Origin of the sequence: Streptomyces sp. NPDC048171, assembly GCF_043202655.1 — a bacterium.
Taxonomy (GTDB): domain Bacteria; phylum Actinomycetota; class Actinomycetes; order Streptomycetales; family Streptomycetaceae; genus Streptomyces.
In genome coordinates, this window is the sequence record NZ_JBIDAU010000002.1 from 1 (window position 1) to 56,264 (window position 56,264).

At 69.4% G+C, this 56,264-nt stretch carries 52 protein-coding genes, 5 tRNA genes and 1 pseudogene (1 of these 58 running past the window's edge); 33 read left to right on the forward strand and 25 right to left on the reverse strand.

The genetic code is table 11. The annotated features are described in order from the left end of the window. Positions 1-106: 106 nt before the first annotated feature. The gene (locus ACGF3J_RS04305; protein WP_125495720.1) at positions 107-595 is read right to left on the reverse strand and encodes a YajQ family cyclic di-GMP-binding protein; all 489 of its coding nucleotides are present in this window, start codon (positions 593-595) and stop codon (positions 107-109) included. Between the two features lie 235 nt (positions 596-830). On the opposite strand from ACGF3J_RS04305, the gene ACGF3J_RS04310 reads away from it, so the two are divergent. Next, a tRNA-Tyr gene (locus tag ACGF3J_RS04310) sits at positions 831-912 on the forward strand. A gap of 162 nt (positions 913-1,074) precedes the next feature. Here the strand turns inward: ACGF3J_RS04310 and ACGF3J_RS04315 are convergent. The 13 genes and pseudogenes from ACGF3J_RS04315 to ACGF3J_RS04375 all read right to left on the reverse strand — a co-directional run bounded on the left by ACGF3J_RS04315 (position 1,075) and on the right by ACGF3J_RS04375 (position 11,536). Then, positions 1,075-2,442 (reverse strand): tyrosine-type recombinase/integrase, encoded by a 1,368-nt coding sequence (locus ACGF3J_RS04315; protein ID WP_393853459.1) that lies wholly within the window; start codon positions 2,440-2,442, stop codon positions 1,075-1,077. Between the two features lie 61 nt (positions 2,443-2,503). Further along, positions 2,504-2,689 carry a helix-turn-helix domain-containing protein gene (locus ACGF3J_RS04320; protein WP_308884014.1) on the reverse strand — a complete coding sequence of 62 codons (186 nt, stop codon included), beginning with the start codon at positions 2,687-2,689 and terminating at the stop codon, positions 2,504-2,506. Between the two features lie 438 nt (positions 2,690-3,127). Beyond that, entirely contained in the window at positions 3,128-4,603 is a 1,476-nt protein-coding gene (locus ACGF3J_RS04325; protein ID WP_393853460.1) for an ATP-binding protein, read from the reverse strand. A gap of 3 nt (positions 4,604-4,606) precedes the next feature. Continuing rightward, positions 4,607-5,458 carry a bifunctional DNA primase/polymerase gene (locus tag ACGF3J_RS04330; protein WP_393853461.1) on the reverse strand — a complete coding sequence of 284 codons (852 nt, stop codon included), beginning with the start codon at positions 5,456-5,458 and terminating at the stop codon, positions 4,607-4,609. Between the two features lie 90 nt (positions 5,459-5,548). After that, on the reverse strand, positions 5,549-6,013 hold the full coding sequence (locus ACGF3J_RS04335) for a hypothetical protein (RefSeq protein WP_393853462.1): 465 nt from the start codon (positions 6,011-6,013) through the stop codon (positions 5,549-5,551). Positions 6,014-6,220: 207 nt separating this feature from the next. Then, complete coding sequence (locus ACGF3J_RS04340) at positions 6,221-8,341, reverse strand: FtsK/SpoIIIE domain-containing protein (RefSeq protein ID WP_393853463.1); 2,121 nt, start codon at positions 8,339-8,341, stop codon at positions 6,221-6,223. Between the two features lie 104 nt (positions 8,342-8,445). After that, positions 8,446-8,763: a hypothetical protein gene (locus ACGF3J_RS04345; RefSeq protein ID WP_393853464.1), complete on the reverse strand. Its 318-nt coding sequence runs from the start codon at positions 8,761-8,763 to the stop codon at positions 8,446-8,448. 31 nt (positions 8,764-8,794) lie between these two features. Further along, positions 8,795-8,983, reverse strand: coding sequence for a hypothetical protein (locus tag ACGF3J_RS04350; protein WP_239081349.1), 189 nt, complete (start codon positions 8,981-8,983; stop codon positions 8,795-8,797). Next, positions 8,971-9,327 (reverse strand): hypothetical protein, encoded by a 357-nt coding sequence (locus ACGF3J_RS04355; RefSeq protein ID WP_393853704.1) that lies wholly within the window; start codon positions 9,325-9,327, stop codon positions 8,971-8,973. Before ACGF3J_RS04355 ends, ACGF3J_RS04350 begins: the two co-directional genes overlap by 13 nt. A 184-nt stretch (positions 9,328-9,511) precedes the next feature. Further along, positions 9,512-9,889, reverse strand: a pseudogene (locus ACGF3J_RS04360) (DNA cytosine methyltransferase); the annotation flags it as partial. Positions 9,890-9,936: 47 nt separating this feature from the next. Continuing rightward, the gene (locus tag ACGF3J_RS04365) at positions 9,937-10,827 is read right to left on the reverse strand and encodes a DUF2637 domain-containing protein (RefSeq protein WP_393853465.1); all 891 of its coding nucleotides are present in this window, start codon (positions 10,825-10,827) and stop codon (positions 9,937-9,939) included. After that, positions 10,824-11,270 carry a Pycsar system effector family protein gene (locus ACGF3J_RS04370; protein WP_393853466.1) on the reverse strand — a complete coding sequence of 149 codons (447 nt, stop codon included), beginning with the start codon at positions 11,268-11,270 and terminating at the stop codon, positions 10,824-10,826. Before ACGF3J_RS04370 ends, ACGF3J_RS04365 begins: the two co-directional genes overlap by 4 nt. Then, positions 11,267-11,536 (reverse strand): DUF6284 family protein, encoded by a 270-nt coding sequence (locus ACGF3J_RS04375; protein ID WP_393853467.1) that lies wholly within the window; start codon positions 11,534-11,536, stop codon positions 11,267-11,269. The genes ACGF3J_RS04370 and ACGF3J_RS04375 overlap by 4 nt, the downstream gene beginning before the upstream one ends. 643 nt (positions 11,537-12,179) lie before the next feature. Here ACGF3J_RS04375 and ACGF3J_RS04380 point away from each other — a divergent pair. Next, the gene (locus ACGF3J_RS04380; RefSeq protein ID WP_393853468.1) at positions 12,180-13,310 is read left to right on the forward strand and encodes an XRE family transcriptional regulator; all 1,131 of its coding nucleotides are present in this window, start codon (positions 12,180-12,182) and stop codon (positions 13,308-13,310) included. Here the strand turns inward: ACGF3J_RS04380 and ACGF3J_RS04385 are convergent. Then, a complete protein-coding gene (locus ACGF3J_RS04385; protein ID WP_393853469.1) occupies positions 13,294-14,082 on the reverse strand; it encodes an NUDIX domain-containing protein in 789 nt (262 codons plus the stop codon). The genes ACGF3J_RS04380 and ACGF3J_RS04385 overlap by 17 nt on opposite strands. Before the next feature lie 125 nt (positions 14,083-14,207). Further along, positions 14,208-16,139: a hypothetical protein gene (locus ACGF3J_RS04390; RefSeq protein WP_393853470.1), complete on the reverse strand. Its 1,932-nt coding sequence runs from the start codon at positions 16,137-16,139 to the stop codon at positions 14,208-14,210. A 194-nt stretch (positions 16,140-16,333) separates the two neighbouring features. On the opposite strand from ACGF3J_RS04390, the gene ACGF3J_RS04395 reads away from it, so the two are divergent. After that, positions 16,334-16,552 carry a hypothetical protein gene (locus ACGF3J_RS04395; protein ID WP_393853471.1) on the forward strand — a complete coding sequence of 73 codons (219 nt, stop codon included), beginning with the start codon at positions 16,334-16,336 and terminating at the stop codon, positions 16,550-16,552. A gap of 50 nt (positions 16,553-16,602) precedes the next feature. Beyond that, positions 16,603-16,686, forward strand: a tRNA-Tyr gene (locus tag ACGF3J_RS04400). 92 nt (positions 16,687-16,778) lie between these two features. On the opposite strand, the gene ACGF3J_RS04405 is transcribed toward ACGF3J_RS04400, so the two are convergent. Then, positions 16,779-17,318 carry a hypothetical protein gene (locus ACGF3J_RS04405; RefSeq protein WP_393853472.1) on the reverse strand — a complete coding sequence of 180 codons (540 nt, stop codon included), beginning with the start codon at positions 17,316-17,318 and terminating at the stop codon, positions 16,779-16,781. Between the two features lie 166 nt (positions 17,319-17,484). Here ACGF3J_RS04405 and ACGF3J_RS04410 point away from each other — a divergent pair, with 166 nt between their 5' ends. Next, positions 17,485-17,703 (forward strand): hypothetical protein, encoded by a 219-nt coding sequence (locus ACGF3J_RS04410; RefSeq protein ID WP_125495718.1) that lies wholly within the window; start codon positions 17,485-17,487, stop codon positions 17,701-17,703. A gap of 97 nt (positions 17,704-17,800) precedes the next feature. Here the strand turns inward: ACGF3J_RS04410 and ACGF3J_RS04415 are convergent, their stop codons facing one another. After that, the gene (locus tag ACGF3J_RS04415) at positions 17,801-18,457 is read right to left on the reverse strand and encodes an SDR family oxidoreductase (protein WP_393853473.1); all 657 of its coding nucleotides are present in this window, start codon (positions 18,455-18,457) and stop codon (positions 17,801-17,803) included. 56 nt (positions 18,458-18,513) lie between these two features. Then, entirely contained in the window at positions 18,514-19,788 is a 1,275-nt protein-coding gene (locus tag ACGF3J_RS04420; protein WP_393853474.1) for a hydrolase, read from the reverse strand. Between the two features lie 212 nt (positions 19,789-20,000). Here ACGF3J_RS04420 and ACGF3J_RS04425 point away from each other — a divergent pair. The 9 genes from ACGF3J_RS04425 to ACGF3J_RS04465 all read left to right on the forward strand — a co-directional run bounded on the left by ACGF3J_RS04425 (position 20,001) and on the right by ACGF3J_RS04465 (position 25,310). Continuing rightward, positions 20,001-20,073 (forward strand) — tRNA-Thr (locus ACGF3J_RS04425). Between the two features lie 46 nt (positions 20,074-20,119). After that, positions 20,120-20,192, forward strand: a tRNA-Met gene (locus ACGF3J_RS04430). An 89-nt stretch (positions 20,193-20,281) separates the two neighbouring features. Next, positions 20,282-20,446 (forward strand): 50S ribosomal protein L33, encoded by a 165-nt coding sequence (gene rpmG / locus ACGF3J_RS04435; protein WP_003948671.1) that lies wholly within the window; start codon positions 20,282-20,284, stop codon positions 20,444-20,446. A 124-nt stretch (positions 20,447-20,570) separates the two neighbouring features. Next, complete coding sequence (locus tag ACGF3J_RS04440; RefSeq protein ID WP_122615726.1) at positions 20,571-21,023, forward strand: MaoC family dehydratase N-terminal domain-containing protein; 453 nt, start codon at positions 20,571-20,573, stop codon at positions 21,021-21,023. 20 nt (positions 21,024-21,043) lie between these two features. Continuing rightward, on the forward strand, positions 21,044-21,490 hold the full coding sequence (locus ACGF3J_RS04445; RefSeq protein WP_393853695.1) for a MaoC family dehydratase: 447 nt from the start codon (positions 21,044-21,046) through the stop codon (positions 21,488-21,490). 81 nt (positions 21,491-21,571) lie between these two features. Beyond that, positions 21,572-22,144 (forward strand): TetR/AcrR family transcriptional regulator, encoded by a 573-nt coding sequence (locus tag ACGF3J_RS04450; RefSeq protein WP_393853475.1) that lies wholly within the window; start codon positions 21,572-21,574, stop codon positions 22,142-22,144. Positions 22,145-22,259: 115 nt separating this feature from the next. Then, a complete protein-coding gene (locus ACGF3J_RS04455) occupies positions 22,260-23,744 on the forward strand; it encodes an MFS transporter (RefSeq protein WP_393853476.1) in 1,485 nt (494 codons plus the stop codon). 33 nt (positions 23,745-23,777) lie between these two features. Beyond that, complete coding sequence (locus ACGF3J_RS04460) at positions 23,778-24,158, forward strand: DUF3291 domain-containing protein (protein WP_382811728.1); 381 nt, start codon at positions 23,778-23,780, stop codon at positions 24,156-24,158. A 96-nt stretch (positions 24,159-24,254) separates the two neighbouring features. After that, a complete protein-coding gene (locus ACGF3J_RS04465; RefSeq protein ID WP_393853477.1) occupies positions 24,255-25,310 on the forward strand; it encodes a UDP-N-acetylmuramate dehydrogenase in 1,056 nt (351 codons plus the stop codon). A 55-nt stretch (positions 25,311-25,365) separates the two neighbouring features. Here the strand turns inward: ACGF3J_RS04465 and ACGF3J_RS04470 are convergent, their stop codons facing one another. Together ACGF3J_RS04470 and ACGF3J_RS04475 are read right to left on the reverse strand one after the other, a co-directional pair. Then, positions 25,366-26,397 (reverse strand): adenosine deaminase, encoded by a 1,032-nt coding sequence (locus tag ACGF3J_RS04470; RefSeq protein WP_393853478.1) that lies wholly within the window; start codon positions 26,395-26,397, stop codon positions 25,366-25,368. Between the two features lie 124 nt (positions 26,398-26,521). Next, entirely contained in the window at positions 26,522-27,748 is a 1,227-nt protein-coding gene (locus ACGF3J_RS04475; RefSeq protein ID WP_393853479.1) for a pyridoxal phosphate-dependent aminotransferase, read from the reverse strand. 282 nt (positions 27,749-28,030) lie between these two features. On the opposite strand from ACGF3J_RS04475, the gene ACGF3J_RS04480 reads away from it, so the two are divergent. The 11 genes from ACGF3J_RS04480 (at position 28,031) to ACGF3J_RS04530 (ending at position 42,237) form a co-directional block, all read left to right on the forward strand. Further along, positions 28,031-28,103: transfer RNA gene (locus ACGF3J_RS04480), tRNA-Trp, on the forward strand. Between the two features lie 108 nt (positions 28,104-28,211). Further along, complete coding sequence (gene secE / locus ACGF3J_RS04485) at positions 28,212-28,493, forward strand: preprotein translocase subunit SecE (protein WP_393853480.1); 282 nt, start codon at positions 28,212-28,214, stop codon at positions 28,491-28,493. 80 nt (positions 28,494-28,573) lie between these two features. Next, complete coding sequence (nusG, locus tag ACGF3J_RS04490; RefSeq protein ID WP_393853481.1) at positions 28,574-29,428, forward strand: transcription termination/antitermination protein NusG; 855 nt, start codon at positions 28,574-28,576, stop codon at positions 29,426-29,428. Between the two features lie 182 nt (positions 29,429-29,610). Continuing rightward, on the forward strand, positions 29,611-30,045 hold the full coding sequence (rplK, locus tag ACGF3J_RS04495; RefSeq protein ID WP_003974315.1) for a 50S ribosomal protein L11: 435 nt from the start codon (positions 29,611-29,613) through the stop codon (positions 30,043-30,045). Between the two features lie 81 nt (positions 30,046-30,126). Continuing rightward, positions 30,127-30,852: a 50S ribosomal protein L1 gene (rplA, locus tag ACGF3J_RS04500; RefSeq protein WP_064729326.1), complete on the forward strand. Its 726-nt coding sequence runs from the start codon at positions 30,127-30,129 to the stop codon at positions 30,850-30,852. A 145-nt stretch (positions 30,853-30,997) separates the two neighbouring features. Next, on the forward strand, positions 30,998-31,834 hold the full coding sequence (locus tag ACGF3J_RS04505; RefSeq protein WP_161331997.1) for a hypothetical protein: 837 nt from the start codon (positions 30,998-31,000) through the stop codon (positions 31,832-31,834). A gap of 138 nt (positions 31,835-31,972) precedes the next feature. Continuing rightward, complete coding sequence (locus tag ACGF3J_RS04510; RefSeq protein ID WP_161331996.1) at positions 31,973-32,815, forward strand: LppX_LprAFG lipoprotein; 843 nt, start codon at positions 31,973-31,975, stop codon at positions 32,813-32,815. A 313-nt stretch (positions 32,816-33,128) separates the two neighbouring features. Further along, entirely contained in the window at positions 33,129-33,659 is a 531-nt protein-coding gene (gene rplJ, locus ACGF3J_RS04515; RefSeq protein ID WP_064729329.1) for a 50S ribosomal protein L10, read from the forward strand. Positions 33,660-33,776: 117 nt separating this feature from the next. After that, positions 33,777-34,166: a 50S ribosomal protein L7/L12 gene (rplL, locus tag ACGF3J_RS04520; RefSeq protein ID WP_064729330.1), complete on the forward strand. Its 390-nt coding sequence runs from the start codon at positions 33,777-33,779 to the stop codon at positions 34,164-34,166. 588 nt (positions 34,167-34,754) lie between these two features. Beyond that, entirely contained in the window at positions 34,755-38,240 is a 3,486-nt protein-coding gene (rpoB, locus tag ACGF3J_RS04525) for a DNA-directed RNA polymerase subunit beta (protein WP_125492303.1), read from the forward strand. A gap of 97 nt (positions 38,241-38,337) precedes the next feature. After that, positions 38,338-42,237: a DNA-directed RNA polymerase subunit beta' gene (locus ACGF3J_RS04530; RefSeq protein ID WP_121712849.1), complete on the forward strand. Its 3,900-nt coding sequence runs from the start codon at positions 38,338-38,340 to the stop codon at positions 42,235-42,237. 75 nt (positions 42,238-42,312) lie between these two features. On the opposite strand, the gene ACGF3J_RS04535 is transcribed toward ACGF3J_RS04530, so the two are convergent. Then, positions 42,313-43,605 (reverse strand): glycosyltransferase family 39 protein, encoded by a 1,293-nt coding sequence (locus tag ACGF3J_RS04535; protein ID WP_161331998.1) that lies wholly within the window; start codon positions 43,603-43,605, stop codon positions 42,313-42,315. 101 nt (positions 43,606-43,706) lie between these two features. Between ACGF3J_RS04535 and ACGF3J_RS04540 the strand changes: the two genes are divergently transcribed. The 5 genes from ACGF3J_RS04540 (at position 43,707) to tuf (ending at position 49,368) form a co-directional block, all read left to right on the forward strand. After that, a complete protein-coding gene (locus ACGF3J_RS04540; protein WP_161331995.1) occupies positions 43,707-44,777 on the forward strand; it encodes a glycosyltransferase family 2 protein in 1,071 nt (356 codons plus the stop codon). Positions 44,778-44,995: 218 nt separating this feature from the next. Then, positions 44,996-45,367: a 30S ribosomal protein S12 gene (gene rpsL, locus ACGF3J_RS04545; RefSeq protein ID WP_003948652.1), complete on the forward strand. Its 372-nt coding sequence runs from the start codon at positions 44,996-44,998 to the stop codon at positions 45,365-45,367. A 2-nt stretch (positions 45,368-45,369) separates the two neighbouring features. After that, complete coding sequence (gene rpsG / locus ACGF3J_RS04550; protein ID WP_003974303.1) at positions 45,370-45,840, forward strand: 30S ribosomal protein S7; 471 nt, start codon at positions 45,370-45,372, stop codon at positions 45,838-45,840. A gap of 39 nt (positions 45,841-45,879) precedes the next feature. Further along, complete coding sequence (fusA, locus tag ACGF3J_RS04555) at positions 45,880-48,006, forward strand: elongation factor G (RefSeq protein ID WP_064729335.1); 2,127 nt, start codon at positions 45,880-45,882, stop codon at positions 48,004-48,006. Positions 48,007-48,174: 168 nt separating this feature from the next. Beyond that, positions 48,175-49,368, forward strand: coding sequence for an elongation factor Tu (gene tuf, locus ACGF3J_RS04560; protein ID WP_064729336.1), 1,194 nt, complete (start codon positions 48,175-48,177; stop codon positions 49,366-49,368). 105 nt (positions 49,369-49,473) lie between these two features. On the opposite strand, the gene ACGF3J_RS04565 is transcribed toward tuf, so the two are convergent. From ACGF3J_RS04565 to ACGF3J_RS04575, 3 genes are all read right to left on the reverse strand, one after another. Beyond that, positions 49,474-51,933, reverse strand: coding sequence for an FtsX-like permease family protein (locus tag ACGF3J_RS04565; RefSeq protein WP_393853482.1), 2,460 nt, complete (start codon positions 51,931-51,933; stop codon positions 49,474-49,476). Between the two features lie 130 nt (positions 51,934-52,063). Next, positions 52,064-52,207 (reverse strand): hypothetical protein, encoded by a 144-nt coding sequence (locus tag ACGF3J_RS04570; RefSeq protein ID WP_161326504.1) that lies wholly within the window; start codon positions 52,205-52,207, stop codon positions 52,064-52,066. A gap of 69 nt (positions 52,208-52,276) precedes the next feature. Further along, positions 52,277-53,023, reverse strand: a complete 747-nt coding sequence (locus ACGF3J_RS04575) for an ABC transporter ATP-binding protein (protein WP_161326503.1) — start codon at positions 53,021-53,023, stop codon at positions 52,277-52,279. 171 nt (positions 53,024-53,194) lie between these two features. On the opposite strand from ACGF3J_RS04575, the gene ACGF3J_RS04580 reads away from it, so the two are divergent. The 3 genes from ACGF3J_RS04580 to ACGF3J_RS04590 all read left to right on the forward strand — a co-directional run. Beyond that, complete coding sequence (locus ACGF3J_RS04580) at positions 53,195-54,484, forward strand: sensor histidine kinase (RefSeq protein WP_161326502.1); 1,290 nt, start codon at positions 53,195-53,197, stop codon at positions 54,482-54,484. Next, on the forward strand, positions 54,484-55,116 hold the full coding sequence (locus ACGF3J_RS04585) for a response regulator transcription factor (RefSeq protein WP_161326506.1): 633 nt from the start codon (positions 54,484-54,486) through the stop codon (positions 55,114-55,116). Before ACGF3J_RS04580 ends, ACGF3J_RS04585 begins: the two co-directional genes overlap by 1 nt. A gap of 141 nt (positions 55,117-55,257) precedes the next feature. Further along, on the forward strand, positions 55,258-56,264 hold the 5' portion of the coding sequence (locus tag ACGF3J_RS04590) for a hypothetical protein (protein ID WP_161326501.1). Its footprint extends 163 nt past the window's final position; 1,007 of the gene's 1,170 nt are visible here — the first part of the coding sequence; its start codon is at positions 55,258-55,260; its stop codon lies off the right edge, out of view.

Sequence of the window (56,264 nt, forward strand, 5' to 3'; positions counted from 1 at the left end):
GGGCTTTATATTCTTCGGGGGGTTGTTTTTCCAAAACTGGGGTTGTTTTTGGGGGGGGGGGGGGGGGGGGGGCCGCGGGCCCCCCACCCCTCCCGTCCGTAGCAACTCACCGGTAGTTGACGAACTGCAGCGCGAAGTCGAAGTCCTGGCCCTTCAGCAGGGTGATGACGGTCTGCAGGTCGTCACGGCTCTTCGACGAGACCCGCAGCTCCTCACCCTGCACCTGGGCCTTCACACCCTTGGGGCCCTCGTCGCGGATGAGCTTGGCCACCTTCTTCGCGTTCTCCTGGGAGATGCCCTCCTCGATCGACGCGAAGATCTTGTACTCCTTGCCGGAGAGCTGCGGCTCGCCCGCGTCGAGAGCCTTCAGCGAGATGCCGCGCTTGATCAGCTTGGACTGGAAGACGTCGAGGACGGCGCTCACCCGGTCCTCGGAGTTGGCCTCCATGAGGATCTTCTCGCCGGACCACGAGATCGAGGCGCCCACGCCCTTGAAGTCGTAGCGCTGCGAGATCTCCTTGGCGGCCTGGTTGAGGGCGTTGTCGACCTCCTGCCGCTCGACCTTCGAGACGATGTCGAAACTGGAGTCGGCCATGTCCTGTGGCTCCTTGTATCTGGGTGCGTGTCGGCCCCGTATCGGGCCCGTACCGGCATGTGTCGGCGGCCGCCGAGCCCGCCAGGGTCCCTCGGCCGCATCCTGACCAGCCTAGTCACCCGCCGCCCCCCGAGCGGCGATCAATCGGGTGGCGAAGCACCCCGCCACATCAGGTATTGTTTACGTCGTTGCCACGGAGCGCCGCCGAAAAGCGGCTCGACAGGCAGCAAACCCCGGCGGTGTGCCCGAGCGGCCAAAGGGAGCAGACTGTAAATCTGCCGGCTCAGCCTTCCCAGGTTCGAATCCTGGCGCCGCCACACGACCGAAAGGGTCTGTGACCAGCAGCAATGCTGATCGCAGACCCTTTCGTCGTTTCCGAACCTGAGCTGATCGTTATGGGTACTTTTTCCCACTGTGTCTCACCCTGATTCGGGTGCTGACCAGTCCGTGTGGGGCAGGCGTGGGGCAGCCCCCCCCTCCTAGCTGCCGTTCCTCAGTGCCCTTTCGATCCGGGCGTTCGCCGTGGCGGCGCCGCCGTCCAGGCACTTCGCATAGACCCGGAACAGCACGGCCACGCTGTGGCCGGCGCGCGCTGCTACCTCCTGCGGCTCCACACCGGAGCTGAGCCACGTGGACACGGCGGCGTGGCGAAGATCATATGGACGTTTGGCCAGCAGTGAGGCGCACTGAGCGGGTGTGAGCGCGCGGGTACGGGCCTCCGCCCACACCTCGCCGTATCCGGTGTCCTGGACGAGTCCGCCACGCTGCGTCCGGAACAGCCGCCCGTCGGGGGCGACGCCGTACGCGGTGACGTGCCACCGAAGCATGTTCACGAGATCGGGCGGGATCGGCACGGTGCGGACTGCCTTCCGGGGTCGGTGCTTGAGCCCTCGCCGGTCGTGCGCTTCCCCGCTGTCCGTCCAGGCCGACCCCGAGCGCGGGCGGGTTTCCCGGAGTCGCAAAGTGCCCCACCCCCGGCGGGGCAATTCGCAGTCCTGGAGACGGAGGCCGATGACTTCCGCCGGCCTTGCCGCCGCGTAGTACATGCAGCCGAAGAACGCGACCAGGCGACGCCCGCGAGGGCTCTGCGTGCGCACGGCATCGAGCAGGGCGAGAGCTTGCCGAGGGTCCGGTACGGAGGCGGGGTCCAGTTCCTCCCCCACCTGCTCCGGGGACTTCCACTGCACCTGTGGCAGGGGGTTGTCCGTCAGGCGGCCAGCTTCAACGGCGTAGCCGAGAGCGTTGTGAAAGATGGCCCGCTTCCGGCGGATGGTGGACGCTGCCGCTGTGGTGCCGTCCAGCTTCTTGGTCAAGGCGTTCAGGGCGGCGCGTACTGCCATCCGGTCGGCCAGCGCGGACGTGGGAAGGGACTTCCGCTCGAACCATGCCAGCACGGCGACCACGTCGTCCGGCGGTTCCTGGTCACGGCGGCTCACGTTGAATGCCCAGCTATAGAGGGCCGTCCGTACCGTCTGGGCATCAGCCATGCCTTTGGTGTCCCTGACGAGAGCGGGCGTAACGGTGGCCATGGCTTCCGCGAGCGTCCGGCGTGTGGAGCCGGGGGAGTGCTGCCACTTCATCTCGATGTACTCGCGGGCGTGCTGGTACCAACTGACGTCGTTGCGCTGTCGCAACTCGGAGAGCGGCACCCCGGTGGTCGCGTCGAAGGGCTCGCCGGCGTGAGCCGCCCGCAGCAGCTCAGCGCGGCGGCCCTCTGCCAGTGTCTTGGTGCGGAAAGTCTGAGAGTGCGGAGTGTCGCCCGTCTTCCAGCGCAATTCCGCAGAGGTCTGTCCACGGTCCTTCCGTTGCCGGATGGACCAGATTCGAACGTCGTACGTCTTGCCCATCGGGGGCCTTCCTGCGAAAGGGGCCCCACCATGGCGGGGCCCCGTCGTTGCGGTCAGGGGATCAGGCTGCGATTTCGTGCGTGGCCCACCACGCGTCGAGGTCGCTGCGGCGGCACCGGATATGCCCGTTGGGGAGCTTGATGAGTTTGGGGGCCTTGCCCCGGGCGCGCATGCGATAGAAGGCGGCGCGGCTCATCTCGATCTCTTCGAGGACTTCGGGGAGCTTGAGCATCTTGGGGCGAGCCATCGTTGCTACTCCTCGGTCTGGTGATCTCGGGGTGGTGGTGTGTCCGAGGTGCGGATTTCTGCGTCACTGCGTCAAACGCGTCATGCGGGCCTGTGACCTGCGGCTTTGCGTGACTCTGCGGTGTCGGGTGTCTGTCACGGCTGGGTGCGTGTGTCACTCGGCTGTGACGCGGGTGACGTGGTGTGACGCGGGTTCCGGGCGTCTGTGTCACGCGCATTCGCGCAGGTCAGCGGCCGTCATGGTGGTGACGGTTGACGCGGTGACGCAGGGGCTCTCTCTTAGGACAAAAGAGAGGGGGTGGTTTCTGTTTGTGGTGCGGCTGCGGTGTTGAAGAAGGAGCCGCTTCGCGGCGCGTTCTTGGGGCGGCTGTCGCCGAACAGCAAGAGGAGCACCAGGGGGCGGGTGCTCCTCTTGCTTGTCGTGCGGCCGGAGCGCCCGTCAGTGCAGGGAGCCCTGTTGGTGCAGGGGCTCGGGCACGGGGCGGGTCATGGCGATGTAGCGGGCGGCGCGGGTGCGTCCCCAGTCGATGACGACGCCACGGGCGGCGAACGTGGGCTGGAGACGCTTGAGCCGGTCGGAGAGGACTTTGCCGGTGGTGGGCCACCCCTTGGGCAGGGGACGGCAGTCCTCCCCGCTGTGGAGGCGGCTGAGGCAGTCCAGCCATTCCGAGGAGGTCATGCGCTGCTCTGCGCCCGGTTCGAGCCCGGCGGCGTGATGCAGCACGGTCTGTGCCAACAGGTCGCCCTCGATCACGTCGTCGTTGAGATCGTCGAGGCTGGCCCGGTAGGCGGGCAGAGAGGCGAGGCCGGTGGCCGTGTCGAACTGCGCGCACAGGTGGGCGAAGTCGGCCATGCGCAGGTCGGTGGGTGTAGGCGCGGTGGCGGCGCGGACCTTGACGGTGAGGTCGAGGAGCGAACCGAGGATGACGGGCAGCGCGGCGGTGAAGTCGGCCCACAGTTCCGCTTCGGTGCGCCGCACCGTCGGGCGTTCCAGGCGCAGGGGCAGGAGGCGTTCGGCGAGGTCGGGCCGGATGACACCGACGTCGATACCGGTCAGCAGGAGGGGGCGGCGGTAACGGGAGCGGTACACGTCGCCGTCGCTGAACAGGGCGCGCTTGATGGACTCGGCTCCGGTGACGATGCAGCACATGAGGTCGGACAGGTCCGGGGCCAGGTGGGAGAGGTTGTCCAGGGCGGTGATCCAGCCTGCCGCCACGGCGGTGATCAGGCTCTCCTCGTCCTTGGGCGCGCGGCGCAGGTCGCCGCTCATGCCCTCGATGATGCGCACCAGCATGCGCCCGGCGGTGGACTTGCCGGCGCCCTGCGGACCGGTGAGGAACGGCGCGGGGACGGGAACGCCCGGCTCCAGGCAGCCGACGAGCCAGGCAAGGGCCAGGCATTCGGTGTCCGGGGTGGCGAAGTTGGTCAGCCTCAGCAGAGCGTCGATGCCCTGCCCGGCCGTGTCCGTGGCGGGCAGGGGCAGTTCGCCGGTGAGCTGGGTGCGCCGCCAGCAGACCTCTGCGGGGTCGGGGACGGCGATGGTCCAGCCGGTGGGGTGGATGCGCACGGACTGGCCGTCGTCGCGGCCGAGGTCCAGCCACGTGGCCCCGTCCGAGCCGGGTGCCACGCGGATGTGGGTAGCCTGCACGTCCTGGGAGAGGGCGAGTGCTTCGATCAAGTCCAGTGCCTCCTTCAAGGCGGTGCCGTTGAATACGCCGACCCCGTCGCGGAAGAGTCCGACCATGAGTTCCTGGCGGTGGCTTCCGGTGGTGCCCTGGGAGCGGATGGGGCGGGCCACGGGGTGGCCGTTGCGCTGGGCGTAGACGGTTCCGTCGACGGTGCGGAAGTAGCGGAAATGGGCCTGCGCGTAGTCGGTGATGACCTCGCGGCCCGGCGTCTTCTCGTCCTCGGACACGGCTCACATCCCCAAAGCCGTGCGGGCATTGGCCCACGCGTCCGCGCAGTGCCGGGCCGTCTCGCCCTTGGCCTGCGCGGCGGTGAACAGCCGGGCGACGTGGGCGTCGGTGAGGCAGCCGCACCGCCCGTGCCGGGACAGCACCGCGAGGAACGTCCGGTACACGGTCGCGTGCACCGCGCTGGATGCCTCCGTGATGCGCTGCTCCGCCATGGCGACGCCCCGTTCCAGGAAGACGGGCGTGCGGTGCGGGCACTCCCCCTGCCCGCCCCTCAGGAGCCCTGAGGGCGTCTGTGGCGCCCTGGGGGCGGGGGACGGCTCCTTTACCGCCAGGGCGCGCACCGCGTCCGGCAGAACAGCCGTGGTCCCGGTGCCGGGTCCGAGCCAACGGGCGTAGGCCATCGTCGACTTGATGTCGACGCCGGGCCGGACCGCGTTCACAGAGCGCATGGCCCCCTGGTAGATCCAGTGTTCGCCGCGCGTGGTGGGCACGGTGCGGGTGGCGGGCAGGGTGGTGAGGGCCCAGGTGATGGCGTCGGCGTCGTCGAGGTCGAGGACGGTCAGTCCGGCGCCGCCGGGGTGGTAGGCGACGCACACGGCCTGCCGCCATGCTGCCGCCCACTCGGGGGAGACGATGACGGCGGGGTCGGTGGTGGCGGCGGCCCACCCGTGGCAGGGGGCCGCGCACCGGCAGGGACCGGGCACCTTCATGTTCGGCCGGCCGCCGCACGCGTTGTCCGCGCACGCCGTGCAGTTGCCGAACGGGACCTTGCCCCGGCGCAGGGGCAGCACGGGGGCCCCGGACGCGGCGAGACTCAGCGCCGTGTGCTGCGGGTAGGGCGTGGGTTGCGTCATGCTGGGGTATCTCCAGTTCCTTGATGGGTTCTGGCGAGCAAGGGCGGCCCCGGTTCTTTGGCGAGACGTGAGGGGCCGCCCTTGGCGTAGCTAGCTGTGGAAGTGGTTGCGCTTGATCACGGCCTTGCGGATGTTCACGGTGGTGCCGCCCTGGTGGCCGCGCGTGCTGAAGAGCTGCACGGCGATCCATCCGCCGAAGATGACGGCGGCCAGGATGATGAGCTGGGTGATGAACGCGGTGAGTGCGGCGATGAACGAGGTGAGCAGGACCAGCCCGCCGCACACGGCGAGGAACCCGGCGCCGCCGAGGGCGACGTTCACGGCCGTCCGCGACACGGCCGGTTTGGCGGTGACCGGCTCGGGGCGGGTCGGTTCGATGGCGTAGCCGGTGACGACGCGTCCGTCCGGCAGGACGATGCTCGCCACCGCCGGGACCGTGCCCGGCTGCACCGGTACGACCGGCGCCGCGACGGGCACGGCGGGCGGCAGCGGGGTGGGCTGGTGGACTTCCACGGCCCGCTGTGCGGGCACGTGCGGGGCCTGTTCGGGATACATGCGGAATCCCTTCCGGCCGTTGGCCAGGGAGGCAGGGGCACCCCCTTTCGGGGGCGCTGTGGAGGGGTGTTTCGGGGGTGTGACCTGCGTGCCTCCCTGACTCCCTGAACGATCATTCGTGCAGGTCAGAGTCAGGGAGGCGGAGCAGGGAGGCGGTCAGGGAGTTCTCCCTGACTCCCTGCCCCGCCGGTCGTTCGCTCCCTGCCGTCAGTCGGCGGAAGCGGAACCGTCTCCGTCGCGGTTGGCGAGGGCGCGGGCCACACGGTCGCGGGCCACGCACATGACGCCGTCGGACTTGTACGGGCTGGCGCCGGCGTCGTCGAGGACGCGCTTGAGGTCGAGGAACGACCAGTCGCCGTAGGCGTCCGCGTTCCGTGCGGCGAGCCGCGCGAGGACGTCCTTGGTGCGCACCCGCGGGGCGTCGCCGATGACGGCGGCGATGTCGGCGAGCGGGTCGTGCTCCGCGCTGTGGTCGATGGCGTGCAGGGTGGTGACGCCGTCGCGCAGGGCCTTGGCCCGGTCGGTGATCGCGGTGGCGGCGTCGTCGTCGATGTAGTGCGTGCGCACCGTGATGGACGACTGTCCCGCCGGGATGCTGATGCCGTCGGAGGCGACGACCAGGGTTCCCCGGTCCAGCCCCGGACGCAGCAGGTTCGGGGCGGCGCCTCCGTCGACGGCCTTGTCACCGAGGGCCATGCGGGCCTGGGATTCGGTGCCGAGGGCGAGGGAGGCGCGGGTGTGGGCGCCCTCGCGCACGAGCTTGGGCAGGTTCTCGTTGGTCGGGTCCTGGGTGCCCTGCCACATCAGGACGTTGACCGCGCGGCCCTGGTTGTGAATCTTGCGGACGGCCATGAAGTACCGGGAGTCGGCCTTGGCGCCGCCGTAGGGCCGCTTGTCCTTGCCGGTGCCCTTGGCCGGGCACATGAACGCGACCTGTGCTTCGTCGACCAGCACGATGAGCGGCGGGAACACCGTTCCGGGCGGCGCCTGGAGACGCCGGTTCATCTCGTTCACGGCGCCCTCGACCATCTCGGTCACCTGGATGACGTGCTCGTCCGTCGGTCCCTGGATCAGTGTCGTGGCGAGGCCGTCGAACATGTTCCAGTCGCCCGCGCCCTTGAGGTCGCCCATGAGGAACTGCACGGACTTGTCCAGGGACAGCCACAGCGCGAGGGAGCGCAGGGCCACGGTCTTGCCCTGGTTCGACAGGCCCGTGATCAACAGGTGGCGCTGGTAGAGGGAGAGGGCGGCGGCGTCGCCGCGCAGGTCCTGGCCCCACGGGGCCTTGCCCTTGGTGTAGTCGGCGGTCATCGTGTCGTCGGTGACCAGCGGGGACGGGCCGATCGGCTCGTCCAGGGCGCCGGAGTCGGCGACCCACAGCCGCACCGTGCGGGCGGCCTGGGGGATGGTGATGAACACCTCGTGTTCGTGCCGGGTCAGGTTCTCGGCGAGCTTGCGCCGCTTGGCCTGTACCTCGTTCGTGGCCACTCCGGAGGGAAGGGTCACGTCGACCTCGACACCGCATCCGGCGATCCGGATCGGTCCGAGCATCGAGGCGCCGGCGTCGCCCATCTCCTTGATGGCGCGGGCCAGGGCGGGCACGCCGAGGTCGCGCAGGGCCTTGACCACGATGGACGGGGTGATCGGCTCCCCCTCGGTGTTGCGGACGTTGGCGGGCAGGGCCCAGGCGGGGGCGGCGTGCTGCTTGCGGCCGACCGACCACAGGGCGAGCAGGGCGAGGAACGGGCCGATCGACAGGGCCGGACCCCACACCACCTGGACGATGCGGATCAGCAGGGCGATGAAGTCGACGGTTGCCGACAGCGGGGTGATGACGTCGCCGACGTGGCCGGTGCTGATGGCCATGACGACGCCGAGGGCGACCAGGACACCGATGCTCATCCCGGCGCCGACGGCCACGCCCTTGGCGGCCTCGACCGGGGAGTGCAGGAGGTCCATGCGGCGGTGGTGGCGGGCGGCGCGGAAGCGCTGCAGCCGCTCCTCCCACTCCTCGGCCGCTTCGAGGTTCCCGGCGGCTTCGGCCGCGCGGATCATCCGCTCGTACCGGGAGCCGGTACGGCCGTCCCACGCCCGGCGGGCGACGATCCGGCCGCCGTTGAAGGTGTAGAGGCCGTGCCGGGCCGCCGCCCGGACCGTGGCCCGGGTCGTCTCGTGCGTGGCGGCCGACTTCACGGCGCGGCCGGAGCGGACCCACAGCGGCACGGGCCGCGCCGGGGGCACGTCGGGCACGACCGTGAGCACCGTCGGTGCGGTGTCGGCGGTCGGGGGGTCGGTGGCCTTGTGGAGGTGGACGACGTTCTCGGACATGCTGGAACTGCTCCTGACTGCCCCTTCGGGGCGGGAGTGAGGGAGTGAGCCGGGGTGGCCGGGTCCGTGGAAAGAGCGGCCACCCCGGTACCGAAAGAGGCTGGTCAGAACCAGCCCGACGACCTGCGCTTGGCCTTGTCGCGGGCGGACTCGGTGAGGAGGCGCTGGCGCTCGCCGTGCAGGGCCGTCAGCTCCGCGCTCAGCCGCATCTCGGCGCTGTTGCCGGTGGCGTCCATGCGCTGTTCCTCGCGGCCCGCGCTGCGGCCCCGGGCGACCTTGTAGCCGCCGGCGGCCAGCGAGCGGGCCATGGCCCGGCGCTCACTGCCGTTCAGCGGCCACCACTCGCCCCGGCGGACCGCTTCGAGCTTCTTCTGTGTCGCCAGGATCGCGCGGTCCAGACGGCGGATGTCGGCGTTACGCATCGGTTGGCTACTCCTCGAAGGTTCGGGACGGTCATGCGGCCGTGCGGGAGGGGAGGGCGGCGGGGGCGAGGAAGCGCAGCGCGGCCGTGGCCTGTTGCGGGACCACGCCGTTGCCCAACGCTTTGAGCTGTGCGGAGCGGGACAGGCCGGGGACGTCGGTGACGTGTCCGGCGGGCAGGCCCATGAGCCATTCGACGAAGGCGGGACTCAGCCGTCCCACAGCGTCAACTGGCCCGGGGGCGGGGCGCTGGAGAACCGCCTCCCACCGCGCGACCGCTTCGGCGTACTCGCCCCACCCGACGGGACCGTCGGGAACGCGCTCACCGCCACCTCCGCCAGATTCGCCGTTCCGGACTGCACGCGCCGGTCCGTCGCTTCCGTGCGCGAGACGGCGCCCTTCGCCCCGTCCAACGCCCGCGGGGTCGGCAGCAGCGAGCCCATCTCGGCGGCCAGGCTCTTGCCGTGCCTCCCGGCTTCCTGCGAGGGGCTGCGTTTGGTCTGCCGGTTCTCGTTCTCCGACGCGCGCGGGGTGGGCAGCAGTGAGACGACGTGGCGCAGGTTCATCCCGCCCTGGGCCGCATGTCCGGCTCCGGTGTTCTCCGAGGTCGACGGGGTCGGCAGGAGCGAGTCGACGGCGGTCGGAAGCTGCCCGCGCTGCCCGCCGCCCCTCCAGTCCCGTGCTGCCGGAGTCGGCAGGCCAGGCGAGGACGAACAGGCGCTTGCGCTGGTGAGCCGCTCCCACGTCAGATGCGCGAAGAGTGCACCACCGCGCATCGAACCCGAGGGCGGCAAGGTCACAGAGGACGGAGTCGAATCCGAGAGAAAGGTGCCCTGCGACGTTCTCAAACACCGCGAGACGGGGTCGTAGAACCCCAAGGGCACGGGCGATGTCGGGCCAGATGTGCCGCTCATCAGCGGTTCCCTTCCTCTTGCCGGCGGAACTGAACGGCTGGCACGGGTAGCCGCCCGTCACGACGTCGACCGGCTCCACCTCGTCCCAGGGGGCGGAGGTGATGTCGCCCAGGTTCGGCACCTGCGGGTGGTGGCGGGCGAGGATGCGGCAAGCTCCGGCGTCGTTGTCCGCGACCCACGCCAGCGAGCCCCCGAACACGGCCTGGACCGCCATGTCCAGACCGCCGTAACCCGAGCAGAGCGAACCGATACGCAACCCGCTCACGCCGCCGCCCCGGCGCGCTCCGCCCGCAGGGTGTCCCGCAGCGCCCGCGCGTTGACCGGAGACGTGCGCACCGCCCGCCGGATCCCCTCCGCGGTCACCTTCGCGTCCGGCCAATCGGCCGTCGCCTCCCGCGCCTCGGCGAGCAACTGATCCGGCGTCCGCTTCGGCCGACTCGACTTCGCCACCGCCGGGACACGGCCCGTCGCGCGGCGCGGGCGGGTCGACTCCGCTGCCACCGCACGCCGCTCGATCGGGGCGACCGGAGCGGGGTCGACCTGCGGGAGCGGCTTGGCCGGGAGCGTCGATTTCACGAAGCCGACGGCCACGGGCCGGGGCAGCGCCGCCGCGTTCGCGGTGATCGGAGCGGGGGTCGATACGGGCAGGTCAGCCGTAGACCGTTTCCTCTCGGTCTCGGTGCATTCCTCCGCATTCGCGCTCGCGGCCGGGATCGGGGTGGGGCGGTGGTGCAGGACCTTGGCCACGAGGTCGGAACCGAAGTAGATCGACCCGACCGGCAGCGACGTGGCGAGCAGGACCAGGGCCCAGTTCGCCGGATTCCAGTCGGCCAGCCGCCCCCAGTCGACCGTGCGGCCGTGCAGCTCGGGCACGAGGCCGTGCACGTAGTTGAGGACCAGGGAGGCGACCGTGTACGCCCCCAGCACGCGCAGGGCGAACGTGCGGTCCCGGTCGGCCAGGACCAGGGTGGCGATCAGGGCGAGCGCCATGAGGCCGTCGACCACGAACGGGTACAGCATCGCCGCCGTCTCGTCCGCGCCGACCGCGCCGGCGATGTCCCGCAACGCGTTCCACGACACCCGGAACGCCATACCGACCACAGCCACCAGAGCGAGCACGAGGGCGGCGCGGCCCTTGCGGTGAAGGTTCATGCCGCACCCCCCGCCGCGAGCAGAGCCGCCAGGATGAGCAGGGCGCCGCCGGTCATGGTGAGGTCGACCGCGCGGCGCAGGCACGTGAACTTGGCGACCGCGAGCCGGGACAGTCCGGCGATGTCGGCGGCCAGGTCCCGGGCGACGGCGGCGCCGATCTCGTCGGCGGTGAGGGTGGCCCACAGGGGGAAGCCGTGCTGGCCGCTCAGGTTCGGGCGGACCGACCGCAGCAGCAGGCCGGCCGCGCCGACCAGCAGTGCCAGTCCCAGACTGCCAGCGACGGCGGCGGGCGCGGTCAGCGGCAGGTCGCGGGCGACCGTCCACGTACCGGCGAGCAGGGCGCCGACGAACGCCAGCAGCAGCGCCGTCTTGGTGTCCGTCCGCGTGATCTCCGCCTTTACCTCGGCGTGCGCGGCGGTCAGGTTCCCGTCGGTGGCGCTCATGCGGCACCGCCGGGCAGGCTCGCACCGGCCGTGCGGTTGACCAGCGCGACGCGGGCGGCGAGCGCGCGCCGACGGGCCCGGCGGATGCGGCGCTCGTCGACCTCGGTCGGCGTGCGGTCGAGGGTGACGATGTGCGCGTCCAGCAGGTCGACGTCCGCGAGGATGACGGGCATCTCCTGCTCGATCGCGTGCAGCTCCGCGTCCGTCGGCTCCATGAAGTCGGCGAACGCGGTAACAGCGTCCTGAACAGTGACGATGTGGTCCATGGGTCGTGGTTCCTTCCAGCGAGGAACGGCCCGAACGCGGCTCCCGGGTGGCACCCCGGGAGCCGCTTGCCGTTGGAGTCGGTTCCGGCTCCCCTCAGCGCTGCTCGTACGAGACGAGCAGCGGAGGCAACCGGCCGCCGCGACCAGCACGGCGGAAAGGCTGAGGTTCGAAGCGCGGCCGATGCCGCGAAAGGTTCTGCGGTTGTCAGATCCCGCAATGCCAGTCACCACCCCAGTGGGGTGGATCCGGGCGGGTCACCCGGCCCGACATGGGCGGTCGGGATGGTGACCCGCACCCATCGACCACATGTGTTCATGCGGCTGGGTCGGCACTCTGTTGAGTTCTCCACAGCGCGTACTCCGGGCCGTGCGTCCGGGCGCTGCCTCGCACACCGTGATTCCGGGACCGGCCTTATCTGGTGCGCACCAGTAGGATGCATCTGGTGCGCACCAGAGTCAAGGTGGTTCGCTGGTTCGGATGGCGGTCGAACCGTCGCGGTGCATCTCCAGAAGACCTCTTGAGGCAGGGCCGCCGGTAGCCAACAGGGCTTAACTTTCGGCCTATTAACCCCTGTTGACCTGCGGCGACGTTCGTCAGGCTGACAAGGTGGTGTGAGGCAAGCAAACGCCGGGAGGTGGACCCATGAGTGCGGGACTTCGGAGTGCGCGGACTGCGCGCGGATGGTCGCAGGAACGACTGGTTCGCGAGATCGAGCAGTTCGCCCGACGGAACCTCACGGACGTTGCTTCGACCGCGAGTTTGCGGGTGTACGTGTCCGAGTGGGAGAACGGCAAGCGCACCATCTCCGACCGGTACGCGCGTGTCCTGCGGCAGCTCCTCGGCGTTACGGACGGGGAACTGCGGGCCAGCGCCCCGACGCCGGCGGCACCGGCCGCAGATGGCTATGACGACCTTCTGAGCCGGATCGACTCGGCCAGCAGCGTCAGTGAGTCCATGGTGAAGACGTTCAACGATCAGACCGAGCTACTGCGCACCATGGACCGCCAGAGGGGCGCTGCGGCCCTGGTCGACCAGATGACCGGCCATCTTTCCGCCCTCGAAGACGCGCTCAACTTCGCCGTACTGCCTGCTACGCGTCGGCCCGTGGCGCTCGCGCTCGCCGGTGCATCGACCTTGGCGGCGTGGCAGGCGATCGACTCGGGGGCGATCGAGCGAGCGTGGCGGCACTACGAACTCGCGAAGCGCGCGGCGCGCGATGCTGAGGCACCGATGTACCTGGCTCACGCCATGGGCGAGCAGGCGTACGTGCTCTGCGAGGCGGGACGGCCGGCGCTCGCCGTCGACCTCGTGCGCGACGCGCGGCGCATCGTCGGACAGTCCGGTTCCGCTCGGCTTCGGGCGTGGCTGTATGCCGCGGAAGCAGAGATGTGCGCGCACGCCGGAATGCCGGACGACTGCCGACGGGCGCTGGACGCGGCCATGGCCGTCATTCCGCCGGGCCCCGAGGATCGGGACCCGGACATGCTGAGCATCTTTCTGAACGGTGCCCATCTCGCACGCTGGCAGGGCAACGTGCTCGCCTTACTCGGGGAGGAGTCGGCGGTCATCAGCCTCTACGGCGCGCTTGAGGTCATGGACCCGACCTTCGTGCGTGCTCGGGCCGGACTGCACGCCGACTTGGCCCAGGCGCATGTCACCCGAGCCGAGTACGACGACGCCGGCACGCACTTGCGGCAGGCTCGCCTGTTGGCGAGCCGGACCGGCTCGGTCCGGCAGCGCCGCCGCGTCGACATGCTCAGCGCGCGACTGTGACCCCTTGCGCGCGCCGATTGGCCAGGATGTGCAGCAGGGCAACGAGGGTGCCGGACCCCATCAGCTCACCGCGGGCCATGAGCCCCGGGATGTCCGCGAGGGGGACCCACTCGATGTGGCCGGCTTCCTCTAGGTCGGTCGGTTCGCCGACCCTCACCGCCCCGTGGCCGACGAAGATTTCATGGGGCGAGTCCACCATGCCGACCATGGGCTGATAGCTCACGACGTGTTCCAGCGTCTTCGGGCGCCACCCGGTCTCTTCGACCACTTCGCGTAGAGCCGTGTCCGCTGGTTCCTCGCCGGGGTCAACGATGCCGCCCGGGAGCTCCCAGCCGAACTGTCGGGGCACGAAGCGGTACCGCCACATCATCAGGACGCGGTCGTGCTTATCCAGCACGGCGGTGATGGCCACGTGGTGCAACTTCACTACGTGGTGTTCAAAGGGTTCCATCCCGGGCGGTTCCACATCCCAAAGCTGGAGCTTCACCCATCGGTTGTCGTACAGGTTGCGCTCACCGCGGATGCGCCACGGCTTCACTCCCTCAGGGTGCCCGACGCTGACCGCGCCCGGCACCCGGTATGAACTACGGCCTCGTACCTCCAACGCTCCCTCGGCCACGAGACGAGCCAGCACCTGCCGCAGTGCTGTCCGGCCGATGCTGAGCTCAGCGACCAGCGTGCGTTCTGAAGGGAGCTTGTCGCCAGGGGCGTACTCGCCAGCCGCGAGCCGGTCTCGAAGCGTCTCGTAAACCTTGGTCGTCTTTGGTCCCATGCGCGGAGTACTCTCCGTTCTCCTGTCGTGCCGCCAGCATAGTGGCCTTTACCTTTGCGACGCGGCCCCACCATAACGAGTGTGATGGTGGGGCGTGTATGCAGATGGTTTGTGGGCGCGGGGCGTCACTTCCTGAGAGAGCGCATCAGTAGAATCTTGCTGATGCAGGATTCTGCCTTAACCAGTAGGTGGTCGAAGAGAGTCCCATTTCCTGTGCGGGAACGTGCAGGAAATGGGTCCTTTGCTGCGTGTGCTGCACTTGCCTTCTTACTGGTCTCCTCAGGGGCCAGCAAGGCCACTACGGCGAGCGCTCGAATAATCAGAGCGGCAGTCTGATTATCGATATCCTGCAAGAAGCCGTGTGCCCCCAGGTTTCGCAGATTCCTCCCTGGCGTCAGCAAGAGGGCGCGAATGAAGGAAGACCAGTCAGGGTCAAAACCGTACCTCTCAAGCTGGGGCAGCATGAATCCCAGTCCGGGGAACTGCCCAGGTGACTTCTCTTCCTCCACCCTGTAGATCGGCTCGTTGAGCAAGAGCAGGATGGAACGGATTGCCGCCTCGATGCGTGGCATGGCCAACTGTGCACAGGCTATGTAGTTTCCTTGCCAGTAGAGCGACAGGCTCTGAGCAAGGGACATGCAAAGCCCCGGGTCTGAGCCGTAGGCTTCCATCAGCCATACGTGTAGCACTTCGGTTTCTGGGATGGTGTGCACGTCGGACATTCTGTCTAGCGCGGCAGAAAGAATGATGCCCTGAGTGCGCAGAGCGATATTCTCAATAGTGTTGAGTTGATGCTCCAGCTTCTCGTCATCTGTGTTGTATGACTTCTGAGGGAGGCCGTGGGCCCCATAGGTCGCCGTGCCCATGATCCTGCTAGTTAGCGAGTTGTCTATAATGTCCCTCGCTAGTTTTTCATTTTGTTCCCGTGACCCACTTGGTGCTGGCGTCTCGAAGAAGTAGACCAATGCCTCAATTAGTTCGGGTCGATCGAACGTGCGCAGGTAGGACTCGATGTCGCTGGGGCGCAAGGATGACGCGGCCCTGATGGTGATCCATTCAAAGGAGGATGGGTCGACGGCTTGCAGCATCCTTACGCACTCGGCGTGAATATCTTCCAGGTGGAATCGGCGTGCGAATTTTGCTGCTTGCTCAAGCCTGTGGGTCTTGATGTGGCCGTTAACCTCTTGTGCAGCCTGCTCCAGAAGATTTTCCGCTGCTTTGCGGAGGGCCCGGTCGATCAGGGTTGAGTCTTTCAGATGACCTCGCGCCATGTCTGCTAGTTGCAGAGTGAGGTAATCGGTTTTGTATCGCTCCAGTGCTGCAAACAGGTAGTCCACCGCTTCAGGAGGGAGTTCGACGTCTTTAGATCCGCGCTTACCTCCCATCCGTCCCTCAAGAAGACACCGAAGAAGTGGAAAGCAGGACCCCGGGGCGGACACATCGGCGGTCAGGGTCGCGCTGACCGAGGTAGTCATGGCCTGCTCGACGGAAGCTTCGAGGTCTCTGAGGTTGAGGGAGCGCATAATGGTCCACGCTCGCACTAGCATTTCGCTTCTGTGGAGCCCCGAGAACTGTCCTTCGTTAGCGGCGCGCACGTAGGATTCAACGGCTTGGCGGGCGTATATGTGTGGTTTCGGATGGCGAACGGAAAACAGCAGGTCTGAAAGCAGCCCTTGTAGTTCTGGTTCAGTGCTTTCTTCCAGAAGGGCATTCCATAGCTTCCTGACTTCGGCATCTGCAGCCCGAATCGGGCGCGGCCAAAAGCGTGAGCTATTGTCCTCGTTCAACGGTTCAAGAGATGCGCCGGGTTTAGCGTTATTGCCCCGTTCGAGGTGAATTCTGTAGTAGAAGATGGAGGCTACTTCGCGGATTTCGGCTTGGGTTTCCGGAGTAGTCGTCGATGCGCCTGCCGAAAAAAGTGCGCTGCCTATTTCGTAATAGCTAGTAGCGTCTTGAAATGCGCCACTGACTAGTGATCGGATAGCGGCTATTCGTCCCTCGTTGTGCGAATAGGGAACTGTCTTCGGTTCCTCATCGCCGCCGGGCATGCTCTCCACTAGGCCCCCTGTTCTGCAGACGTGCGCGCCTCCACTGTTGGCAGTGTGCCCTACCCATGGGGCGTGGGGCAGGGAGAGCTCTGCTGGCAGGCGTAGCCCGACCAGGCACTGTCCTGCGTGAACCGACCCCAGGACTTCCATCCCCCTGGCACGATCCTGCCTGAGGATGCGGGATCACATGTTGAGGTGGCACGTTGTCGAACGAAGTCGAGCCAACGCAGATCAAGCTGATGTACACGGACAGCCTGAAGGACGCCGTGAAGGCGTTGGAGTCCGCAGCCGAGCTCGGTCTGGGCATCGAGATCAACAGCGAGTATCACCCGACGCCGGGAGACGGAGACAGCCAGTCCCTGTGGTGGAGGGTCGCGTTGTTTGACGAGGTTCCGGAGACTGATCCGGACGCCGAGGACTGAAACGTCTAAGGCTCTGGGGCATCCGTGAGGTTCTGGGGACGCGGTCGGTGGGAGGCGCAGGTCGCCCGCTGCATGCCGCGCAGACTGTAAATCTGCCGGCTCAGCCTTCCCAGGTTCGAATCCTGGCGCCGCCACAAGACCGAAAGGGTCTGTGATCAGCAGCAATGCTGATCACAGACCCTTTCGTCGTTCCCGGACCGACGACGAGTGCAGGGCAGGTGTGTCGTCAGGGAACGCGGGGGCCGGCCGCTGCTATGGCCTCCGTCGCCGCCCGTTGCAGCGCTCGGTTTGTGATCCAGCTGTTCTTCCCGCCGGTCAGGTGTGCCACGGCGCGGCCCACCCATTCCGGGTCGCCGAGCAGGTGGAGCCTTCCCTCGTCGACGAGCTGCCGCAGCAGGCTCTCCAGCCGTAGGGCATCCACCGCCCGATACGGGCGCGTGTGCCGGTCGAAGCGCAGTGAGTGGTTCTCGTACGGGTGGCGCAGCGTCATGTGCATCCAGCCGCCGCCGCTGCTCCCGGCGACCCTTCCCTTCAGCGTGTACATGCCCCTGCTGTTTGAGCTCCAGGAGTGTTTGCCCCAGCTGAAGGAGATGCCGGTCATGATCCTGGACCACGGGATCAGCCGTCCCTCCGAGCCCGGCTCGTGCTGGTGGAGCCCGTCCGGGCGGAACTCCACCCAGTGGGCGTCGGATCGCGTGGCGTCCCCGACTCCCCAATGTCCGCTGACCAGTTCCAACGGTCCCAGGTATGTGCCGTCCGCCGCCATGCGGGTCATTGAATCAAACGGCTGAGCTGTCGCCGCGCGCGCTTTTCCGGCCGTGCCGTACACATCAGCGCTCGCAGGATGTCAGGGGGCCCTTCCTCAGGTGCTCGCCCAAGACGCTCGCGCCCGTGGCCGCCCGACGGGCATGCGTTGCGGGCAGACTGGGGACATGGCCTCGTCCTCCCGTCGCAGAATGTGCCCCGAGTGCCGTCGCGAGATCGCCGTCGTCGCGGGGCGGTACGCGCGTCATGACCCGCCCGGAGCGCGGGGCGGCGGTGAGCTGGTGTCGTGCCCCGGATCGCGGCGGACGGCGCAACTCGGGGCGGCGCAGCCGTCATTGGACGGGTATGTCGTCCCCGACTTCCCCGGACAGCTCCCCCTGTTCTGACCCCGTCCCGCGTACCGAGTCCCGCGTACCCCCCGGGCGCCTCCCGCCCGCCCCCGCGTCCCCGTTCGCCCCGCTCCGCCCGGCCCGGGAGCCCGCCTCAGTTCCCGGCCACCGACTTCACCGCCACCGACACCGGTGTCGAACCGCTGATCAGTTCCAGGGTCAGGCCGTGCGTCGCCGGGGTGTCGACCAGTTCGGCCAGGGCCGCGGCCACGTCGTCGCGCGGGACGGGGCCGCGGCCGGTGTGCGCCTCCAGCCGTACGAGGCCGGTGCCCGCGTCGTCCGTCAGCATGCCGGGGCGCAGGATCGTCCAGTCCAGCTCGTCCAGCGAGCGGACGTGCGCGTCGGCCTCGCCCTTGGCACGCAGGTAGACGTCGAAGATCTCGTCCCCCTGGTGCGCGGGGTCGGCGCCCATGGAGGACACGACCACGAAGCGCCGTACGCCCGCCCGGACCGCCGCGTCCGCGAAGAGGACCGCCGCCGACTTGTCCACCGTGTCCTTGCGGTCCACCCCGCTTCCGGGGCCAGCGCCCGCCGCGAAGACCGCCGCGCCGGCGCCCCGCAGGCACTCCGCGACCTCCTCCAGTGAGGCCGACTCCAGATCGAGCACGATCGGTTCGGCACCGGCCGCACGGAGATCGTCGGCCTGTTCGGCCTTGCGGATGATGCCCGCCACCTCGTCGCCGCGCGCGGCGAGCAACCGCTCCAGCCGCAGCGCGATCTGACCATGACCACCAGCGATGACAATGCGCATGTCTTCGACCGTACGCCCCGACAGCCGCACCCGCCGCACGACTTCGGTCCGGTCGCTCAGCTCGGCGGACCCCCGCGCTCCCCCCGCCCCTGCCGAGGCAGCCCCAGGTCCGCGGCGCCGCCGTCCTGGTCGCCGTACTCCCGTACCGCGCTGGTCCGCGACACCACGCGCCCCCGGTGCACCACGACGCGGCTGTACGCCAGGGACAGCGCCCCCGCCAGCCGGTCGCCGCGTACCGCGAGGAGCTCGGCCGGGAAACCGGCCTCCACCCGCACCTCGGGCAGGCCGAGCGCCGCCCGTGCTCCCGTGCTCACCGCCTCGTACGCGTCCTGGGGGCGCAGCCCGTGGCGTGAGGCGAGCAGGTACGCCGCCTCCAGGGGGTCGCCGCGCCCGACGGGGTTGGAGACGTCCCGGAGTGCGCCGCTCCCGGCGGCGACCCGCACCCCGGCCGCCCGCAGCAGCCGTACCGGAGCCGTGCCGTCGGGGTGGTCGGCCGCGCCGCACGCGCCCTGCGGCAGGCAGACCACGGTCACCCCGGCCGCCGCGAGCTGTTCCGCGGCCCGGGAGGCGACCTCGGCCGGCAGCAGGCCGAGGCCCTCGCAGGGACCGAGGGCCACCCCGGGGCGCAGCCCGCCCGCCATGGCCGCCAGCCGGGCCAGCCGCGCCGGATCGGCCGCGTCCGTGTGCAGGTCGACCGGGCAGCCCTGCTCGGCCGCGACCTCCAGGACCGCCTCCACGTACCCCGCCGGATCGGGGTCCAGGTCGGGGCACCCGCCCACCACGTCCGCGCCCATCTTGACCGCGTCCCGCAGCATCGCAAGACCGTCGGCCCCGGCGACGCCGGTCAGCACCCTCGGCATCGCCACCGTCGTGAGCTCGGCCAGACCGCGCAGCGAACGCCGCGCCCGCAGTACGGCGGTCAGCGCGCCCAGCCCCGCGACGTCGCCCACGCGCACATGCGCCCGCATCGCGGTCGCCCCGTGTCCGAGCTGGAGCAGGGCGGCCTCGGTGGCCCGGCGCTGGACGTCCTCGGGTTCGTAGGAGACGGGGCCCGGGACGTCGGCGGTCAGGGCCGTGTCGGGGTGGACGTGGGGTTCGGCGGGGGCGGGGAGCAGCAGGTAGCCGCCGAGGTCGACGCGGGTGCCGGGTCCCGGCGTGCGGGCCGGGGTCAGGCTGCCGGCGGTGCCGACGGCCTCGATGCGCCCGCCGTGGAGCCGCACGTCCACGGTCCGGCCGTCGGTGAGCCGAGCCCCGGAGAGCAGGAGCGAACCGTGGTCGGCGGGGCCCGAGGGGGAGGGCGAACGGGGCGGCTGCGGCTGGCTGTCGGGCATCGCGCTCCTCTGGGCTCGGGGCTGCGCAGTGGGGGACGCAAGATCACGCAGAGTGAGTCGAGCCTAGGACGGTGATCAGCCCGTGGCGCGGAGGAGCGCAATAGTCGTACCGGCGCGGTCCGGCCCTCCGGAGTGGTGGGTACGGGACGGGTCAGGGGCGACGAAACGGATTTGGGCGAACGGCGGGCGACCGTGTAATGTCTTCATCGCTCGCCCCAATAGCTCAGTCGGCAGAGCGTCTCCATGGTAAGGAGAAGGTCAACGGTTCGATTCCGTTTTGGGGCTCTGGTGTGAGAGGTTCCCGCCGCGAGGCGGGGCCCGATCGCATCACAGCGGTGTAGCTCAGTCGGTAGAGCAAGCGGCTCATAATCGCTGTGTCACCGGTTCAAGTCCGGTCACCGCTACTGACAGTAGCCGATTGCGGGGTCGGTCCTTCAATCGGCTACTCTTTCCTGCGTTAATATCATCAATCCGTCCGTCAAGGAGCACTCACGTGGCTGCCACCGACGTCCGCCCGAAGATCACGCTGGCCTGCGTGGAGTGCAAGGAGCGGAACTACATCACCAAGAAGAACCGGCGCAACAACCCGGACCGACTGGAGATGAAGAAGCACTGCCCGCGTTGCAACGCGCACACCGCGCACCGCGAAACGCGATAAAAAGGCTCGTACACGAGGCCGTCCCCGATACCTGGGGGCGGCCTCGCGTCGTTTGGGTCAGTGGTGCCCAGCGGGGCACCCACCGCACAGCAGAGCAGAGCAAAACAGCAGGAGGAGCGAGCCCATGGCGCTCGACCAGTCGTTCGTGGGGCGGACCTATCCGCCGACCGCGCCCTACGAGGTGGGCCGGGAGAAGATCCGCGAGTTCGCGGAGGCCGTGGGGGACGCCAACCCGGCGTACACGGACACGGAGGCCGCGAAGTCGCTCGGCCACCCGGACGTGATCGCCCCGCCGACCTTCGTGTTCTCGATCACGTTCAAGGCGGCCAGGCAGGTCGTCGAGGACCCGCAGCTGGGCCTCGACTACAGCCGGGTGGTGCACGGCGACCAGAAGTTCGCCTACGTCCGCCCGGTGCGGGCCGGTGACCGCCTCACCGTCACCTCGACCATCGAGGCGATCAAGTCGCTGGCCGGCAACGACGTCCTGGACATCCGCGGCGAGGTTCACGACGAGCTCGGCGAGCACGTCGTCACCGCCTGGACCAAGCTCGTGGCCCGCGCGGCCGAGGAGGCGTGAGCACCGTGACGGACCCCACCATGACGCCTCCGGCCTCTCCCGGCGCCGGGATCGCGTACGGCGACGTCGAGGTCGGCACCGAACTGCCGGCGCAGTCCTTCCCGGTGGACCGTGCCAAGCTCGTCCAGTACGCGGGTGCCTCCGGCGACTTCAACCCGATCCACTGGAACGAGAAGTTCGCCAAGGACGTCGGCCTGCCGGACGTCATCGCGCACGGCATGTTCACCATGGCCGAGGCCATCCGCGTGGTCACCGACTGGGTCGGCGACCCGGGCGCGGTCGTGGAGTACGGCGTCCGCTTCACCCGGCCCGTCGTCGTACCGAACGACGACCAGGGTGCCGTGATCGAGGTCAGCGGCAAGGTCGCGGCCAAGCTCGACGACAACACCGTCCGCGTCGACCTCACGGCCACCAGCGGCGGCCAGAAGGTCCTGGGCATGTCCCGGGCGGTCGTCCGCCTGGGCTGAGAGTGCGGTAAGGGGCGTTCTCCATTGAGAGCGTCCCTTACCCCTTGACGTAGTTAGTGATTGAGTACTAACTTTCTATCCATGGTCAGGATGAGCGCAGAGGAGCGACGCGAGAGCGTCATCCGCGCGGCGACGACCGAGTTCGCCCGGGGTGGCTACTACGGCACCTCCACGGAGGCCATCGCCAAGCGGGTGGGGGTCTCCCAGCCGTACCTCTTCCGGCTCTTTCCGGGCAAGAAAGCGATCTTCCTCGCCGTCGCGGAACGCTGTCTCCAGGACACGCGCGAGGTGTTCGAGACGGCGTCCGAGGGGCTGCACGGCGAAGAGGCCCTGCACTCCATGGCCGAGGCATACACGCAATTGATCGCCGATCACCCCGAGAAGCTGCAGATGCAGTTGCAGGTCTACGTCACGGTCGCCGCGGCCGAGGCGTCCGGGGACCACGAGTTCGGCGAGATGGTGCGCAGGGGCTGGCTGGAACTCTGGGACACCGTCCACGTGCCCCTGGGGGGCGACGTGGACGAAACGACGACCTTCATGGCGTACGGCATGCTCGTCAACACCCTTGCGGGAATGGGTTTTCCGCCGGGGCACCGGATCTGGGACGGCCTCTACATCTCGGCGCGGGCCAAAGAGAACCGGAACGGCGCGTAGGGGCGCGAGGTCGGCGGCGTGTGCCGTCGCACGCCACTCGTATGCCCGGAGAAGTTAGTAAGCAATTACTAACCAAAAAACAAACCGCAAGCGGTGCACACCCTCTGGGGGAGAGATGTCACAGCACAGCACAGGTCGGAGCACACGCGGCGGGGGAGCCGTCTGGGCCCTCGTCATCACCAGCGTCGCCGGATTCATGGCCGCCCTCGACAACCTCGTCGTCACCACCGCCCTGCCCTCCATCCGCGAGGACCTGGGCGGGGCGCTGCACGACCTGGAATGGACCGTGAGCGCGTACACGCTCACCTTCGCCGTCCTCCTGATGTTCGGCGCGGCACTGGGCGACCGCTTCGGCCGCCGCAAGCTCTTCATCGTCGGTCTGACCGTCTTCACCGTCGCCTCCGCCGCCGCGGCCATGGCACCCGGCATCGACTCGCTCATCGCCGCCCGCGCGGTCCAGGGCGTCGGCGCGGCGATCATGATGCCGCTCACCCTGACCCTGCTGACGGCCGCCGTACCCGCCGAACGCCGCGGGATGGCGTACGGCATCTGGGGCGCCGTCAACGGGCTGGCCGTGGCCTCGGGTCCGCTGGTCGGCGGCACCCTCACCGAACACATCTCCTGGCAGTGGATCTTCTGGCTGAACGTTCCGCTGGGTCTGGCCCTGCTGCCGCTCGCCCGCCTCCGCCTCGCCGAGTCCTACGGCACCGGCGCCCCGCTCGACATCCCCGGCACCCTGCTCGCCAGTGGCGGACTCTTCGGCATCGTCTACGGCCTGGTCCGCGGCCCCGTCGACGGGTGGACCGGTTCCGTGGTGCTCGTGGCCCTGTTCGCGGGGGTGGCGCTGCTCGCCGGCTTCGTCCTCTACAGCACCCGCGCCAGGAACCCCATGCTGCCCATGCGCCTCTTCCGCTCCCGCGCCTTCGCCGGGATCAACGCGGCGAGCCTGCTGATGTTCCTCGGGATGTTCGGCTCGATCTTCCTGCTCAGCCAGTACATGCAGGGGGTGCTCGGCTACTCGCCCACCGAGGCGGGACTGCGCATGCTGCCCTGGACCGGGATGCCGATGCTGGTCGCGCCCATCGCCGGCATCCTCTCGGACCGCGTCGGAGGGCGCCCGGTCGTCGCCGCGGGCCTCTTCCTCCAGGCGGCCGGCCTCGGCTACCTCGCCTGGGTGATCACAGCCGACGCCTCCTACGGGGTCCAGCTGCCCGGTCTGATCATCAGCGGAATCGGCATGGCCCTGTACTTCGCTCCCGCCTCCGCCCTGGTGATGTCCAGCGTCGTGAACAAGGAGCAGGGCATCGCCTCCGGCGCCAACAACGCCCTGCGCGAGGTCGGCGGCGCGCTCGGCATCGCGGTCATGTCCTCGATCTTCGCGGCGCAGGGCGGCTACGAGTCCCCCCAGATCTTCGTCGACGGACTGCGGCCCGCGGTCGCGGTCGGCGCGGCCGTGGTGGCCCTCGGAGGCGTGGCGGCCCTGCTGATCCCGGGCGGCCGCCCGGCCGGCCGGACCTCCACGGAGACGCCCGGAACGAACCCGAACCCCACCCCGGAGCCGGCGGAGACCGCATCCGCCGCCCCCGCGGCCACCAGCTGACCGCACCCGCGCAGGACGAGAGGAGAGCCCGACATGCCCACCCTTCCCTGGACCGTGCCGAACCAGCCGCCGCAGGCCACGGAGGTACACGTCTTCGCCTCCCGTTTCGAGACCCGCACGCTGTGGGGAGCGCTGAAGTTCCTGGCGCGCACGCCGGGCGTGTGGCGGCAGGTGAGGGGCGCGCGAGGTGCGTACGGCGCGTCCCTGAAGGCGGAGCCCTTCAAGCGGACGTTCTGGACGCTGTCCGCCTGGGAGTCGCCCGAGGCGCTCAAGGACTTCGCCCGCTCCGGCACCCACGCCCCGGCCTCCCGCGGGCTCTCCGCGCAGATGCGGGACGCGAAGTTCGCCTCCTGGCCGGCGTCGAGCGACGAGCTGCCGGTCAGCTGGGCCGAAGTACGGCAGCGCCTGCGGTGAAGGACGCCCCCGGTGAAGGAGGAAGCGCCCCGGCCGGACGGTCGGGGCGCTTCCCGCTGCCCGGGGCTGTCGGTGGCGTCTCGTAGTCTTGGGCGCGTGCAGGAAATCCAGGACGCCCCCCTCGCCCCGCTGACCACCTTCCGACTCGGAGGACCGGCGACCCGGCTGATCACGGCCACGACCGACGCCGAGGTGATCGCCGCCGTCCGCGACGCCGACGACACCGGCACGCCCCTGCTGCTCATCGGCGGCGGATCCAACCTGGTCATCGGAGACAAGGGCTTCGACGGCACCGCCCTGCACATCGCCACCCGCGGCCTCACCCTCGACGGCACGACGCTGGAGCTGGCGGCCGGCGAGATCTGGTCCGACGCCGTCGCCCGCACCGTCGAGGCCGGACTGGCCGGCGTCGAGTGCCTGGCCGGCATCCCCGGCTCGGCGGGCGCGACGCCCATCCAGAACGTCGGCGCGTACGGCCAGGAGGTCAGCTCCACGATCACCGAGGTGACGGCGTACGACCGCAGGAACCGGGAGACGGTCACCCTCTCCAACGCGGCCTGCGACTTCTCGTACCGCAACAGCCGCTTCAAGGCCGAACCCGAGCGGTTCGTCGTGCTGCGCGTCCGTTTCCGGCTGGAGGACGCCCGCGGGTTCTCCGCGCCCATCCGCTACGCCGAGACGGCCCGCGAGCTCGGCGTCGAGGCGGGTGACCGGGTCCGGCTGACCGCCGCCCGCGACACCGTGCTGAAGCTGCGCGCGGGGAAGGGCATGGTGCTGAACCCGGACGACCACGACACCTGGTCGGCCGGATCGTTCTTCACCAACCCGATCCTCACGGACGAGGAGTTCGCCGCGTTCCGTTCGCGGGTGTCCGAGCGGCTCGGGGACTCGGCGGAGCCGCCCGCCTTCCCGGCCGGGGACGGCCTCGTCAAGACCTCGGCGGCCTGGCTGATCGACAAGGCCGGCTTCACCAAGGGCTACGGAACCGGCCCCGCCCGGATCTCCACCAAGCACACGCTGGCGCTGACCAACCGCGGCGAGGCCACCACGGAGGACCTGCTGGCGCTGGCCCGCGAGGTCGTCGCCGGGGTCCACGACGCGTTCGGCGTCACGCTGGTCAACGAGCCCGTGACGGTGGGCGTGCGGCTCTAGGTCTCCAGGCCCCATCGGGCCCCGCCCGGCGAGCCGGCGCGGGCATCCGGCCCGGCTACCCGGCCAGCCAGTCGTCCACCCCGGCCAGCAGTTTCTCCTTCACGTCCTCCGGCGCCGCCGACCCCCGCACCGACTGGCGCGCCAGCTCCGCCAGTTCCGGGTCCGTGAACCCGTGGTGCTCCCGGGCGAACTCGTACTGAGCCGCCAGCCGCGCCCCGAACAGCAGCGGATCGTCCGCGCCCAGCGCCATCGGCACGCCCGCCTCGAACAGCTTCCGCAGCGGCACGTCCTCCGGCTTCTCGTACACGCCCAGGGCGACGTTCGACGCCGGACACACCTCGCACGTCACCTGCCGGTCGGCGAGCCGCTTCAGCAGCCGCGGATCCTCCGCCGCCCGTACCCCGTGCCCGATCCGGTCCGCCTCCAGGTCGTCCAGGCAGTCCCGTACCGACGCCGGCCCGGTCAGCTCACCCCCGTGCGGCGCCGACAGCAGCCCGCCCTCACGCGCGATCGCGAACGCCCGGTCGAAGTCGCGGGCCATGCCCCGCCGTTCGTCGTTGGACAGGCCGAACCCGACCACGCCCCGGTCCGCGTACCGCACCGCCAGCCGGGCCAGCGTGCGCGCGTCCAGGGGGTGCTTCATCCGGTTCGCGGCCACCAGCACCCGCATCCCGATCCCCGTGTCCCGCACGGTCGTCTCCACCGCGTCCAGGATGATCTCCAGCGCCGGGATCAACCCGCCCAGCCGCGGGGCGTACGACGTCGGGTCCACCTGGATCTCCAGCCACCCCGAGCCGTCCCGCACATCCTCCTCCGCGGCCTCCCGCACCAGCCGCTGGATGTCCTCCGGCTCCTGCAGACACGACCGCGCCGCGTCGTACAGCCGCTGGAAGCGGAACCAGCCCCGCTCGTCCGTCGCCCGCAGTTTTGGCGACTCACCGCGGCCCAGCGCCTCGGTCAGCGTCTCGGGCAGTCGTACACCGTGCTTGTCGGCCAGTTCCAGCAGGGTCGTGGGCCGCATCGACCCGGTGAAGTGCAGGTGGAGATGGGCCTTCGGCAGTTCAGAGACATCACGTACACGCTCCATTCCGCGATCCTGCCGCACGACACGCCCGACCCGACAGCACTTTCCCCGTACGTGGTCTTGCTCGCACAAACAAACAGAGCACTCCGGAACGTTCCGGAGTGCTCTGTCGCGGCAGCGGGCGGGGTCAGTCCCGGGCCTCCGCCAGCAGCTTCTGGATCCGGCTCACGCCCTCGACGAGGTCCTCGTCGCCGAGCGCGTACGACAGCCGCAGGTACCCGGGCGTACCGAACGCCTCACCCGGCACCACCGCGACCTCGGCCTCCTCCAGGATCAGCGCGGCCAGCTCGACCGTGTCCTGCGGACGCTTGCCGCGGATCTCCTTGCCGACCAGCGCCTTCACCGACGGGTAGGCGTAGAACGCGCCCTTGGGCTCCGGGCACACCACGCCGTCGATCTCGTTGAGCATCCGCACGATGGTCTGGCGGCGCCGGTCGAAGGCCTCCCGCATCTTCGCCACGGCGTCCAGGTCGCCGGAGACCGCGGCGATCGCCGCCGCCTGGGCCACGTTGGACACGTTGGACGTGGCGTGCGACTGGAGGTTCGTCGCGGCCTTGACGACGTCCTTCGGGCCGATGACCCACCCGACCCGCCAGCCGGTCATCGCGTACGTCTTCGCGACACCGTTGACCACGATGCACTTGTCGCGCAGTTCGGGCAGCAGCGCCGGCATGGACACGGAGAAGGCGTCGCCGTAGACGAGGTGCTCGTAGATCTCGTCGGTCAGCACCCACAGGCCGTGCTCGACGGCCCACTGGCCGATCGCCTCGGTCTCGGCCTCGCTGTACACGGCCCCCGTCGGGTTCGACGGCGAGACGAAGAGGACGACCTTGGTCCTGTCCGTGCGCGCGGCCTCCAGCTGCTCCACGCTCACCCGGTAGCCGGTCGTCTCGTCGGCGACGACCTCGACGGGCACGCCCCCGGCCAGCCGGATCGACTCCGGGTACGTCGTCCAGTACGGGGCCGGGACGATGACCTCGTCGCCCGGGTCGAGGATCGCGGCGAACGCCTCGTAGATGGCCTGCTTGCCGCCGTTGGTCACGAGGATCTGCGACGGGTCGACCTCGTAGCCGGAGTCGCGCAGCGTCTTCGCGGCGATGGCGGCCTTCAGCTCGGGCAGCCCGCCGGCCGGCGTGTAGCGGTGGTACTTCGGGTTCTTGCACGCCTCGACGGCGGCCTCGACGATGTAGTCCGGCGTCGGGAAGTCGGGCTCACCGGCGCCGAAGCCGATCACCGGACGCCCGGCGGCCTTCAGGGCCTTGGCCTTGGCGTCCACGGCGAGGGTCGCGGACTCGGAGATCGCGCCGACTCGGGCGGAGACCCGGCGCTCGGTGGGAGGGGTTGCAGCGCTCATGGCCCCATCGTTCCAGACCGCAAACCGCGGCGGCACACGGGTTTCACGGACTGAACAGGACGGAACTGGAACGGGGCAGGACCCAGAACATCAGTCCGGAACCCCGCGCCCGCCTGGGCGATCTTCGGCCAATGCCCCCTGGCGGGGCGCCTCGCCGCCCCATTCTGTTCGACGCCCGGCCCGTGAGCACGTACACTCTCACCTCGTTGGCCTTCAGCAGCCCGCGATCATTCGGTGCACACCAAGCATCCGGATGGATGCGGTACGTTGGGGGACACACAAAGGGTCGTAGCTCAATTGGTAGAGCACTGGTCTCCAAAACCAGCGGTTGGGGGTTCAAGTCCCTCCGGCCCTGCTACACACACCATCGCCAGGATGTGTGCGCATGTACGTACAGCAATGCACCGCCGTGCGGCTCCAACCGGGCGCGGCACGGCCACGACCCGGAATCAGGTGAGGACGAGTGACGGACGCCGTGGGCTCCATCGACATGCCTGATGCCCAGGACGAGGCGGCGGACAAGAAGTCCCGCAAGGGCGGCAAGCGCGGCAAGAAGGGCCCCCTTAAGCGGCTCGCCCTCTTCTACCGTCAGATCGTCGCGGAACTCCGCAAGGTTGTCTGGCCGACCCGGAATCAGCTGACGACGTACACCACCGTGGTGATCATCTTCGTGGTCATCATGATCGGCCTGGTGACTCTGATTGACTATGGCTTCTCTCACGCCGCCAAGTACGTCTTCGGCTGAGTCGAGAGCGAAGGGCGCCGAGGTACCCGGCGCCCCTTTCGCGTGTTCCACCCCTATGTATCCAGGAAGAAGCAGCCACCGTGTCTGACCCGAACGTGAACGACGCCTTCGAGCCGGTCGAGTCCGTCGAGGACGAGCCCGGCACCGACGAGGGCGCCGGCAACGAGGACACCCAGGCCTCCGCCGAGGCCGAGGCTGCCGACGACGCCGTCGTCGAAGCGGACGAGACCGCAGAGGCCGAGGACGACGAGACCGCGGAAGCCGCGGACGACGACTCCGCCGAGCAGGTGGAAGAGGCCGCGGAGACCGAGCCCGAGCTGGACCCGATCGAGGCGCTCCGCCGCGAACTGCGCGTCCTCCCCGGCGAGTGGTACGTGATCCACACCTACGCCGGTTACGAGAACCGCGTGAAGACCAACCTCGAACAGCGCGCCGTCTCGCTGAACGTCGAGGACTACATCTTCCAGGCCGAGGTGCCGCAGGAAGAGGTCGTCCAGATCAAGAACGGCGACCGCAAGACGATCCGCCAGAACAAGCTGCCGGGCTACGTCCTGGTCCGCATGGACCTGACCAACGAGTCCTGGGGTGTCGTCCGCAACACCCCCGGTGTCACCGGCTTCGTGGGCAACGCCTACGACCCGTACCCGCTGACGCTGGACGAGATCGTCAAGATGCTCGCCCCGGAGGCCGAGGAGAAGGCCGCCCGCGAGGCCGCCGAGGCCGAGGGCAAGCCGGCGCCGCAGCGCAAGGTCGAGGTCCAGGTCCTGGACTTCGAGGTCGGCGACTCGGTCACCGTCACCGACGGCCCCTTCGCCACGCTCCAGGCCACGATCAACGAGATCAACGCCGACTCGAAGAAGGTCAAGGGCCTCGTCGAGATCTTCGGCCGCGAGACCCCGGTCGAGCTGAGCTTCGACCAGATCCAGAAGAACTAGTACCCCTCACCGGTACTTCTCTGGACGTAACGCTTCCGAACAGGTCGGACGGGCGCAGGCTGCTCGTCTGACCTGCTCGGTTTTTGGCCGCGCATCTATACCCGCTATCGTTGTGCGGTATGCCTGTGTCCGGGTAGCTCCCGAACGCGGGCAGGACCCGAATCGAAAGGACCCGGAGAGCTATGCCTCCCAAGAAGAAGAAGGTCACGGGGCTCATCAAGCTCCAGATCCAGGCCGGTGCCGCCAACCCGGCTCCGCCGGTCGGCCCCGCGCTGGGTCAGCACGGCGTGAACATCATGGAGTTCTGCAAGGCCTACAACGCCGCGACCGAGTCGCAGCGTGGCTGGGTCATCCCGGTGGAGATCACGGTCTACGAGGACCGTTCCTTCACCTTCATCACCAAGACCCCGCCGGCCGCGAAGATGATCCTCAAGGCCGCGGGTGTGGAGAAGGGCTCCGGCGAGCCGCACAAGACCAAGGTCGCGAAGATCACGCGTGACCAGGTCCGTGAGATCGCCACCACCAAGATGCCCGACCTCAACGCCAACGACCTGGACCAGGCGGAGAAGATCATCGCCGGTACCGCCCGTTCCATGGGCGTCACGGTCGAGGGCTGACCTCCACCCCCGTAAGCAAGCAGTAGTGGCAGGGCCGGCTCGGCCCGCACCACGACTCCTCAGAAGCCAACAGGAGCAGTAGTGAGCAAGCGCAGCAAGTCTCTCCGCGCTGCGGACGCCAAGATCGACCGGGACAAGCTCTACGCCCCGCTCGAGGCCGTCCGTCTCGCCAAGGAGACCTCCACGAGCAAGTTCGACGGCACCGTCGAGGTCGCCTTCCGCCTGGGTGTCGACCCGCGCAAGGCCGACCAGATGGTCCGTGGCACCGTGAACCTCCCGCACGGCACCGGCAAGACCGCCCGGGTCCTGGTCTTCGCGACCGGCGACCGTGCCGAGGCCGCGCGTGCCGCGGGCGCCGACATCGTCGGCGCCGACGAACTGATCGACGAGGTGTCGAAGGGCCGTCTGGACTTCGACGCCGTCGTCGCCACCCCGGACCTCATGGGCAAGGTCGGCCGCCTCGGCCGCGTGCTCGGTCCCCGTGGTCTCATGCCGAACCCCAAGACCGGCACCGTGACCCCGGACGTCGCCAAGGCTGTCAACGACATCAAGGGCGGCAAGATCGAGTTCCGCGTCGACAAGCACTCGAACCTGCACTTCATCATCGGCAAGACGTCGTTCGACGACACCAAGCTGGTGGAGAACTACGGCGCGGCGCTGGAGGAGATCCTCCGCCTCAAGCCGTCCGCCGCGAAGGGCCGGTACATCAAGAAGGCCGCGATCAGCACCACGATCGGCCCCGGCATCCCGGTCGACTCCAACCGCACCCGCAACCTCCTCACCGAGGAGGACCCGGCGGCGGTCTGAGCCAACGGCTCGCCCAACCGGTTCACGGGCCCCGCACCTTCCGAGGTGCGGGGCCCGTCCCTTTTCCCGCGACCCTGGGCTAGCGTGCGGGCAGGGGACCCCCGCACGAGGCGCAGGGGGCGCGCGGGGCACAGGGGGTGGGCGGATGAGGGGCACGACGGTACGCCGTGCGGTCGTCTCGGTCGCGGTGTCGGTCATGCTGGCGGGCGTCACCGCCTGCACGTCCTCCGGGGACCCCGCAGCCCCGGCCTCCTCGGCTCCGCGGTCCTCGACACCGGCGTCCTCCGTCCCTCCGGCCCTCACCGGCCCTTCGGCCGACGCCCTGCGCGCCGTCGAGCGGGCGACCGGCCGGGCGGGTTCGGCGCGGGTGGAGTCCACGACCGTGATGGGCACCGAGCTGTCCCTGGAGGCCACCGGCGCCCTGGGCTGGCACGACGGCCTCACCGGCACCCTCATGATCACGTACACCGGTGGCACCACCGCCGAGACGATGCGCCGGCTGGGCACCACCGCGATGGAGGCCCGGTACCTCGCCGACGCCTACTACGCCCGGATGGGCGACGAGTTCGCCGCCCGGGTCGGCGGCCGGCACTGGATCAAGTACGTCTACGCCGACCTGGAGGACCTCGGCGGCGGCGCGGGCGCCGGGTTCGCGGACCAGATGCGCAACACCACGCCCCACCAGGCGGTGAAGCTGCTGCTGACCGCCAGGGACGTACGCAAGGTGGGCGAGGAGGAGACGCGCGGCCGACGCGCCACCCACTGGTCCGGCACGGTCGGCGGGCCCACCGCCCAGACCGTCGACATCTGGGTCGACGACCGGAACCTGCTGGTCAAGAAGGTCGAACGGGGCCGGACGAAGACCGGGGAGCTGACCCAGACCGCGTACTACAGCGACTACGGCGTCGAGGTGTCCACCGAGCGCCCGCCGGCCGCGGACACGGCCGACTTCAAGGAACTGCTGGCGGCGCAGGACCGCTAGCGACCGCCGACGGGAAATCACAAGATCGCTCGAACCATCTCGGATACGCTCGCGTCCTTGATGTGGAGATCCGATGTGCGTCGGCTGTGCACCTGCTGCGCGTCACCTGTGCTCCTTGAATCCCGTGGGGGGATACCGATGAAGACTTCCGTACGTGTGCCCGTGGGCGCCTCCGTGGCCGCGCTGCTCCTCGCCGCCGGAGCCGTTGGCTGTTCCGGCGGGACCGAGGAGTCCCCTGAGATGACGCCCGCGGCGGCGGTCGCGAAGGCGGCGAAGAACACCGAGGAGATCGACACCATCCGCTACCGGATGACCGGCCGGACGCCCGAGGAGGGCCGCGTCAAGGCCGAGGCCCAGATGCGGATCAAGCCCACGCTCGCGATGAGCATGAAGATGACGGCGCTGGACCAGGGCGCCGGCGCGAGCGCGGAGATCCGGCTCGTCGACAAGGCGATGTACATCGGCGGCGGCGCCGAGGCGGCCAAGGAGATGGACGGCAAGAGCTGGATGAAGTTCGACCTGTCCGCGCTGGGCGCCGGCGAGGAGCTGGACCAGCTGGGCAGCGCCTCCCAGGCGGACAAGAACCCGGCGACCGAGTCCACCTTCCTCACCGGAGCCGAGGACGTCGAGAAGGTCGGCAGCGAGACCGTCGACGGCGTCGAGACCACCCACTACAAGGGCACGGTCACCGTCGCCGAGCTGGAGAAGACCCTCGCCGGCGAGGACAAGGCCACCCGGGAGAAGCGCCAGAAGAGCCTCGAGCAGTACGAGAAGATGGGCGTCGACAAGCTCAACATGGATCTGTGGATCGACGGCGACGACCGGACCAAGCAGTTCCGTATGCGCGGTCAGGCCGACAAGGGTCCGCTGGACATGACCTTCACCTTCCTCGGGTTCAACGAACCGGTGAAGGTCGCCGCCCCGCCGGCCAAGGACACCATGGACCTGGCCGAGATGATGAAGGAGTCCCAGCAGGGCTGAGTCGCCGCCCCCTCGTCAGGGGTGGCGGCAGGGGCGGATTTGCTTGACACTGCCCCGTTCCCGTACGCTGCCACAGAAGCCAAAGACCGCTGGTCGTTGCCGTGTGCTCCCTGGAGGGCACGGTGGCCGAAGGATCCGCTGAACTGCGGACGACCCGCGCAGGTGACTGTGGATGAGCTCCCGGAGTACGCGCCTCGTGCGCGTGAGCGACGGTCGAGCCACGCCCCGTGCGCCTGCGCCGGGGCGTTTCGTTTTCCCCAGTCCTCCTTCGGGTCCGCGCGGTCCGAATCACCCGGAAGGAGGCCGAGGCTCTATGGCGACGCCCGACAAGGCTGCCGCGGTTGCCGAGCTGACGGACAAGTTCCGCAGCTCCAACGCCGCCGTGCTGACCGAGTACCGCGGTCTCACCGTGGCGCAGCTCAAGACGCTGCGCCGGTCGCTCGGTGAGAACGCCCAGTACGCCGTGGTGAAGAACACGCTGACCAAGATTGCGGCCAACGAGGCCGGGATCTCGACGCTGGACGACCACTTCAATGGTCCGACGGCTGTCGCCTTCATCACCGGTGACCCGGTGGAGTCGGCGAAGGGTCTGCGCGACTTCGCCAAGGACAACCCCAACCTCGTCATCAAGGGCGGTGTCCTTGACGGCAAGGCGCTGTCCGCCGACGAGATCAAGAAGCTTGCGGACCTCGAGTCCCGCGAGGTTCTGCTCTCCAAGCTGGCCGGTGCCTTCAAGGCGAAGCAGTCCCAGGCTGCCTCCGTCTTCCAGGCGCTGCCCTCGAAGCTCGTCCGCACCGTGGACGCGCTCCGTGCCAAGCAGGACGAGCAGGGCGGTGCCGAGTAACTCGGCTCGCTTTCTGATCCGGGCCGCCTGAGCGCGGCACGGATCGCAGCGGGCCGACGTACGCCCGCCTCACCCCGTACATCCGGCACCTGCCGAATTAGTGGAAGGACCGCCATCATGGCGAAGCTCAGCCAGGACGACCTGCTCGCCCAGTTCGAGGAGATGACCCTCATCGAGCTCTCCGAGTTCGTGAAGGCCTTCGAGGAGAAGTTCGACGTCACCGCCGCCGCTGCCGCGCCGGTCGTCGTCGCCGGTGGTGCCGCTGGTGGCGCCGCTGCCGAGGCCGAGGCCGAGCAGGACGAGTTCGACGTCATCCTCACGGGTGCCGGCGACAAGAAGATCCAGGTCATCAAGGTCGTGCGCGAGCTGACCTCCCTGGGTCTGAAGGAGGCCAAGGACCTCGTGGACGGCGCCCCGAAGCCCGTCCTCGAGAAGGTCGCCAAGGACGCCGCCGAGAAGGCCGCCGAGTCCCTCAAGGGCGCCGGCGCCTCCGTCGAGGTCAAGTAAGACCACGAAGGCACCACGGATCCGTCAGGATCTGTAACGCCGTAGCGCCGAAGAGCGATCATCCATCCGGGTGGTCGCTCTTCGGCGTACCGGGGGTCCGGCGGCGGCTGCCTTGCACGCGTGACGGCGGAGAGTATGGTGATCTTCGTTGTGCCGTCGCCGGGGCCCTGAGAGCCCCTGGCGGCAACCGGTTTGGGCAAGGGGGGCCTTGACGAACCGCACGCAGCGCGCAATTCTCAGGGCGTCGTCACAAGGATCCGAATCCGAGGCATGGATCGACGGCGAAGAGGGCAGTATCTGGGTGCGTTGAGGGCGAGGCCTTGCCGCACAGGTGGTGAGAACAACGAGGAGCGAACACGGTCCCCGAGAACCGCACTGGACATCAGTGTGCCAAGTGGCTACACTGACCCTTTGCGCTGCCTGTTAGCTGCCCCCTGCCCGTCACCAGGGGTCTGCCCTCGCCCGAGCACTGACGACCAGAGCATGCCTGACCTGGCTCTTTAGCCACATATGGCACCCCCTGTCTTAGTGCACGGAAGAGGGACCGGTACGCGCGTAGTGAGTCCGAGCCCTCGGAAGGACCCCCTCTTGGCCGCCTCGCGCAATGCCTCGACCGCGAATACGAACAACGCTGCCAGCACCGCCCCGCTGCGCATCTCCTTTGCAAAGATCAAGGAGCCCCTCGAGGTTCCGAACCTTCTGGCGCTGCAAACCGAGAGCTTTGACTGGCTGCTCGGCAACGACGCGTGGAAGGCTCGCGTCGAGTCGGCTCTGGAGTCCGGTCAGGACGTCCCCACCAAGTCCGGTCTGGAGGAGATCTTCGAGGAGATCTCGCCGATCGAGGACTTCTCCGGGTCGATGTCGCTGACGTTCCGCGACCACCGTTTCGAGCCTCCGAAGAACAGCATCGACGAGTGCAAGGACCGTGACTTCACGTACGCGGCCCCGCTCTTCGTCACCGCCGAGTTCACCAACAACGAGACCGGCGAGATCAAGTCCCAGACGGTCTTCATGGGCGACTTCCCGCTCATGACGAACAAGGGCACCTTCGTCATCAACGGCACCGAGCGTGTCGTGGTCTCGCAGCTGGTCCGTTCGCCCGGCGTCTACTTCGACTCCTCCATCGACAAGACGTCCGACAAGGACATCTTCTCCGCCAAGATCATCCCGTCCCGGGGTGCCTGGCTGGAGATGGAGATCGACAAGCGCGACATGGTCGGTGTGCGCATCGACCGCAAGCGCAAGCAGTCCGTGACCGTCCTGCTCAAGGCGCTCGGTTGGACCACCGAGCAGATCCTCGAGGAGTTCGGCGAGTACGAGTCCATGCGCGCCACCCTGGAGAAGGACCACACCCAGGGCCAGGACGACGCGCTGCTCGACATCTACCGCAAGCTGCGTCCGGGCGAGCCCCCCACCCGCGAGGCCGCGCAGACGCTTCTGGAGAACCTGTACTTCAACCCGAAGCGCTACGACCTCGCCAAGGTCGGCCGCTACAAGGTCAACAAGAAGCTCGGCGCGGACGAGCCGCTGGACGCCGGCGTGCTCACCACCGACGACGTCATCGCCACCATCAAGTACCTGGTGAAGCTGCACGCCGGTGAGACCGAGACGGTCGGCGAGTCGGGCCGGGAGATCGTCGTCGAGACCGACGACATCGACCACTTCGGCAACCGCCGCATCCGCAACGTCGGCGAGCTGATCCAGAACCAGGTCCGTACGGGTCTCGCCCGTATGGAGCGCGTCGTGCGCGAGCGCATGACGACCCAGGACGTCGAGGCGATCACGCCGCAGACCCTGATCAACATCCGGCCGGTCGTCGCCTCCATCAAGGAGTTCTTCGGCACCAGCCAGCTGTCCCAGTTCATGGACCAGAACAACCCGCTGTCGGGGCTGACGCACAAGCGTCGTCTGAACGCCCTCGGCCCGGGTGGTCTCTCCCGTGAGCGGGCCGGCTTCGAGGTCCGTGACGTTCACCCGTCGCACTACGGCCGCATGTGCCCGATCGAGACGCCCGAAGGCCCGAACATCGGTCTGATCGGTTCGCTCGCCTCGTACGGCCGGATCAACCCGTTCGGTTTCATCGAGACGCCGTACCGCAAGGTCGTCGACGGCCAGGTCACCGACGAGGTGGACTACCTGACCGCCGACGAGGAGGACCGCTTCGTCATCGCGCAGGCCAACGCCACGCTCAACGACGACATGCGCTTCTCCGAGGCCCGCGTCCTGGTCCGCCGTCGTGGCGGCGAGGTCGACTACGTCCCCGGTGACGACGTCGACTACATGGACGTCTCGCCGCGCCAGATGGTGTCGGTCGCGACCGCGATGATCCCGTTCCTGGAGCACGACGACGCCAACCGTGCCCTCATGGGCGCGAACATGATGCGCCAGGCCGTGCCGCTCATCAAGAGCGAGTCCCCGCTCGTCGGCACCGGCATGGAGTACCGCTCCGCCGCCGACGCCGGTGACGTGGTCAAGGCCGAGAAGGCGGGTGTGGTCCAGGAGGTCTCCGCCGACTACATCACCACCACCAACGACGACGGCACGTACATCACGTACCGCCTGGCCAAGTTCTCCCGGTCCAACCAGGGCACCTCGGTCAACCAGAAGGTCATCGTCGCCGAGGGCGACCGGATCATTGAGGGCCAGGTCCTGGCCGACGGTCCGGCCACCGAGAACGGCGAGATGGCGCTCGGCAAGAACCTGCTGGTCGCGTTCATGCCGTGGGAGGGTCACAACTACGAGGACGCGATCATCCTGTCGCAGCGCCTCGTGCAGGACGACGTCCTCTCCTCGATCCACATCGAGGAGCACGAGGTCGACGCCCGTGACACCAAGCTCGGCCCCGAGGAGATCACCCGGGACATCCCGAACGTCTCCGAGGAGGTCCTCGCCGACCTCGACGAGCGCGGCATCATCCGCATCGGTGCCGAGGTCGTCGCCGGCGACATCCTCGTCGGCAAGGTCACGCCCAAGGGTGAGACCGAGCTGACCCCGGAGGAGCGCCTGCTCCGCGCGATCTTCGGTGAGAAGGCGCGCGAGGTGCGCGACACCTCCCTGAAGGTGCCGCACGGCGAGATCGGCAAGGTCATCGGCGTCCGCGTCTTCGACCGCGAGGAGGGCGACGAGCTTCCCCCCGGTGTGAACCAGCTGGTGCGCGTGTACGTGGCGCAGAAGCGCAAGATCACCGACGGTGACAAGCTCGCCGGCCGCCACGGCAACAAGGGCGTCATCTCCAAGATCAACCCGATCGAGGACATGCCGTTCCTGGAGGACGGCACGCCCGTCGACATCATCCTGAACCCGCTGGGTGTCCCGTCCCGAATGAACCCGGGACAGGTCCTGGAGATCCACCTCGGCTGGCTCGCCAGCCGCGGCTGGGACGTCTCCGGCCTCGCGGAGGAGTGGGCGCAGCGCCTCCAGGCCATCGGCGCCGACAAGGTCGAGCCCGGCACCAACGTCGCCACCCCGGTCTTCGACGGTGCGCGCGAGGACGAGCTGGCCGGCCTGCTCCAGCACACCATCCCGAACCGGGACGGCGAGCGCATGGTGCTCCCGACCGGCAAGGCGAGGCTGTTCGACGGCCGCAGCGGTGAGCCGTTCCCGGACCCGATCTCGGTCGGGTACATGTACATCCTCAAGCTGCACCACCTGGTCGACGACAAGCTGCACGCCCGGTCGACCGGCCCGTACTCGATGATCACCCAGCAGCCGCTGGGTGGTAAGGCCCAGTTCGGTGGCCAGCGCTTCGGTGAGATGGAGGTGTGGGCGCTGGAGGCATACGGCGCCGCGTACGCCCTCCAGGAGCTGCTGACGATCAAGTCCGACGACGTGACCGGCCGCGTGAAGGTCTACGAGGCCATCGTCAAGGGCGAGAACATCCCTGAGCCCGGCATCCCCGAGTCCTTCAAGGTGCTCATCAAGGAGATGCAGTCCCTGTGCCTCAACGTGGAGGTGCTGTCCTCGGACGGCATGTCCATCGAGATGCGCGACACCGACGAGGACGTCTTCCGCGCCGCGGAGGAGCTTGGCATCGACCTGTCCCGGCGCGAGCCGAGCAGCGTCGAAGAGGTCTGACGGGAGTCAGGCGGGGCCTCTTCCACAGAGGCCCCGCCGACCCCGCGACCCCCGTTTCAGACCACAGACTTACAACCCTGAGAGGGATTGACGCATAGTGCTCGACGTCAACTTCTTCGATGAGCTCCGGATCGGTCTGGCCACCGCTGACGACATCCGTCAGTGGAGCCACGGCGAGGTCAAGAAGCCCGAGACCATCAACTACCGCACCCTCAAGCCCGAGAAGGACGGACTCTTCTGCGAGAAGATCTTCGGTCCGACCCGGGACTGGGAGTGCTACTGCGGCAAGTACAAGCGCGTCCGCTTCAAGGGCATCATCTGCGAGCGCTGTGGCGTCGAGGTCACCCGCGCCAAGGTGCGCCGTGAGCGGATGGGCCACATCGAGCTGGCCGCTCCCGTCACCCACATCTGGTACTTCAAGGGCGTCCCGTCGCGCCTGGGCTACCTGCTTGACCTGGCGCCGAAGGACCTCGAGAAGGTCATCTACTTCGCCGCGTACATGATCACCTTCGTGGACGAGGAGCGCCGCACGCGCGACCTGCCCTCGCTGGAGGCCCACGTCTCCGTCGAGCGTCAGCAGATCGAGCAGCGCCGCGACTCCGACCTGGAGGCCCGCGCCAAGAAGCTCGAGACCGACCTGGCCGAGCTGGAGGCCGAGGGCGCCAAGGCCGACGTGCGCCGCAAGGTGCGCGAGGGTGCCGAGCGCGAGATGAAGCAGCTGCGCGACCGTGCGCAGCGGGAGATCGACCGCCTCGACGAGGTGTGGAACCGGTTCAAGAACCTCAAGGTCCAGGACCTGGAGGGCGACGAGCTGCTCTACCGCGAGCTGCGCGACCGCTTCGGCACCTACTTCGACGGCTCGATGGGCGCCGCCGCGCTGCAGAAGCGCCTGGAGTCCTTCGACCTCGACGAGGAGGCCGAGCGCCTCCGCGAGATCATCCGCACCGGCAAGGGCCAGAAGAAGACCCGTGCGCTCAAGCGCCTCAAGGTCGTCTCCGCGTTCCTGCAGACCAGCAACAGCCCCAAGGGCATGGTGCTCGACTGCGTGCCGGTCATCCCGCCGGACCTGCGTCCGATGGTGCAGCTGGACGGTGGCCGCTTCGCGACCTCCGACCTGAACGACCTGTACCGCCGTGTCATCAACCGCAACAACCGCCTGAAGCGGCTTCTCGACCTCGGCGCGCCCGAGATCATCGTGAACAACGAGAAGCGCATGCTCCAGGAGGCCGTCGACGCGCTCTTCGACAACGGCCGCCGCGGCCGCCCGGTGACGGGCCCCGGCAACCGTCCGCTGAAGTCGCTGTCCGACATGCTCAAGGGCAAGCAGGGCCGCTTCCGTCAGAACCTGCTCGGTAAGCGTGTGGACTACTCCGCGCGTTCCGTGATCGTCGTCGGCCCGCAGCTGAAGCTGCACCAGTGCGGTCTGCCCAAGGCCATGGCGCTGGAGCTCTTCAAGCCGTTCGTGATGAAGCGCCTGGTCGACCTGAACCACGCGCAGAACATCAAGAGCGCCAAGCGCATGGTCGAGCGCGGCCGCACGGTTGTGTACGACGTGCTGGAAGAGGTCATCGCGGAGCACCCGGTTCTGCTGAACCGTGCGCCCACGCTGCACCGCCTCGGCATCCAGGCCTTCGAGCCGCAGCTGGTCGAGGGCAAGGCCATCCAGATCCACCCGCTCGTCTGCACCGCGTTCAACGCGGACTTCGACGGTGACCAGATGGCCGTCCACCTGCCGCTCTCCGCGGAGGCGCAGGCCGAGGCCCGCATCCTGATGCTGTCCTCGAACAACATCCTCAAGCCGGCCGACGGCCGTCCGGTGACGATGCCGACCCAGGACATGGTCCTCGGTCTGTTCTTCCTCACCACGGACTCCGAGGGGCGTGGCCCCAAGGGTGAGGGCCGTGCCTTCGGCTCCTCCGCCGAGGCGATCATGGCGTTCGACGCCGGAGACCTGACGCTCCAGGCGAAGATCGACATCCGCTTCCCGGTGGGTACCATCCCGCCCCGCGGCTTCGAGCCGCCGGCCCGCGAGGAGGGTGAGCCGGAGTGGCAGCAGGGTGACACCTTCACCCTGAAGACCACGCTGGGCCGTGCGCTCTTCAACGAGCTGCTGCCCGAGGACTACCCGTTCGTCGACTACGAGGTCGGCAAGAAGCAGCTCTCCGAGATCGTCAACGACCTCGCCGAGCGCTACCCGAAGGTCATCGTGGCGGCGACGCTCGACAACCTGAAGGCGGCCGGCTTCTTCTGGGCCACCCGTTCCGGCGTCACCGTCGCCATCTCCGACATCGTCGTTCCCGACGCGAAGAAGGAGATCGTCAAGGGCTACGAGGCGCAGGACGAGAAGGTCCAGAAGCAGTACGAGCGCGGTCTGATCACCAAGGAAGAGCGCACGCAGGAGCTCATCGCGATCTGGACCAAGGCGACCAACGAGGTCGCCGAGGCGATGAACGACAACTTCCCGAAGACCAACCCGGTTTCGATGATGGTGAACTCGGGTGCACGAGGCAACATGATGCAGATGCGTCAGATCGCCGGTATGCGTGGTCTGGTGTCGAACGCGAAGAACGAGACGATCCCGCGTCCCATCAAGGCCTCCTTCCGTGAGGGCCTGTCCGTGCTGGAGTACTTCATCTCCACGCACGGTGCCCGTAAGGGTCTGGCGGACACCGCTCTGCGTACCGCCGACTCGGGTTACCTCACGCGTCGTCTGGTCGACGTCTCCCAGGACGTCATCATTCGCGAGGAGGACTGCGGCACCGAGCGCGGTCTCAAGCTGCCGATCGCCACGCGTGACGCGGACGGGACGCTGCGCAAGGCCGAGGACGTCGAGACCAGCGTCTACGCCCGCATGCTCGCCGAGGACGTCGTCATCGACGGCAAGGTGATCGCGCCGGCCAACGTCGACCTCGGTGACGTCCTGATCGACGCCCTGGTCGCCCACGGTGTCGAGGAGGTCAAGACCCGTTCGATCCTGACCTGCGAGTCCCAGGTCGGCACCTGTGCCATGTGCTACGGCCGCTCGCTGGCCACCGGCAAGCTGGTCGACATCGGTGAGGCGGTCGGCATCATCGCCGCCCAGTCCATCGGTGAGCCCGGCACCCAGCTGACGATGCGTACCTTCCACACCGGTGGTGTGGCCGGTGACGACATCACGCAGGGTCTGCCGCGTGTCGTCGAGCTCTTCGAGGCCCGTACCCCGAAGGGTGTCGCCCCGATCTCCGAGGCCTCCGGCCGCGTGCGGATCGAGGAGACCGAGAAGACGAAGAAGCTCGTCGTCACCCCCGACGACGGCAGCGACGAGACGGCGTTCCCGATCTCGAAGCGTGCCCGTCTGCTCGTGGGCGAGGGCGACCACGTCGAGGTGGGCCAGAAGCTCACCGTGGGTGCCACCAACCCGCACGACGTGCTGCGGATCCTCGGTCAGCGCGCGGTCCAGGTCCACCTGGTCGGCGAGGTCCAGAAGGTCTACAACTCGCAGGGTGTGTCGATCCACGACAAGCACATCGAGATCATCATCCGGCAGATGCTGCGCCGCGTGACGATCATCGAGTCGGGCGACGCGGAGCTGCTGCCCGGCGAGCTGGTCGAGCGCACCAAGTTCGAGACCGAGAACCGTCGTGTGGTCCAGGAGGGCGGTCACCCGGCCTCCGGTCGTCCGCAGCTGATGGGTATCACCAAGGCCTCGCTGGCGACGGAGTCCTGGCTGTCGGCCGCCTCCTTCCAGGAGACGACCCGAGTGCTGACGGACGCGGCGATCAACGCCAAGTCCGACAGCCTCATCGGCCTCAAGGAGAACGTCATCATCGGTAAGCTCATCCCGGCCGGTACGGGCCTGTCCCGCTACCGCAACATCCGGGTCGAGCCGACCGAGGAGGCCAAGGCCGCGATGTACTCGGCCGTCGGCTACGACGACATCGACTACTCGCCGTTCGGCACGGGCTCCGGCCAGGCCGTTCCGCTGGAGGACTACGACTACGGTCCGTACAACCAGTAAGCGAGCCGGTTGAACGACCGAAGGGCGGTCACCCCACGGGGTGGCCGCCCTTCGGCGTTCTCGCGCGGGGAGTGGCTACGGCACGCCCAGTTCGAAGATCACGTAGTGCGCGTACCAGCCGGAGGCGAGGGCCGCGGTGGTGAAGAAGACGACCAGGCTCGGGAGCTTCAGGCGGCTCAGGGCCGCGGCGGGGGCCAGGAGCAGCGGGAAGGCCGGGAGCAGGTAGCGCATCGTGTTGCCGAACATCTGCTGGGTGCCGAGGACCGTGATGATCGAGGCCAGGGTGTAGGCGACCAGGACCAGCGGGGGCCGCTTGCGCAGCATCAGGGCGATCAGGAAGGGCAGTGCCAGCACCAGCTGGAGGGAGAGCAGGTCCGGGGTGGAGAAGGCGAAGTGGTAGTCGCCCTTGCCCACCGTGAGGTTGCGCAGCACGTCCAGGGTGTAGGCGCCGTAGTCGAAGAAGTGGGCCCAGCCCTCGCGCTGGAGGGTGAAGTACGCGGTGGCCTCGCCCGTGCTCCAGCCGACCCAGGCGATGTAGCCGAGCAGGCCGATCGGGGCGACGAGCATGGCGTACACCGGGCCGCGTATCCCGTGTTCGCGCCGGGACTCCGGGCGGGCCAGCGTCACCAGGGCGGCGAGTCCCACGGCGCCGATGAGCACGGCGGAGGTGGGGCGGTTCAGGCCGGCGGTGAAGGCGAGCAGCCCGGCCGCCACCCAGCGCCGGGTCATCACGGCGTAGCAGGCCCAGGCGGCGATGGCGACGAACAGGGACTCGGAGTAGACGGCCCACTCGACGCCCGCGCCGGGGGCCACGGCGAACAGACCGGCCGCGATGGTGCCCGCGCGGGCACCGGCGAGCAGCGAGATCACCGCGTAGATGCCCGCCGCCGCGATGAACGACGAGACGACCGAGACCAGGATCCCGGAGCCGTACAGGCCGAGGCCGGTGGACTCCGAGACCATGCGGATCAGGGCCGGGTAGAGGGGGAAGAACGCCACCGAGTTCTGCTGGACCGTGAAGAGGCCGTCGGAGTCGAGCCGGACCAGGGAGGGGTGGTAGCCGTGCTCGGCGACCTGGAGGTACCACCAGCCGTCCCAGGTGGCCAGGACGTCCCACCAGTGGGCGCCGCCGCCGAAGCGCGGGTTCTTCTCCCGGAAGTCCCCGGCGTAGGTCAGCAGGGCGGCGAAGACGCCGAGGCCGACCAGCTTGGTGACGCCGTACAGGAGGAGCGGGCGCAGGTAGGGGCGGGCGGCCTCCGGCAGGCGCGGCGGCCAGGTCGCCCAGGGGCGTTCCCGGGCTCCGCCGGACCGTGCCGTGCCCGCGCCGTCCGACCCGTCGGTCACCGTGTCGTCGGCGGCCGTTTCCATGGCTGTCATCCCCCTTGGCCCACCCTCAACCGTCAATTGCTGCCATAAGATCGCACAAGAGTCGCACATCTGTGCTCGGTGTCAGGGAGAGGGGAGGCGCGGTGCCCGAGGAACCGGACGCGGAGCAGCACGAACCCGTCGTGCTGTCGGTCGTCATACCCATGTACAACGAGGAAGAGGTCCTGCCCGCGCTGGTCAGCAGGTTGCGCCCGGTCCTGACGGAGCTGGGCGTACGGCACGAGGTCGTCGTGGTGGACGACGGCAGCGGCGACCGCACGGCGGAGCTGCTGGCCGCCTTCCGGCTGGGCTGGCCGGAGCTGCGCGTGGTCGCGCTGCGACGCAACTCCGGACACCAGGCGGCCCTCACCGCGGGCCTGGACCGGGCCGTGGGCGCCTACGTCGTCAGTCTCGACGCCGACCTCCAGGACCCGCCGGAGAAGATCCCCGAGATGCTGGAGCTGGCCCGTACGCAGGGCCTGGACATCGTCTACGGCGTGCGGGACGACCGCAGCAGCGACTCCGGGTTCAAGCGGTGGTCGGCCGGCGTCTACTACCGCCTGATGCGGCGCCTGGCGGGCCCGTCCGTGCTCGCGCAGGCCGGGGACTTCCGGCTGCTCAGCCGGGCCGCCGTGGACGCGCTCAAGGCCCTGCCGGACCAGCAGCGGGTCTACCGCCTCCTCGTGCCCTGGCTGGGCTTCCCGAGCGGCTCGGTGACCTACGAGCGGGCGCCGCGCACGGCCGGCCGGACCAAGTACCCGCTGGGCCGGATGATCCGCCTCGCCGTCGACAGCGTCACCGGCTTCTCGGCGGCCCCGCTGCGCATCGCCACCTGGCTGGGCGCCGGCGCCTTCGTGGTCTGCCTGGGGCTGCTGGTCTACACGCTGACCGCCTTCGCGCTGGGCCGCACGGTCCCCGGCTGGACCTCGCTCTTCACCGGCATCGTGTTCATCGGCGCGGTGCAGTTGATCTGTGTGGGTCTGCTCGGTGAGTATGTCGGGCGCATATACACGGCGGTGCAGAACCGGCCGACGTACTTCGTCCGCGACGACACGGCGGCGCCCGCGCCCGTACGCGCACCCGCGGCCGCGCCGGTCCCCGCGCCGGGCGAGGGGTCGATCGGGGCGCAGAGGGACGAATCGGGTACGGATGCCCGCGCCGCCCATTTGTTTTGACCGCAGCGAATGCGGTAGGTACGCTCAGACCTTGTGCCTGGGGTGTGCCCTGGCCCTCGTGCGTGTCTTCAACCGCGGTGAGGGTCGTGACCGCCACCGCAATCCGCGCTCTCTCCCGCCTGGCGGCAGGGGTTCGCGGCTTCGACACACCCGACCGCGTGGGTCGGCGAGTGTTCCGGGTTAGCTTCACCATTCGGCACACAGAAACCGGAGAAGTAGTGCCTACGATCCAGCAGCTGGTCCGGAAGGGCCGGCAGGACAAGGTCGAGAAGAACAAGACGCCCGCACTCGAGGGTTCTCCTCAGCGCCGGGGCGTCTGCACGCGTGTGTTCACGACCACCCCGAAGAAGCCGAACTCGGCCCTGCGTAAGGTCGCGCGTGTGCGTCTGACCAGCGGGATCGAGGTCACCGCTTACATTCCGGGTGAGGGGCACAACCTGCAGGAGCACTCCATCGTGCTCGTGCGCGGCGGCCGTGTGAAGGACCTGCCGGGTGTTCGCTACAAGATCATCCGCGGTTCGCTCGACACCCAGGGTGTCAAGAACCGCAAGCAGGCCCGCAGCCGCTACGGCGCCAAGAAGGAGAAGTAAGAATGCCTCGTAAGGGCCCCGCCCCGAAGCGCCCGGTCATCATCGACCCGGTCTACGGTTCTCCTCTGGTGACCTCCCTGATCAACAAGGTGCTGCTGAACGGCAAGCGCTCCACCGCCGAGCGCATCGTCTACGGCGCCATGGAGGGCCTGCGCGAGAAGACCGGCAACGACCCGGTCATCACGCTGAAGCGCGCTCTCGAGAACATCAAGCCGACCCTCGAGGTCAAGTCCCGCCGCGTCGGTGGTGCGACGTACCAGGTGCCGATCGAGGTCAAGCCCGGTCGCGCCAACACCCTCGCGCTGCGCTGGCTCGTCGGTTACTCCCGCGCCCGTCGCGAGAAGACCATGACCGAGCGTCTGCTCAACGAGCTCCTCGACGCCTCCAACGGCCTCGGTGCCGCTGTGAAGAAGCGCGAGGACACGCACAAGATGGCCGAGTCCAACAAGGCCTTCGCGCACTACCGCTGGTAGTCGCTACCCCCATCGAGACCGAGAGAAGACTGAAGCCTTATGGCTACCACTTCACTTGACCTGGCCAAGGTCCGCAACATCGGGATCATGGCCCACATCGACGCGGGCAAGACGACCACCACCGAGCGGATCCTGTTCTACACCGGCGTCAGCTACAAGATCGGTGAGGTCCACGACGGCGCCGCCACGATGGACTGGATGGAGCAGGAGCAGGAGCGTGGCATCACGATCACGTCTGCTGCGACCACCTGTCACTGGCCGCTCGAGGACAACGACTACACGATCAACATCATCGACACCCCGGGGCACGTCGACTTCACCGTCGAGGTGGAGCGTTCCCTGCGTGTGCTCGACGGTGCCGTGACCGTGTTCGACGGTGTCGCCGGTGTCGAGCCGCAGTCCGAGACGGTGTGGCGTCAGGCCGACCGTTACGGCGTGCCCCGCATCTGCTTCGTGAACAAGCTGGACCGCACCGGCGCCGAGTTCCACCGCTGCGTGGAGATGATCTCGGACCGCCTGGGCGCCCAGCCGCTGGTCATGCAGCTCCCGATCGGTGCCGAGGCCGACTTCAAGGGCGTCGTGGACCTGGTCCGCATGAAGGCGCTCGTGTGGTCCGCCGAGGCCGCCAAGGGCGAGATGTACGACGTCGTCGACATCCCGGCCACGCACACCGAGGCCGCCGAGGAGTGGCGCGGCAAGCTGGTCGAGGGCGTCGCGGAGAACGACGAAGAGATCATGGAGCTGTTCCTGGAGGGCCAGGAGCCCACCGAGGAGCAGCTGTACGCCGCGATCCGTCGCATCACCATCGCCTCCGGCAAGTCCAGCGACACCACGGTCACCCCGGTGTTCTGCGGCACCGCGTTCAAGAACAAGGGCGTCCAGCCCCTGCTCGACGCGGTCGTGCGCTACCTGCCGACCCCGCTCGACGTCGAGGCCATCGAGGGCCACGACGTCAAGGACCCCGAGGTCGTCGTCAAGCGCAAGCCGTCCGAGGAAGAGCCGCTGGCCGCGCTCGCGTTCAAGATCATGAGCGACCCGCACCTCGGCAAGCTCACCTTCGTCCGGGTCTACTCGGGCCGCCTGGTGTCCGGCACTGCCGTGCTGAACCCCGTCAAGGGCAAGAAGGAGCGCATCGGCAAGATCTACCGCATGCACGCCAACAAGCGTGAGGAGATCGAGTCGGTGGGCGCCGGCGACATCGTCGCCGTCATGGGCCTGAAGCAGACCACCACCGGTGAGACGCTGTCCGACGACAAGAACCCGGTCATCCTGGAGTCCATGGACTTCCCGGCGCCGGTCATCCAGGTCGCCATCGAGCCCAAGTCGAAGGGCGACCAGGAGAAGCTCGGCGTCGCGATCCAGCGCCTGGCCGAGGAGGACCCCTCCTTCCAGGTCCACTCGGACGAGGAGACCGGCCAGACCATCATCGGCGGTATGGGCGAGCTGCACCTCGAGGTGCTGGTCGACCGCATGCGCCGTGAGTTCAAGGTCGAGGCCAACGTCGGCAAGCCGCAGGTCGCGTACCGCGAGACGATCCGCAAGGCCGTCGAGCGCGTGGACTACACCCACAAGAAGCAGACCGGTGGTACCGGTCAGTTCGCCAAGGTGCAGATCGCGATCGAGCCGATCGAGGGCGGCGACGCCTCGTACGAGTTCGTGAACAAGGTCACCGGTGGCCGCATCCCGAAGGAGTACATCCCTTCGGTGGACGCCGGTGCTCAGGAGGCCATGCAGTTCGGCATCCTGGCCGGCTACGAGATGACGGGCGTCCGCGTCACGCTCATCGACGGTGGCTACCACGAGGTCGACTCCTCCGAGCTCGCCTTCAAGATCGCCGGTTCGCAGGCCTTCAAGGAGGCCGCGCGCAAGGCTTCGCCCGTGCTCCTCGAGCCGATGATGGCCGTCGAGGTCACCACGCCCGAGGACTACATGGGCGACGTCATCGGTGACATCAACTCCCGCCGTGGCCAGATCCAGGCCATGGAGGAGCGGATGGGTGCCCGCGTCGTGAAGGGCCTCGTGCCGCTGTCGGAGATGTTCGGCTACGTCGGAGACCTCCGCAGCAAGACGTCGGGTCGCGCAAGCTACTCGATGCAGTTCGACTCCTACGCCGAGGTTCCCCGGAACGTCGCCGAGGAGATCATCGCGAAGGCCAAGGGCGAGTAACAGAGTCCGTTTACCGGACCCCGTTCTCACGCTTTAGGCTTGACCCCGGAGCCAGCATGGGGCATTCCGCCACAACCCGGCGGAATGCCCCGGCACCCGGGCTTTCCAGCAAAGATCACCTGGCGCCGATGAGTAAGGCGTACAGAACCACTCCACAGGAGGACCCCAGTGGCGAAGGCGAAGTTCGAGCGGACTAAGCCGCACGTCAACATCGGCACCATCGGTCACATCGACCACGGTAAGACGACCCTCACGGCCGCCATTACCAAGGTGCTGCACGACGCGTACCCGGACCTGAACGAGGCCTCGGCCTTCGACCAGATCGACAAGGCTCCTGAGGAGCGCCAGCGCGGTATCACGATCTCCATCGCGCACGTCGAGTACCAGACGGAGACCCGTCACTACGCCCACGTCGACTGCCCCGGTCACGCGGACTACATCAAGAACATGATCACGGGTGCGGCGCAGATGGACGGCGCCATCCTCGTGGTCGCGGCCACCGACGGCCCGATGCCGCAGACCAAGGAGCACGTGCTCCTGGCCCGCCAGGTCGGCGTTCCGTACATCGTCGTCGCCCTGAACAAGGCCGACATGGTGGACGACGAGGAGATCCTGGAGCTCGTCGAGCTCGAGGTGCGTGAGCTCCTCTCCGAGTACGAGTTCCCGGGCGACGAGCTTCCGGTCGTCAAGGTCTCCGCTCTGAAGGCCCTCGAGGGCGACAAGGAGTGGGGCAACTCGGTCCTCGAGCTCATGAAGGCCGTGGACGAGTCCATCCCGGAGCCCGAGCGCGACGTCGACAAGCCGTTCCTGATGCCGATCGAGGACGTCTTCACGATCACCGGTCGTGGCACCGTCGTCACCGGTCGTATCGAGCGCGGCATCCTCAAGGTCAACGAGACCGTCGACATCATCGGCATCAAGACCGAGAAGACCACCACCACGGTCACCGGCATCGAGATGTTCCGCAAGCTGCTCGACGAGGGCCAGGCCGGTGAGAACGTCGGCCTCCTGCTCCGCGGCATCAAGCGCGAGGACGTCGAGCGCGGCCAGGTCATCATCAAGCCGGGCTCGGTCACCCCGCACACCGAGTTCGAGGCGCAGGCCTACATCCTGTCCAAGGACGAGGGTGGCCGCCACACGCCGTTCTTCAACAACTACCGTCCGCAGTTCTACTTCCGTACGACGGACGTGACCGGCGTCGTGACCCTCCCCGAGGGCACCGAGATGGTCATGCCGGGTGACAACACCGAGATGAAGGTGGAGCTCATCCAGCCCGTCGCCATGGAAGAGGGCCTGAAGTTCGCCATCCGCGAGGGTGGCCGGACCGTGGGCGCCGGCCAGGTCACCAAGATCAACAAGTAAGCTCCGCTTGCTTGTCGGTCCGATGACCTGACATGGGCTGATGCCTGTAAGGGCCCGTACGACTCCGGTCGTACGGGCCCTTCGCATGTCCGGGGAGCGGCGGGGCTAGTCGCGCACCCCCGCGAGTTCCACCGCGCGGCGCCGTGTGGCGAGCCCCGCCGGGACCACCGAGGCGATCACCGCCAGGACGGCGCAGGAGGCCGCGACCCCGCCGAGGGCCGCCCACGGCAGCTCGACGGCGGTGTCCACCGCGAGCAGCCCCAGCGCCCCCCGCATCCCCGCCAGATTGAGCACGGCCACCACCAGCCCGAGCAGTGTGCCGACCGCCACCACCAGCAGCGACTCGGCCCCGACCAGTCGCAGCACCTGCCACCGGGTGGCCCCGGCCAGCCGCAGCGCCGCGAGCTCGCGCTCCCGGTCGGCGGTGGCCATCACCATGGTGTTGACCAGGGAGATCCCGGTGTAGAGCAGGGCGATTCCCAGTACCAGGAGGAGACCGGCCCGGGTCGTGCCGCTGGTCCCCGGGGCGGCGGCCGCGACCCACTCGTCCCGGGTCGACACCCGCCCGCCGGTCGCGCCCACCGCCTCGCGCAGCCCGGCGGCCACCGCCGCGGCGTCGGCGCCGTCCCCGAGGGCGACGTCCACCCGGTCGACGGGGGCGCCGGGGGCGTTGGCCCGGGTGACGTAGACGCCGTTGCCGCCGGTGCCGGTCGCCATCACGGCGGCGACGCGCAGCGTCCTGGGCGTGCCGTCCCCGAGCCACACCCGCACACTCCGGCCCACGGAGTGCCGCTCCCACTCCCCGTTGACGATGATCGAGGCGTCGTCGAGGTCGGTCGTCCTGCCCTCCGTGAGCGGGAGCCGGGCGGTGGCGGCGAGGGCCCCGGGGTCGGCGACGGCACGGGCGTCGGACCTGATGAGCGCGGTGCCCTCCTCCAGGACGTACACCGCGCTCGACGCGGTCGGGGAGACCACCGCGCCGGGCACCGAGCGCAGCCGGTCCACGGTCCGGGCGTCGAGGCCCGCGTCGCCCGCCGCCGTGACCACGAAGGCGGCGGTGGTCCGCTCGCGCGTCTGGGCGGCCTCGGCCTCGTCGAGCGTGGCGGTGGCGCCGAGCAGCGAGCCCGCGAGGGCGACCGTCACCAGCACGGGCGCCGCGACGGCGGCCGTACGGCGCACCCCGGCGGCGGCGTTCTCCCGCACCAGCAGGCCCGTCGCGCCCGGCAGCCGGGCCGGCAGCCAGGCCAGCAGCCGCGACAGCGGTCCCACCACGACGGGCGCGAGCATCGCGACCGCGGTGATCAGCAGCATCGGACGGCTCACGTACGTCTTGCGGTGCAGCAGGCCGCCGGGATCGCCGGCCAGCGCGATGCCGAGCGTCACCAGGGCGGCCAGCAGCAGGCCCCCGCCGAACAGCCACCGGCCCCACGTCATCGTGCCGGTGTCCACGGACGCCTCGCGCAGCGCCTGCGTCGGGCCCGTGCGGCCCGCCCGCCAGGACGCGGCGAGCACGCCGCACAGGGCGACGAGGAGACCCGTCCAGAAGGCCGTGTGGTACGGCCAGGCGTGGTCGCCGATGGTGAACCAGGCCGGTGCCAGGCCGCTGTCGACCATCCGTGCGGCCAGGTGCGGCGCACCCCACGCGCCGAGCCCGCAGCCGGCCGCGGAGGCGAGCACGCCCACCCCCAGGGCCTCGGCCGCCACCAGCGCGCGGAGCTGCCCGGGTGTCGCCCCGGCGGTGCGCAGCAGCCCGAACTCCCGGCACCGCTGCGCCACGGTGAAGGCGAACGTGGACGCCACGACGAACACCGACACGAAGGCGGTGACGCCGCCGGCCGTGCCGAACAAGGCGTTCATCGCGGTCAGCGCCTCGCGGTCCCGGTGCGGATCGGCGTCGGCGAGCCCGCGGTCGTCCCCGGTGAGGACACGCACCCCCGGGCTGCCGCGCACCGCGTCCCGGACCGCCGAGGTGTCCGCGTCGACCGTGAGCTGAAGACTGACGGGGGAGAGCCGCGCGGCCTCGGCGTCGGTGTAGAAGACGGCGTGCTCGAAGCCACGGTCCGGCACGGTGCCCACCACCCGGACGGTTCCGCGGTCGGTGCGCAGCCGCGCGCCCGGTGCGGCCCAGCCGCCGGTGACGACGACCTCGCCGGCGGTGCGCGGCGCGCGGCCCGCGTCGATGGCGTACGGGGCGAACGCGGCGGTGGACCACGGGTGGCCCACCAGGTCACCGGGTCCGCCCTCGGCGCGTACCGGGAAGGACCGGTCCGCGACGACCCGGCCGAGCCGCTCCAGTTCCGCCACGGTCCCGGCCGGCACGGCACGCGGCCGGGCCAGCTCGTGCGTGCGGTCGCCGACCGGTGTGGGCACCCGCAGGGTGTCCTGGCCGCGCACCACGACCGACGCCGCGGCGAACCGCTCCGGCTCCCGGTCGGGCGCGTCCAGCGACGAGGCGAGCGCCAGTCCCGTCACGGCGAGCAGGGCGACGCCCAGCGACAGCGCGACGAAGCTGCCGGCGAAGGTGGCCCAGCGGGTGCGCAGGGTGCGCAGGGCGACACTCAGCACGGGAGGGCCTCCGGCCGGGGGGTGGGGGTGGTGTTGGCGTCGGGGCTGGTGCCGGCTGGTTCGTCGCTCACGTGGGCGGTGGCGCGGGTGAATCGCTTCGGTCCGCGGGCGGGTGTGTCCATGGCGAGGTTCAGCACGGGAGGGCCTCCGGCCGGGGCGTGGGGGTGGTGATGGTGTCGGGGCCGGTGTCGGCTGGTTCGTCGCTCATGTGGGCGGTGGCGCGGGTGAATCGCTTCGGTCCGCGGGCGGGTGTGTCCATGGCGAGGTTCAGCACGGCGTGGCCTCCGGCGCCGGGTCGGGAGCATGGGTAGGGGAAGTTCCAGGACGGTGAGCGGCGCGGCGCTCAGCACGGGACGGTCTCCAGCCGGGTCATGCGGGTCGCGATGTCGTCGGCGCCCGCGCCGGTGAGTTCGCCGTGGACGTGGCCGTCGGTGAGGAAGACCACGCGGTCGGCGTAGGAGGCGGCGACCGGGTCGTGGGTGACCATGACGACGGTCTGGCCGGCGTCGTCGACCATGCCGCGCAGCAGGGTCAGTACCTCGTGGCCGGTCCGCGAGTCCAGGGCGCCGGTCGGCTCGTCGCCGAAGAGCACGTCGGGGCGGGTGATCAGGGCGCGGGCCAGGGCGACGCGCTGCTGCTGTCCGCCGGACAGCTCGCTGGGCCGGTGCTGGGCCCGGTCGCCGAGTCCCACCTGGCGCAGCACCTCGCGCACCTGCGCGCGGCCGGGCCGGCGTCCGGCCAGCCGGAGCGGCAGTGCCACGTTCTGTTCGGCGGTCAGCGACGGCAGGAGGTTGAACGCCTGGAAGACGAAGCCGATGCGCTCGCGGCGCAGCAGCGTCAGTTTCCTCTCGCTCAGCCGGGTCAGGTCGGTGTCACCCACGACGACCGACCCCGACGTGGGCCGGTCGAGACCGGCGGCGCACTGCAGGAGGGTCGACTTGCCCGAGCCGGAGGGGCCCATGACGGCGGTGAAGCTGCTCCTCGGGAAGGCCAGGGAGACCTCGTCGAGAGCCGTCACGGTGTGGTCGCCCGCCCCGTACCGTCTGCTGACGGACCGCAACCGGACCGCGTGGACCGCGCTGTTGTTCATCTGTCCCCACTCCGCCTTCGTCGCCTTCTGCGCTGGTGGCCCCACGAAACCGTCCGGGACCCCCGCGGCGCAGTGAGGCGGAGGCGAGACGTGGGGTAGGGCGGGCCATACCCCCGAAGCGCCCCCTGGGCCGATGGTCGGGCCGCCGAGGGGAGTTCTACGGTGATCCGCATGCACCCTCGGAACGTGTGGCAGGCCATGTCCGGCCCCGGCTTCCTGCTGTCGGCGTGGCCCTGGCGCGCGGTCGCCCACCTGGTGACCGGGGCGGTGGCCGGTGCCGTGACCCTGGTGGGGATCGTGGCCGCCGCCACCGTCGCCGGTGTCCTCGCCGTCGTCGTGGTGGGCCTGCCGCTGCTGGTCCTCACCGTCCTCGCGGGCATACCCGTCGCCCACCTGGAGCGGTACCGGCTGCGCATCGTCGACCGCGACCCCGCCCCGGACCGGCACCGGCGGCCGGCCGTCCCGGGGCTGTGGCCCTGGCTGACCACCCGGCTGCGGGAGCGGGCGACCTGGCGGGAGCTGGGCCACGCCCTGCTGTTCGCCGGCCTGCTCTGGCCGGTGGACGCCGTGGTCGTCACCGCCGCTCTGGCCACGCCGTTGTCCATGGTGGCCACCCCGCTGCTGATGGCGACCGTCGGCGGCGGCGAGGAGGCGAAGGTGCTCAAGACGTGGACGGTCACCACCTGGCCGACCGCGTTCGGCGCCGCGCTCCTCGGCCTGCTGCTCCTCGCCCTGGGCGGCTACGCGCTGGGTCTGGCCGCCGGTGCGCGGGCCGAGCTGACCCGGGCCCTGATTGCCCCGCGCGACGGCGACCTGGGCGCCAGGGTCGTCGAACTGACGCGCTCGCGCGTGCGGTTGGTGGACGCGTTCGAGTCGGAGCGGCGCCGGATCGAGCGCGATCTGCACGACGGGGCGCAGCAGCGTCTGGTGGCCCTGACGATGGCCCTCGGCCTGGCCCGGCTGGACGCGCCGCCCGGCCCGCTGGCCGATCAGCTCGCCAAGGCGCACGGCGAGGCGGGCAGGGCGCTGGAGGAACTGCGGGAGCTGATCCACGGCATCCACCCCAAGGTCCTCGCCGACTACGGCCTGGAAGCCGCGGTGGCCGACGCCGCCGACCGGTCCGCCGTGCCCGTCGACGTCACCCTGGAGCTTGCCGGGAGGCTGCCCCAAGCAGTGGAGGCCGCCGCCTACTTCGTGGTCCGCGAGGCCCTCGCCAACGTCGGCAGGCACAGCGGCGCCGACCGTGCGGAGGTGACCGGCGGGCACCTCGACGGACGGCTGTTCCTGGAGGTCCGGGACGACGGCCGGGGCGGCGCCGACGCCGGGGCGGGCAGCGGGCTGACCGGTCTCGCCGACCGGGTGTCGGTGCTGGATGGCAGACTCTCCCTGTCCAGCCCGCCGGGCGGACCGACCCTGTTGCGCGTGGAGATTCCTTGCGAGTGGACCGAACCCTTCGCGTAGTGCTGGCCGAGGACAGCGTGCTGCTGCGGGACGGCCTGACCGGCCTGCTCGCCCGCTGCGGGCACCAGGTGGTGGCCGCCGTGGGGGACGCGGAGGCGCTGGTCGCGGCGGCGGCTGAGCACACCCCGGACGTCGTGGTCACCGACGTCCGCATGCCGCCCGGCTTCCAGGACGAGGGCCTGCACGCGGCGGTTCGGCTGCGGGAGAGGAGCCCGGCTCTGCCCGTCCTCGTCCTCAGCCAGTACGTGCAGCGGACCTACGCCGCCGAGCTGCTGGACTCCGGCGACGGAACGGGCGTCGGCTACCTGCTCAAGGACCGCGTCGGCCAGGTCGAGGAGTTCGTCGAGGCGCTGACCGAGGTCGCGGACGGCGGCACGGTCGTCGACCCGGAGGTGGTACGCCAGTTGCTGCGCCGCCGCCGGGACCCGCTGGAGCGGCTCACCCCGCGTGAGCGGGAGGTGATCGCGCTGGTCGCGGAGGGCAGGTCCAACGCGGCGGTCGCCCGCCAACTCGTCGTCTCCGAGGCGGCGGTGGGCAAGCACATCGGGAACATCCTCACCAAGCTCGACCTGCCTCCGGCGACCGACACCCACCGCAGGGTGCTGGCGGTCCTGGCGTATCTGCGGGCGTGAGGCGGCCGTTGGCCTACCCGCGACGGGGGTTGTGATTGGGTCACGAACCCCTCGTGGCCCTGCACTTCTCCTGCACGGGACGGCACGATTGATCGCCGGAAGTTTCCCGCCGGCCGCCGCCCCGCACCGGAAAGTGAGTCCGTGAGTACCGTCCCGCCCCCCGACCGTTCCGACGACGACCCGTCGTCCTCCCTGTCCGACGAGCAACTGGAGTCGTTCCTGCGGGAGGCCGCCGAGGGCGGTGCCACCTCCGCGCCCAAGGAGCCCTCCGCGCGTGCCCGGATGGTGGCACGGCGGCTGCGGGAGGAGGACGAGGCGGCCCGGCGCGCCGACCCTCGTGGCGGGCGGAAGAACCAGGGACCGCCGTCCCCGCCGGGATGGCGTACCGGCCCGGCGCCCTCGGCGGGCGGCTCCCGGAAGCGGCGGGTGGGCGCGGTCTTCGGCGTGCTGGTCCTGGCGGCGCTCGCGGTCGTCGCCGTACGGCCCTCGCTGGTGCTGCCGGACGACGACGGCGGCGGCTCCGGACAGCCGCTGGCGGCCGAGACCGCGCGGCCGACCGGCGCCCCCGGCGACCCCGCCGGCTCCGGCCGGGCCACGCCCGAGCACCCCTTCCGCGGCTCGCCCGCCGAACGGTGGGCCGAGGGCGCCGACGCCATCGAGGTCCCGAAGGCGAAGGCGCTCTCCGGGATGAGCGAGGAGGACGTGGAGTTCGCGCTGCGCCGCACCAAGGACCTGCTGGTCGCCGCCAACCTGGACCCCGGCGTCCTGCGCGGCGGGCAGCCGGACGAGGCGCTGGCGGTCCTGGACCCGAAGCAGCCGAAGCTGCTGCCCGAGCTGCGCCGCTCGCTGCGGGAACCGGACGAGGAGCACGACCCGCTGCTGCTCTTCACCCGGTTCGACCCGGCCGAGGTCCGCCCGGCCGGTGACGTGGTCAAGGTCCGTGGCCGCATGACGCTCGCCGCCGGGGAGCCCGGGGTGGTGAAGGTCGACGCGGACTACACCTTCGTCTACCCGCTGGTGCGGACCAACGATCCAGACGGCCCGGTGGCCCGCGTGATCGTCCGACGCGAACTGACTCTGACGCTCAACGACCCGGCCGCCTGGGACGTGACCGAGGGCAGGCTGCTGCTGGAGAAGTACTACGCCGA

Excerpts from the sequence above, each read along its gene's own strand:
- ACGF3J_RS04355 (WP_393853704.1), bottom strand. The coding sequence starts at position 9,327 with ATGAACCTGCGCCACGTCGTCTCACTGCTGCCCACCCCGCGCGCGTCG.
- ACGF3J_RS04375 (WP_393853467.1), bottom strand. The coding sequence starts at position 11,536 with ATGGACCACATCGTCACTGTTCAGGACGCTGTTACCGCGTTCGCCGAC.
- ACGF3J_RS04385 (WP_393853469.1), bottom strand. The coding sequence starts at position 14,082 with ATGGGACCAAAGACGACCAAGGTTTACGAGACGCTTCGAGACCGGCTC.
- ACGF3J_RS04340 (WP_393853463.1), bottom strand. The coding sequence starts at position 8,341 with ATGTCCGAGAACGTCGTCCACCTCCACAAGGCCACCGACCCCCCGACC.
- ACGF3J_RS04505 (WP_161331997.1), top strand. The coding sequence starts at position 30,998 with ATGAGGGGCACGACGGTACGCCGTGCGGTCGTCTCGGTCGCGGTGTCG.
- ACGF3J_RS04415 (WP_393853473.1), bottom strand. The coding sequence starts at position 18,457 with ATGCGCATTGTCATCGCTGGTGGTCATGGTCAGATCGCGCTGCGGCTG.
- ACGF3J_RS04535 (WP_161331998.1), bottom strand. The coding sequence starts at position 43,605 with ATGGAAACGGCCGCCGACGACACGGTGACCGACGGGTCGGACGGCGCG.
- ACGF3J_RS04305 (WP_125495720.1), bottom strand. The coding sequence starts at position 595 with ATGGCCGACTCCAGTTTCGACATCGTCTCGAAGGTCGAGCGGCAGGAG.
- rplL (WP_064729330.1), top strand. The coding sequence starts at position 33,777 with ATGGCGAAGCTCAGCCAGGACGACCTGCTCGCCCAGTTCGAGGAGATG.
- ACGF3J_RS04365 (WP_393853465.1), bottom strand. The coding sequence starts at position 10,827 with ATGAACCTTCACCGCAAGGGCCGCGCCGCCCTCGTGCTCGCTCTGGTG.
- ACGF3J_RS04315 (WP_393853459.1), bottom strand. The coding sequence starts at position 2,442 with ATGGGCAAGACGTACGACGTTCGAATCTGGTCCATCCGGCAACGGAAG.
- ACGF3J_RS04335 (WP_393853462.1), bottom strand. The coding sequence starts at position 6,013 with ATGTATCCCGAACAGGCCCCGCACGTGCCCGCACAGCGGGCCGTGGAA.
- ACGF3J_RS04470 (WP_393853478.1), bottom strand. The coding sequence starts at position 26,397 with ATGGAGCGTGTACGTGATGTCTCTGAACTGCCGAAGGCCCATCTCCAC.
- rplK (WP_003974315.1), top strand. The coding sequence starts at position 29,611 with ATGCCTCCCAAGAAGAAGAAGGTCACGGGGCTCATCAAGCTCCAGATC.
- ACGF3J_RS04575 (WP_161326503.1), bottom strand. The coding sequence starts at position 53,023 with ATGAACAACAGCGCGGTCCACGCGGTCCGGTTGCGGTCCGTCAGCAGA.
- ACGF3J_RS04330 (WP_393853461.1), bottom strand. The coding sequence starts at position 5,458 with ATGACGCAACCCACGCCCTACCCGCAGCACACGGCGCTGAGTCTCGCC.
- ACGF3J_RS04455 (WP_393853476.1), top strand. The coding sequence starts at position 22,260 with ATGTCACAGCACAGCACAGGTCGGAGCACACGCGGCGGGGGAGCCGTC.
- ACGF3J_RS04380 (WP_393853468.1), top strand. The coding sequence starts at position 12,180 with ATGAGTGCGGGACTTCGGAGTGCGCGGACTGCGCGCGGATGGTCGCAG.
- ACGF3J_RS04320 (WP_308884014.1), bottom strand. The coding sequence starts at position 2,689 with ATGGCTCGCCCCAAGATGCTCAAGCTCCCCGAAGTCCTCGAAGAGATC.
- ACGF3J_RS04580 (WP_161326502.1), top strand. The coding sequence starts at position 53,195 with ATGCACCCTCGGAACGTGTGGCAGGCCATGTCCGGCCCCGGCTTCCTG.
- ACGF3J_RS04510 (WP_161331996.1), top strand. The coding sequence starts at position 31,973 with ATGAAGACTTCCGTACGTGTGCCCGTGGGCGCCTCCGTGGCCGCGCTG.
- ACGF3J_RS04405 (WP_393853472.1), bottom strand. The coding sequence starts at position 17,318 with ATGGCGGCGGACGGCACATACCTGGGACCGTTGGAACTGGTCAGCGGA.
- ACGF3J_RS04475 (WP_393853479.1), bottom strand. The coding sequence starts at position 27,748 with ATGAGCGCTGCAACCCCTCCCACCGAGCGCCGGGTCTCCGCCCGAGTC.
- rplJ (WP_064729329.1), top strand. The coding sequence starts at position 33,129 with ATGGCGACGCCCGACAAGGCTGCCGCGGTTGCCGAGCTGACGGACAAG.
- ACGF3J_RS04445 (WP_393853695.1), top strand. The coding sequence starts at position 21,044 with ATGACGCCTCCGGCCTCTCCCGGCGCCGGGATCGCGTACGGCGACGTC.
- ACGF3J_RS04450 (WP_393853475.1), top strand. The coding sequence starts at position 21,572 with ATGGTCAGGATGAGCGCAGAGGAGCGACGCGAGAGCGTCATCCGCGCG.
- ACGF3J_RS04440 (WP_122615726.1), top strand. The coding sequence starts at position 20,571 with ATGGCGCTCGACCAGTCGTTCGTGGGGCGGACCTATCCGCCGACCGCG.
- ACGF3J_RS04420 (WP_393853474.1), bottom strand. The coding sequence starts at position 19,788 with ATGCCCGACAGCCAGCCGCAGCCGCCCCGTTCGCCCTCCCCCTCGGGC.
- ACGF3J_RS04345 (WP_393853464.1), bottom strand. The coding sequence starts at position 8,763 with ATGCGTAACGCCGACATCCGCCGTCTGGACCGCGCGATCCTGGCGACA.
- rpsG (WP_003974303.1), top strand. The coding sequence starts at position 45,370 with ATGCCTCGTAAGGGCCCCGCCCCGAAGCGCCCGGTCATCATCGACCCG.
- fusA (WP_064729335.1), top strand. The coding sequence starts at position 45,880 with ATGGCTACCACTTCACTTGACCTGGCCAAGGTCCGCAACATCGGGATC.
- ACGF3J_RS04370 (WP_393853466.1), bottom strand. The coding sequence starts at position 11,270 with ATGAGCGCCACCGACGGGAACCTGACCGCCGCGCACGCCGAGGTAAAG.
- ACGF3J_RS04410 (WP_125495718.1), top strand. The coding sequence starts at position 17,485 with ATGGCCTCGTCCTCCCGTCGCAGAATGTGCCCCGAGTGCCGTCGCGAG.
- ACGF3J_RS04460 (WP_382811728.1), top strand. The coding sequence starts at position 23,778 with ATGCCCACCCTTCCCTGGACCGTGCCGAACCAGCCGCCGCAGGCCACG.